We start from the raw sequence: 57671 nt of genomic DNA on the forward strand, positions 1-57671 counted from the left end.
CAATCCTGGGGACGTTTTTCATGTTTAGCCATCGTGGTACTTCCTGGGTGCTGGATTGTTTTAAGCCAGTATCGCATGGTAGACGCAGGTACTCCCATATCTTTGGCGACCTGAGCTTGAGAATTAGAACCTGTAAGTACCATTTTGACTACATTTTCCTTAAAATGCAAAGAGTAAGACATTGAAATAACTCCTGCCCCTTGTGATATTAAAAATAGGATGAAAGAGATATTTGGCTCCAAGAGGAGGCCCCCCGGGGGGCCTCCTCTTGGCCCTCCCTCAAAATTCATCCAAGGCGACATCTATCCTGACACATGGGGGGCGCAAAGCTCTCATCTTTGACGGAACTTTTCAGGCAAATGTGCATCAATCATAAGCAAAAATCGTAAAAATATGAGAATTGTAACCGTCTTATTTTGTTAGCAAAACGATTCCAGTTACTTGTAAGCTTTAACCATTTGGCTGAAAAGATTAATTTAGTGCAATGGGGTTATCTTCTGTTTCCCCTAACACTCAACCAGTTTTGCTGAAACCTCGATCTTATACTTGCTCATTGGTAGATCCATTCACGGGTTTGAAGTTTGTAACTGCCAAAACATGGTATATATCATTGTTAATATTCAGCGATTCTCTCATGTCTTGTTGAATTTGAATAAGGTCTCTAAATAGAACCTCATGGAAGATTCAGGTCCGTCCGCACAAATCGTTAAATTTCAAGGGTTTACGTTAAAAAACGTAGCCCCTTTTTTTATGGTTTTCGAAAACTCGGTCTGTATTGCAAAATTTTGTGCATTTTTTGAAAAGCTGTTCTCAGGAGCAGGACACCCTGCGCCCTGTTCAAAAAATTTGTAACTGACCATCAACTCTACATAGAACAAGGGGTTTATAATGAAAATAAGCAGAGTATTTATTGCCATTGCTGGTGGAATCTGTTTTTTGGCCATGGCCATTCTAATCATCAGCATCAACAGGATAATGGAGAGAGAAATCACCACTCAATATGAAGAAAAAGCAGATATGCTTCTTTTCAGCATGAAAGCAGTTCGCAGTCATGTGGGATCAGTGATCAGGCCGGAGGCAACAAACCTGCTTGATCCTGATGACTTTGTTGTCGAACTCCAGTCAACCTCATATGCTGCCAACCGGGTCTTTGATGCCATGCCACAAGATCGTAAATACGAAATAGTTTTCAGAACACCCTCCACAAAACCTATGAATCCCGATAACAAAGCCACAGCTGTAGAAGCTGATTTGATTCAACTTCTGGACCGAATGCACCTTGCAGGGGACCGCGATCTGGAATGGCGTGGAGTCAGGCAGGTAGATGGGGTTGATCATTATATCATAGCTCAGGGAGCAATAAATGCCCGCAGCTGTCTGCCTTGTCATTCCTATCCTGAAGATGCTCCCCTGTCCATGCAAAAGAGATACTCATTTGACTACCCACCAAGACTTGAAAACAGAGTGGAAACTGCTGAAATAGTATACATTCCCATGTCATCAATCTATGCCACCATCAGAAACGCCAACCAAGTCCTTTTTGTTCTTGGCGCTTTGGGGCTGATATCCATAGTCGCAGCTGTTTATATTCTGTTTTCAAAAATGATCAGCTCACCTCTCAGCAGACTCAGGCAGTACACTCTCGCAGTAGAACAGGGTGATCTGGATACCGACATTAAAGGAACTTTCAGGGGCGAGCTGGCATCTCTTAAGTCAGCTGTTCAGGGTATGGTCCTCAAACTCAAGGAAAAAATCCTTGAAGCTGAAGACAAAACTCAGGAAGCAGAAAAAGAATCTCAAAAAGCTATGAATGCCGTACAGGAGGCAGAAGAAGCCCGGAAAAAAGCAGAGATGGCCAAAGCTGAAGGTATGCAGCATGCAGCCTCTAATGTTGAAATTATTGTGGACCGTGTAACTGGCTCCATTCAGGATCTGTCCACACAGGTCAAGCACGCTTCAGACAGCGCACATTCCCAGAACGAAAGGGTTGCTGAAAGCTCAACTGCCATGGAAGAAATGAATGCAACAGTTCTCGAAGTCTCCAGAAACGCTTCCAGTGTGGCTGAGAGAGCCGATGAATCAAAAGAAAAAGCGCTATTAGGCTCTGAAATAGTACAAAAGGCAGTCGATGCCATTATGAAAGTTCAGAATCAGGCTGATTCTCTAAGGGACAACTTAGGAGGCCTGGGGAAAGAAGCTGAAGGAATCAGTAAGATCATGAATGTTATTGATGATATAGCTGACCAGACTAATCTGCTGGCTTTGAACGCGGCCATTGAGGCAGCAAGGGCAGGAGAAGCCGGCCGGGGTTTTGCTGTAGTTGCAGATGAGGTGCGTAAACTTGCGGAAAAAACAATGAATGCCACCAAGGAAGTCAGTCAGGCAATTTCATCCATTCAGGATGGTACAAAAACCAATATCCAGGCCATGGAAGATGCTGTTCTTGTAGTCCAGGAAGCAACAGAGCTGGCCAGAAAATCAGGAAAGGCCCTTGAGGAGATAGTCAGTCTTGTAAGTGCGGCTGCTGATGATGTCAGGTCCATAGCAACAGCCACTGAAGAGCAGTCAGCATCCAGCGACCAGATCACCATCAGCCTTGAGGAAATAAGCAGGCTGTCATCTGATACAGCCAAAGTCATGGATAATTCTGATCAAGCCCTCAAAGAACTGCTCATGCAGGTTCAAAAGCTTCAAGATCTTGTTAAGGAAATGAAAGAGCAATAGCATGCATAAATCAGCATGTTCTTATGCTGACAACAGGCAGGCTGTGTCTTCTATGCACAGCCTGCCTGTTTCTGGACTTCGGCTTTCAGCAGTTCATTGCCCCCCAGTACTGGAACAACAAGATATCTCAACCGCCTGCCTCAAAACCCAATCAAATCTCACGGGTTCTGTCTAGGGCGCACCCGGCCCCAAACCTGCGAGCAACTATAAAGTGCAGCTACCAAAAGCTGGATCATAATACAGCGACTTTTCTGACAGGCTGTTTTTTTCCCAGGCTCAGGTACCGCAAAAAGTCTGATATGATGCAAACTCCGGCCCCGGAGGCATGCGGTAATGACTGGACTGCGAATTGTCTTCAAAAGGTTTGGCAAGAACACTCATCAGCCTGTGCATAACCGAATAATCCCCTTTTGATTCAGCAGTTTCCAAGGCTTCCTCCACTCGATGATTTCTCGGAATAACTGCCGGATTGTTTTTGTCCATTATTGCGTGTGATTCGTTGATGCTTAGAGACTGGCTTTTCAGCCTGTTCATCCACTCACCGTGCCAGACTGCAAAAGCCTGGTCGTGAAATAAAGGATCATCAGGCAACTTCTTGAGATGAAGATTTCGAAAGGTATTGGTAAAATCAGCCCTGTGCTTTTGCATAAGACTCAGCAGCCCTTCAATCAATTCAGGATCTTCCTTTTCAACACCTGACATCCCCAATTTACGTTTCATCCCGTCCAGCCAGAAACTTTCAAAGATTTCAGGAAATGACTCAAGGACTCTTGTAGCCTTTTTAATAGCCTCGTTCTCGTTTTTGCTTATGAGTGGAAGCAGGGTCTCAGCAAAGCGCGTCAGGTTCCACTGACATATCCGGGGCTGGTTACCGTAAGAATAGCGTCCCTGTTGATCAATGGAGCTGAATACTGTTGCCGGATCATAGCTGTCCATAAACGCACAGGGTCCGTAATCAATGGTTTCTCCGCTGAGGGCCATGTTGTCGGTATTCATTACTCCGTGAATAAAGCCAACACATTGCCATTTTGCCACCAGTGAGGCCTGGCTGCTTACAGCTGCCTGTAAAAGGGCAAGGCAGGGATTAGCCTCTGACTTAAGATCAGGGAAGTGACGATTAATGGTGTATTCAGCAAGAACTTTAACATCTTCAACACCTCCCTGGCACGCTGCTGCTTCAAAAGTGCCAACCCGGATATGACTGGACGCAACTCTGGTCAAAATGGCACCTGGCAGAAGTGTCTGGCGCATAACATTTTCGCCTGTAGTGACAACTGCCAGAGCTCTGGTAGTGGGAATGCGAAGATAATACATTGCTTCACTGATTATATATTCCCGGAGCATGGGAACTAACGCTGCCCTTCCGTCTCCGCCTCGAGAAAAAGGGGTCCGCCCTGACCCCTTGAGCTGGATGTCAAAACGTTCTCCCTGGGGAGTTATCTGTTCGCCCAGAAGAATGGCCCGACCATCTCCCAGCACGGTAAAGTATCCGAACTGATGCCCGGAATAGGCCATAGCCAAGGGCTCGGCATTTTCAGGTAACTGGTTGCCGGAAAAGATAGCCGCGCCCTTGTCTGATTCAAGTTCATCCGGGTTAAGACCAAGAAACCGGGCCAGAGAGGAGTTAAAAACCACTATTTTGGAAGAACTTACCTGAACCGGATCAAGACAGGCAAAAAAAGAAGATGGAAGCTTTACATAACTGTTGTGAAAATTCCATCCCTGGGAATTAGTGCCGAAGTTGTCTGTTTTTTCTTTATGATACATAGGGTTACTTTGCATGCTGTTTCGTGGAAAACGAGGTTTATGTTGATGGGAGCATTACCGGTTTCTGAAAACTGTAAATTTGATTAGTAACTTACCGTTCCAACCCTGTAATAAATAGCAAGAAAATTTTAATCACTGACAAGACCAATAAGGTCCAAAATCCGAATTCTTCAGCCTTCAGCCTTCAGCCTGAACTGCCCTGCTGCTTGACTGTTTATTTCTGCGGATTAGCTTCTAACTTGAGAGTTCAAAGTTCCTGGCTGAAAGAAACAAAATCAATAAATATCGTTAGATACCTGGTCCTGAAGACATATTGAGCTGCTAAAACAGCTAATACAAATAAACAATTATATAAAAACTTTTGACTGTCCAGGGTAAATCCAAGCCTGGCGCTGTCAGTAACCCTGTCAGCAACCCAGAGTTAAATAATGAATGCGCAGCCATAGTTGGGACAGACACTCTCAGAACCACTTGTGCATCAGCCAGTGTTTTCAATGCGTCACTTTTGAGGCAAGCATCTTCCCGGAGAGCAGGCCCCCTTCCGGGCTGTATGCCTGTAAGCAGGAAGCCGTGCCCCATTCAAAGCTCTGCTGCGTTTTTTCAAATTGGCACAAGTATTGTTACAGCCATCATATCTCATGGATTGACTGTGTGGTTCCATGAAGTCTAAGGCGGGCTGTGCCTACAACCTGAATTATACAGGAATTGTTTAGTTGGGGCGATAACCGTACTTTTCAGACTGAAGGCTGAAGGCTGAAGAATAAGATTCCTGGACGTTATTGCTCTTTCAGGGTTAAAAAAACTTTCTTGTTATATGATTCCCCTGCAAAAAGTCAGGAAATGAGGTGACTCGGCAAAAAGCATCTTCATAACTCTTTGTTTTTACTGACTCCCCTCCGGGGCGTAGGCCCCTATGGGCCGGAGGCTGATCCCTGTCTCCTGACTCCTGCGACTGCAAAAAAGGGTTTTTGCAGTCGAATCTTATATTCTACAGGATTGAAAAGGTAAGTTACTAAACAGTTACAAATATAGGACTATGAAATGAAAGTATGGCCGGGACACCCTTATCCATTAGGGTCAACTTATGACGGATCAGGAACAAATTTTTCCATTTTTTCCGGAATAGCCCAAAGAGTTGAGTTGTGCCTGTTTGATTCAGAAGACAGGGAAACCAGAATTGACCTTCCAGAGGTAACAGGTTTCTGCTGGCATGGCTACCTGCCTGAAGTCAAACCTGGTCAGCGTTACGGCTACCGGGTCCACGGACCATGGGAGCCTGAAAATGGACACCGCTGCAATCCGGCCAAACTGCTCATTGATCCCTGCGCCAAAGCTGTTGAAGGACAGGTTGACTGGAATGAAGCTGTGTTTTCCTATAAATTCAATGAAGGTGAAGACAGTATCAACGAAGCTGACAGTGCTCCGTTTGTTCCTCGCTGCGTAGTTCACCAGCCAGTCTTTGACTGGAATGATGAGCGCCAAATTCGCCGACCATGGCATGAAACAGTGATTTATGAAACACATGTCAAAGGCTTTACCGCGAGACATCCGGGAATCCCCCGGGAACTGCGCGGGACATATGCCGGACTGGCCCACCCCACCAGCGTTGAATACTTTAAGAAGCTGGGAATAACTGCTGTGGAACTGATGCCTGTTCACCAGTTCATTCATGACAAGCACCTCATTGACCAAGGTCTTTGCAATTACTGGGGATATAACTCCATTAATTTTTTTGCTCCGCATAACGAATACTCTTCAAACAAAGGTCCCGGAGCAACAACCCAGGAGTTCAAGCATATGGTCAAAACCCTGCACCGGTCTGGAATCGAAGTGATCCTGGACGTTGTCTACAATCATACCGCGGAAGGCAATCATCTGGGTCCCACCCTTTCTTTCAAAGGAATCGACAACAGCTATTACTACCGGACCATGGCCGATGATCCGCGTTACTACATGGACTACACCGGCACAGGTAACAGCCTGAATATGCGCAACCCCTACGTCCTGCAGCTTCTGATGGATTCTCTGCGTTACTGGGTTTTAGATATGCATGTGGACGGGTTTCGCTTTGACCTGGCCTCAGCCCTGGCTCGCGAGCTGCACGATGTAGACAAGCTGTCTTCATTTTTTGATCTTATCCAGCAGGACCCGGTCATCAGCCAGGTGAAGCTCATTGCCGAACCCTGGGATGTGGGTGAAGGAGGATATCAGGTGGGTAACTTTCCGGCAGTATGGTCTGAATGGAACGGCAAATACCGCGATTGCGTCCGTGATTTCTGGGCTGGACGCGACCAGACTCTTGGAGAGTTTGCCTACCGCCTTACAGGCAGTTCTGATCTCTATGCCAATGATACTCGCCAGCCTTTTGCCGGCATCAATTTTATTACAGCCCATGACGGCTTCACTCTTAACGATCTGGTATCCTACAATGAAAAACACAATCAGGCCAATATGGAAGAAAACAAAGACGGCCACGATAACGAAGGTTCATGGAACTGCGGCGCGGAAGGACCCACTGATGATCCTGATATTCAGGACATGCGTCGCAGGCAGCAACGCAACTTTCTGACCACTCTGCTTATTTCTCAGGGAGTCCCCATGCTTCTCGGCGGCGATGAAATCAGCCGAACCCAGCAGGGTAATAACAATGCCTACTGTCAGGATAATGAAATATCCTGGTACGACTGGGAGAATGCTGATGAGCAACTCTTTGAGTTTGTCAGAGGGCTTATTGCCTATTACCATAATCACCCGGTATTCAGAAGAAGGCGCTGGTTTCAGGGCCGAAAGATTCATGGCCAGGACATTTCCGATATAGCATGGTTTACTCATGCCGGGGAACAGATGGCTGAAGAACAATGGGGGCAGGATTACGCCAAATCCATGGCAGTGTACCTTAACGGAGGCGCAATCCCCAATCCCAACCCCAAGGGTGAACCTGTTACAGACAATAGTTTTTACCTTATATTCAACGCCCATCATGAAGAACTGGAATTTATCCTGCCTCCTGAAACATGGGGAACGACCTGGAAAAAGGAACTGGATACCAGCACAGGGTGGGTGGACAATGAAGAAATACTTAAACCCGGGCAAAAGTTGACAGTAATTGCCCGATCTATAGTGGTGCTTCGTCATGCCTCATAAACCAGCTGCAACATACAGGCTGCAGATGCGTCCGGACTTCGGATTCAAGGCGGCAACTGAAATTCTGCCATACCTGGCGGATCTGGGAATAAGCCATGTCTATACATCCCCTTACCTTCAGGCTGCAAAGGGCAGCACCCACGGTTATGACGTTGTAGATCCTACCAGAGTCAACCCGGAACTTGGCGGAAAAAAAGAACATAACGTTTTTTGCAGAACTTTGAAAAAACATAGCCTCGCCCATATTCTGGATCTGGTTCCCAACCATATGGCAATTATGGGCAGCCAGAATCCATGGTGGTGGGATGTTCTGGAAAATGGGCCGTCCAGCCCTTATGCTTTTTTTTTCGACGTGGACTGGGAGTCCTCAGAAGACCGCTGGCCCAACAAAATACTTTTGCCCATACTGGGCGACCATTATGGCCGCATTCTGGAAAGAAATGAGTTGCGGCTCAATCACCAGGGCAGCACGTTCACCCTGCATTATTTTGAGCATATCTTTCCTGTGGATCCTTCCAGTCTTGGAGATTTACTTGCCAGCGCAGCCAGAACATCCGGCTCAGATATGCTGGCCTTTATTGCTGATTGCTGCAGGCGACTTCCAAGACCTACAGTCACCAGCCGTCCTGGAGTCAAACGCCGGCACCGGGACAAGGACATAATCCGGCAACTTCTGTCTGACCTTTGCGGCAAAAGCAGGCTGCTGAACGCCATAGCTGCTGAAGTAGAAAAAATTAATCAGGACGTAGATCTTCTGGACTTACTCATAGAACAGCAGAATTACCGCCTGGCCTTCTGGCGCACTGCCGGACGGGATCTTGGTTACCGCCGTTTTTTTGATATCAACGAACTGGCAGCCCTGCGGGTTGAAAACCAGGAAGTTTTTATGACTACCCATGCCTTGCCACTGAAGTGGGTTCAGGAAGATAAAGTTCAAGGTCTAAGGGTGGATCATCCTGATGGTTTGCGAGATCCTGCCGGATATTTCAAGCGCCTTCGAAAACATTGCCCGGATGCGTGGATTCTGGTTGAAAAAATCCTTGAGTCCCATGAAAGACTGCCCCAGGACTGGCCTGTTCAGGGAACAACAGGATATGATTTTCTAAACCTGGCCGGAGGAATTTTTATTGATCCTAAGGGCATGCAGGGCCTGGCCGCTCTGTACTCTGAAATCACCAGCATAAAAGATGACTTCACGAGTCTGGTTCAAGCCTGCAAGCATCAGGTCATCAGCCACTCCCTGGGCAGCGAGCTAAACAGACTGAGCGCTCTTTTTGTGGCCATATGTGAAAGACATCGCAGGCATAGAGATTATACCCGTGAAGATTTGCATCAGGTTCTTATGCAGGTGGCCGCTGCTTTTCCGGTTTATAGAAGTTATGTCAGATCTGAGCAGGAAAGACAGTCCAAAGAAGACATGGTTCCGGCTGTCTCTGAATACGACAGGTATTATATCAGGCAGGCAGTAATGGATGCACAGGGGCAGGATCCGGGGATTGATCAGGAACTTCTGAATTTTCTGGAAAAAATCCTTGTTTTGGAAATACCGGGAAAACTTGAAGGAGAGCTTGCCATGCGCTTTCAGCAATTCACCAGTCCGGCCATGGCCAAGGGAGTCGAAGACACTGCTTTCTACCGTTACAATCCATTGATATGTCTCAATGAAGTGGGAGGTGATCCTGACAGATATGGGGTATCTGTGGATGAACTTCACAAATACGGTGAATATATTCAGGCCAGATACCCTTTGACCTTGCTTGCCGGAACCACTCACGACACCAAGCGCAGCGAAGATGTCCGGGCCAGGCTGGCACTTCTTTCTGAAATTCCTGGACAGTGGGCCCAGGTGGTAAAAAGCTGGTTCAAAAAAAATGAAAAACTGCGGATTAGCAACTTGCCTGATGCAAATACAGAATACTTTATTTATCAGACTCTAATTGGAGCATGGCCTGTCAGCGCTGACCGGCTGCATACTTATCTGGAAAAAGCCATGCGCGAAGCCAAGCTTTACACATCCTGGACCAGACAGGATCAGGATTATGAACAGGCAGTTCAGGATTTTGCCCAAGCCCTGCTCAAAGACAAGGACTTCCACTCCAGCCTGGAGGACTTTCTGGTACCGCTGATTCCGGCAGGGCGGATAAACAGCCTTGCCCAGACTCTGCTGCGCCTTACTTTTCCGGGAGTACCTGACATCTATCAGGGCAGTGAACTATGGGAAATGAGCCTGGTTGACCCGGACAACAGAAGACCTGTTGACTTTACACAACGTCGCACCCTTCTAAAAGAACTGCCTGAACTGAATATACAAGAGATTATGGAACGAATGGAAGAAGGGCTTCCTAAAATGTGGCTCATGCGCCAGGCTCTTCATTTTCGCCGTAACCATCCTCACCTGTTCGGCTCAGACAGCACTTACATGCCATTGCACGCCAAAGGGGAAATGGCAGGTCATGTAATGTCCTTTTGTCGCGGCAACAAGGCCATAACCATCATCCCCAGACTGGTAATGAAACTTCAAGACAACTGGGGCGACACTACTCTGGAACTGCCCCCTGGAGAGTGGAACAATCTTCTTGCCGGAGAACACTTTTCCGGGGGTACACAGGAGCTGGCCAGGCTGCTGGGAAAATTTCCAGTGGCTCTTCTGGTAAAGGATGAACATTAATATAATATTTGTAACTATTCAGTATCTTGGATGCCTCTGCCCAATTTAAACAAGGATCGTTAAGCTGGGGCGATAACCATAATTTTCAGACTGAAGACTGAAGGCTGAAGGCTGAAGAGTAAGGATCTTGGGTATTATTGCTCTTGTCAGGGTTAAAAGTTTTCTTGTTTTTTTCTACAGGATTGAGGCAGTAAGTTACTAATATTTTGCAGAAGGACACATAAACATGTCTGACTTAACTACACGCAACAAAATAAACCAGCCCCCTGAATTGGGTGTCTGGGCACCTTTTGCTCATAATGTGGAACTGAGCATTGACCGTAAAAGCCTTACCATGTCACCAGACAGCAATGGCTGGTGGAAAACGGAAAACATACCAGCCCATGGACAGGACTATTCTTTCATGCTGGACGGCAAGGGACCGTTTCCTGATCCGCGCTCAGCGTGGCAGCCTCAAGGTGTGAACGGTCCCTCACGCAGGCTTGATCATCAACGCTTTAAATGGAGCGACAAAAGATGGCAGCCAGGTCCCATATCTTCTTCACTTATCTATGAGCTGCACATCGGTACTTTTACACATGAGGGAACCTTCAAGGCTGCTGCCAGCCGCCTGGATCATCTTCTTGAACTTGGAGTGACTCATGTTGAACTTATGCCGGTTGCTGAATTTTCCGGTGAATACGGCTGGGGATATGACGGAGCAAGTCTGTTTGCGCCCCATCACGCATATGGCCATCCTGAAGAACTCAAGGAACTAATCGATACCTGCCACCAACGTGGACTGGCTGTACTTCTGGATGTTGTCTACAACCATCTTGGCCCGGTGGGCAATTATCTGCCTCGTTTCGGACCTTACTTTACCGGACACTACAATACTCCATGGGGTGATGCGGTCAATTTTGACGGCCCTCACAGTCATGAAGTCAGACGTTATTTCATAGACAACGCCCTGATGTGGCTGCGCGACTACCATTTTGACGGTCTGCGCATAGACGCTGTCCACGCAATCTTCGACACATCAGCCATTCATTTCCTGGAACAGCTGTCCACCGAGGTTAAAGAGCTGGAGTCCCAGCTGGGAAGACATCTAATTCTTATCGCGGAAAGCGATCTCAATGACCCACGCATTATCCGTTCTCGGGAAACAGGAGGTTACGGTCTTGACGCTCAGTGGAACGAGGATTTTCATCACGCTCTTCACGCTTTGCTGACCGGTGAAAAGCAGGGATATTATGCTGATTTTGGCAGCATTGATCATTTGTCCAGAGTAGTGAGCCGAAATTTTTCCTGTGATGGCTGTTATTCGGTTTTTCGCAAAAAGATTCATGGCCGGCCGGCTGCTGATCTTTCAGGACACAAGTTTATTGGGTGCCTGCAGAATCATGATCAGGTGGGCAACCGGGCCGCGGGTGAAAGAACCAGCCACCTGCTTACAACTGATCAACTAAAAATCGGAGCAGCCCTTGTGTTTACATCGCCTTTTATTCCCATGCTTTTCCAGGGTGAAGAATGGGGGGCATCAACACCTTTTCTGTATTTCACTTCACACAATGACCCGGAACTGGCTGAAGCGGTCCGGCAGGGAAGGCGCAGGGAGTTTTCCTCGTTTGACTGGCCACAGGAAGACATTCCCGACCCTCAGGATCCGGATACATTCAAAGCTTCCAAACTAAACTGGGATGAAAGAAATCTTGATCCCCACAGGCAAATCCTTGACTGGTATAAAAAAATCATTGGCCTGCGCAGACTGCTTCCTGATCTAAGCAACGGACGCAGTCACGAGGTCAAAGTGGAATTTGATGAAGAGCAAAGCCTGCTTATTGTTATAAGAGGCACAGTTATTATGGCTTATAATCTGGCATCCCGGGAACAGACTCTGCTGCTGCCTGAAATATCCCGGAAAGGAAAAATCCTTCTGGCATCCCATGAAAAACTGTTTCTTGAAGGCCGGAAAATTCAAATGCCCGCTCATTCTGTAGCTTTTTTAATCTGAAGTTCTGAGTTTATGTCGCATTGCGACAGGATTGAACAATAAACATGTCAGCGAGGTAAAATATGTCACCCAATAATTCCACTACTGATCAAACCTTTTCTCTTAAAGACTGCGCACTTATTGCCATAGCTACAGGCCGCAGAGCCTTCACCCTGACTGAACTTCGCAATCATATCCGCGATGTCGGCATTGACTGCATTTATCACCATTTCTGGGGAGGACTGCTGGGGGTCAGCTTTGAGGAATCAGAATTCAACAATGATTTCGCCATCTGGTGCCGCAAGCACCTTCATGAACCTGCCCTGGGTGAGCAGCTATCCGTCATTGATCCTGTTGAGCATAAAAATCTTGAGGATCTGCGCCTTGAAGTCCTGGATGTCATTGATTCCAGGCTGGATGAAAGCGATGCTTCTCTTTTTTTAAGAGCTGCCAGACCTTTTGACTTTCTGCGTTCCCTGCTGGTTATTTTTGATACCGGAAAAAAATTAATTCGGCCGGAAGATCTGCCTTCGGTTCTGCCTGAGCTTACCACAGGCAGTATTTTTTATCATTTTATTGATGCCCGTTGCAGGCTTGATGGCGGATTAGACGATTTCCGGTTCTGGCTGTCAGGATTTGGAGAAGAATATTCTACATTGTGCAAAAAGCTAAGTGGCATTGATCCATTTTTCTCCAGTTTGAGTCAGGTTCAGGAGGAATTAACATATGTGTGCAAGCAACACCTGAACAGGGAGGAAATATAATGAGCCAACTACTTGAAGCATACACCGAAGTAGCCGGAAGAGATGCCATTTCTCAGCTGCGGCAACTGGCGGATCACCTGAAAGATAAAAAGGTTGTACATGTAAATTCCACCCGTGTAGGAGGAGGAGTAGCGGAAATTTTAGAGAAACTGGTTCCCTTAAGCAATGAGCTTGGCCTTGACACCTGCTGGGAAGTAATCAGCGGAACTGAGGAATTCTATCAATGCACCAAGGCCATGCATAATGCTCTGCAGGGGTTTTCCGGGCCCATTGCAAAGCACCTGCTTGATGCTTATGAGCAAACCAACCGTGGTAATGCTGAAAAAATGAGAGATCAGCTGGAACAGGCTGATTTTGTCTTTATCCATGATCCACAGCCTGCTCCCCTTCTCAATTTATGCCCGGGACGCCGGGGAAGCTGGATCTGGCGATGTCATATAGATGCCAGCCGTCCTTACCGTCCGGTATGGAGATACCTGCGCAATCATGTAAATAATTTTGATGCAAGCATATTCTCTCTTCCGGATTTTTCACAGGACCTTCCTCATGCCCAGTATATAATCCCTCCAAGCATTGATCCCCTGAGCGATAAAAATATTGACCTGCCTGAGGAAGAGATATTCTCAGTTCGGGAAAAGTTCGGCATTGATTCTCAAAGGCCCATGATTCTGCAGGTTTCAAGGTTTGACCGGTTTAAGGATCCTGTTGGAGTCATCGAGGCCTACCGTCTGGCCAGGAAATTCAATCCTGACCTTCAGCTGGTGCTGGCCGGGGGGTCAGCTACAGATGATCCCGAGGGTGAGGCAATGCTTCAGGAAGTAAGAGCTGCCGCAGGTGAGGACCCTGATTTAAAGGTTCTGCTTCTTCCTCCTGACGCTCACAGGACTATCAACGCCCTGCAGAGAGCTGCCGACATAATCATTCAAAAATCAACCAAAGAAGGTTTCGGTCTGACCGTTACTGAAGGACTGTGGAAAGGCAAACCAGTCATTGGAGGTGATACAGGCGGAATTCGTCTGCAGGTGGTCAACTACCATACCGGATTTCTGGTCCATACTCCCCAGGGCGCGGCCCTGCGCATCAGGTACCTGCTGCAGCGCACGGACCGAAGAATGGAGATGGGCTACAAATCCCAACAGTTTGTGCGGGAAAAATTCCTTCTCACGCGGCAGTTGCGGGAATATCTTACTTTGATGGTGGGAATGCTGCACAAGGCCGACTATCGCATTGAACTCGCATCGTAAGGAACTTTATGAGTAAAAATTATGTTATAATTTCCAGACCTGATTATGACGCGGTCATTTTTGATTTGGACGGAGTCATCACCAGAACGGCAAACGTTCATTTCAGGGCCTGGAAAAAAATGTTTGATGCATATCTGGAAAACAGCCACAAAAACCAGAAGACATTCAGTGATGAAGACTACCGCAGATATGTGGATGGAAAACCAAGACATGAAGGCATCCTAAGTTTTCTTAAGTCCAGAGGAATCAATCTTCCCATGGGAGATGAGCATGACGACCCGGAAGTGGAAACCGTACATGGGCTGGGAAAACGCAAAAACCGGTATTTCAACCATATTATTAGACACGAAGGAGTTAAAGTATACGAACCAGCTGTTAAGCTAATCAAAAAGTTGCGATCTTCAGGTTTTAAAACTTCAATTGTCACCTCAAGCAAAAACTGCTCTGCTGTTCTTGAGGCTGCTGGAATAGCCGGACTTTTCGACCACAAAACAGACGGAAATGATGCGCAAGAACTGGGGCTCAAAGGCAAACCAGCCCCGGATATATTTCTGGAATCTGCTGAAAAGATCGGGGTATCGCCCCAAAGGGCTGTTGTCCTGGAGGATGCCGTCTCCGGAGTTCAGGCAGGCCGAAATGGCGGATTTGGCCTGGTCATTGGTGTGGACCGCACCGGACACAGTAAAGACCTAAGAGAAAACGGCGCTCATGTGGCTGTTACGGATTTATCCTCCATCAAAGTGCAGAGTTCTTTATCAGGCACAAAAGAAATTCCCTCAGCACTGGAGAGATTCCAGGAGATAGCAGACAGCTTTAAAAATAAGCAGGTTGCGGTCTTTCTGGATTATGACGGCACCCTTACTCCTATTGTTGATGATCCGGATAAAGCCCTTCTGCCGGATGATACCCAAAGCATACTGATTGAACTGGCTGACATTGTGCCTGTAGCGGTAATAAGCGGACGAGACCGCCCTGACGTACGCAGACTGGTGGGTCTAAACAACATATACTACGCCGGCAGCCACGGCTTTGACATTGCCGGTCCGGACCAGAAGGAAACGCACCCCGAAAGAGTAGAGGAATTTCTGCCTGAACTTGATAAGGCTGAAGAAAAAATCAGGAGTAATATTGCAGACATTGACGGAGCCTGGGTGGAAAGGAAAAAATTTTCCATTGCCGTGCATTACCGGAAAGTGAAGGAAACAGATATTAAACAGGTCAAAAAAGCTGTTGAAAATGTGTCCGGGGATCACCACAAATTGTCAATTTCCGGAGGGAAAAAAATATTTGAATTTAAACCTGAAATCAACTGGCATAAAGGCAAAGCACTGCTCTGGCTGCTGGACAAACTGGACCTGGATAAACACCAGGTCATTGCCTTGTACATCGGAGATGACGTAACCGACGAAGACGCCTTTGATGTTCTCAAAGGCAAAGGCATTGGAGTGGTGGTCATGGAAAAGCCGCGGGACACAAAGGCTGATTACAGGCTGCAAAGTCCTGAAGAAGTCGGAATTTTTCTGGAAAAAATCATCCAAACTCAAAAAGGAAGCCAATGATGTCTGTGTGGTCACTTGTTTATACTGAATTCGATCCTGAAGAAGAAAAGCTCAGAGAAGCTCTGTGCACTCTGGGAAACGGCTACTTTGCCACCAGAGGAGCTGCATTTCATGCCCGGGCTAGAGAAACCCACTACCCGGGCACTTACCTCGCTGGAGGCTACAACCGACTGAAGACCAGAATCAAGGACAGGGATATTGAAAATGAAGACCTGGTTAATATGCCCAACTGGCTCTGTTTGAGCTTCAGGTATCCGGGCATGGACTGGTTTGATTTAAAAAATGTTGAAATTCTTGATTACCGTCAGGAATTGAACATGAAGGAAGGACTCTTGCTGCGCAGAATCCGTTTTCAGGACGCCAAAGGCCAGAGAACAGTTGTCAATGAACGGCGCATGGTACACATGTCAGATTCTCACATGGCAGCTCTAAAGGTGACTTTTACTCCGGAAAACTGGTCGGGCGAGATAGAGTTTTGCACTGCCCTGGACGGGACCATTGTTAATGATGGTGTTGAACGTTACCAGGGGCTCAGCAATGTGCATCTGGAACCGCTGGAAACCATGGAAACGGATTCTGAGATCATCTATCTCAAGGTCAGAACCAATCAGTCAAAACTCACTATAGCCCAGGCTGCCAGGACAAGTATCCGATGCAACGGAGATCAGCCTGAGGTAAAAAGAAAAGCCATCCAAAGGCCAGGATATATTGCCCAGCATTTTAAATTAAAAGCAAAAAAAGGCAGTGATATTTGTCTGGAAAAGATTGTGGCTCTTTATACTTCTAAGGATACGGCTTCAGCCGAATGCGGCCTGGAAGCCAGCAACAGGGTCAGGCAGGCAAACGGCTTTGATGAGCTGCTGAATAATCATATTCTGGCATGGAAACATTTATGGCGCCGCTTCAGCGTTGAATATGAAGAAAATGAGCCGCCGAGTGAAGACCGTACAGGCATGATCCTTCATCTGCATACTTTTCATCTTATTCAGACTGCTTCCATAAGCACTCTTGACCTGGACGTGGGAGTTCCAGCCAGGGGGTGGCATGGCGAAGCCTACAGGGGACATATCTTCTGGGACGAACTTTTTATCTTTCCTTCCTTTAATCTCAGAATCCCGGAAATTACCCGCACCCTTCTGATGTACAGGTACCGGCGCCTTAACAAGGCCAGAGATGCTGCAAGAGAAGCAGGCTTCAAGGGGGCCATGTATCCCTGGCAGAGCGGGAGCAACGGGCGCGAGGAAACCCAGAAAATGCATCTCAATCCCGAGTCCGGAAGATGGATTCCTGACAATTCCAGAAATCAGCGCCATGTAAATGCGGCCATTGTATACAATATCTGCAAATACTATCAGGCTACCAGGGATATGGAATTCCTTTCTTTTTACGGCGCAGAGATGGTCCTGGAAATTGCACGCTTCTGGGCCGACATTACCTCTTATAATTCTGAGCTGGACCGCTACGAAATCCATGGGGTCATGGGACCTGATGAATATCATGAAGCCTATCCTGATGCAGGTGAGCCGGGGCTCAGCAACAACGCATATACCAATGTAATGGTGGCCTGGGTATTTATGGAAGCCCTGGAGATACTGGATATTCTGCCTGAAGACCGGAAAAATGAAATTTTCGAAATGCTGTCCCTTAGAGAGGAAGAAATCAAGCATTGGAAAGATATCAGCCGCAAAATGCGTCTTTGCTTTCATGATGACGGAATCATCAGCCAGTTTGAAGGCTATGACCAGCTGGAAGAATTCGACTGGGAAGGATACCGGGAAAAATACGGCGACATTCAGAGGCTGGACAGGATACTGGAAGCTGAGGATGATACACCAGACAGATACAAGGCCTCCAAGCAGGCCGATGTGCTCATGCTCTTTTATCTATTTTCAGCGGATGAACTGAGGAAAATATTCAAACACCTTGGCTACAGCTTTGAATATGAAACCATTCCCAAAAATATCGATTATTATATCAGGCGCACATCCCACGGTTCCACTTTAAGCTGGATTGTTCACTCATGGGTTCTGGCCAGAAGCGACCGTGCGCGTTCCTGGGAACTGTTCGAAAAATCTCTGGAAAGCGATATTTCAGATATTCAGGGAGGGACGACTGCTGAAGGAATCCACCTGGGAGCCATGGCCGGCTGCCTCAACATTCTCCAGATCTGTTATACCGGCCTGGAAACAAGAGGAGACGTTCTCTGGTTCAGCCCCTGCCTTCCAGAAGAACTGGGCAGACTTAATATGCAGGTGCATTACAGAGGACACAATCTGAGCACTGAAATTCTTCAGGACAAATTAAGGATCACTACCTGCAGGGCTGTAGAAAAGCCCATTAAAATCGGTTATAAGGAAGATATCTATGAGCTTGAACAAGGGAAAACCCTGGAGATAAATCTTGTAAAGCAGAAGCATGCCTGTAAAGATTAACTGTTGAGAAGCATCGGTGAAAGACTACTCAGCTCTTCTTCGGCACCCATCTTCCCTGTTCATCCTTCTGATAAGATTTCTTAACAGCAGACCAGGCAACGCGGTGGGCGGTTTCTTCCCGGTCCGCATCACCTCTGCGTTTTGCAGGTGATTCGTATTGATCCCACGCCGCATTGAAGGCTTTGCGGTAAATAGTCTGGGCCTTTTGAGGCAGGTTATTTTTGACTTGATCCGGCAATTTGCTATTTTTGTCGTATGGCATATTAATCATCTCCTGTTAATATTACTTACAAGTAACTGGAATCGTTTTGCTAATAAAATCAGACGTTTATATTTTTCACATTTTCACGATTTTTGCTTATGATTGATGCACATTTGCCAGAAAAGATCCGTCAAAGATGGGAGCTTTGCGCCTGGCACAGCTTCCTGCCCGGAGGCTTACAGCCCGGAGGGGGACTGTCCCTCGCTGTCTAAATTTTTCCATTAAAACAAATCTCTACCAGGAACCAATGCAGTATCAATCTTTTTTATAGTACCTCGCGGGGACTGTCCCAATTTCCAAATATGGGACTGTTCTTCAAGGTGGAGGCGGCTTCCAGCCGCCTGGAATTAAATAGCCTGCAGGATGCAGGCTCCACTTTAAAGACAGTTACTCACACGTTCGGTCCCGGTCCGCCTGGATGAAGAGCTTACAATTACTGAGTAGTGTTGAACTTTAACCTTTAATCATAATTTATAAAAATATGCTGTCACATTGGTTACCTTGGAAATTTCTGGTTAAGCGTGCGGCAAGGGCTTACGGAATTATCGATCCTATTAAGTTCCTTGCCCGTTTCAGGCAGTTTGCCCAGCCCTCTGAAGTGCAGGAACCCATTGAACTTTTACGGGCAGGCATTGTTTTTCATGCCCGTGGACTCATCAATAAGGCCATCCAGCATAACCTGGACTGGGTGTGGCCTTACTGGGTGGAAAAACAGTATGATCCTGCTGATATTTCTTTTGTCCCCAGAGCTTTTTCCATCAGTCATATTAATCTGACTCATCGCAACTGGACAGCAGTGGGCCATCCGGATCTGCCCATCTACCCTATTGTTGACCCCAGAGGACTGGTTACCCCGCTTTATGATGGATGGTCCATTGACCTCTGGCTCATGACCAGGGACAATGCCCTTCTTTACCCATCTAAGCATGAAAACACAGTCCAGAACTGGGTGCTGGACCCGAATCCGGCGGTTCAAACTACCTGTTCCTGGAATGGAATCCTGCTTCAGTCAGTTGTTTCTCTGGAAATTGAAAACAGCTTGCCCTTTGCAGAAATAAAAGTTTCCGCAGCGGGTGCTGAAGGAGGGTGGCTGGTAGTTGGCCTGCGGCCTTACAATCCTGAAGGCATACAGTTTATTGATGATATCAGATATCAGGATAATCCCCCTTCGTGGCTGGTCAACTCAAATAATCAGATAAATTTCAGCAGGCGCCCCGGGAAGATACTGTTTTCCAATTACCAGGAAGGAGATGTCATTCATCAGCTGGGCAGACCAAAAGACAATCACCACAGTACTTGCAGGGCAGGCATGGCAACTTCTGCGGCTTTGTTCCCCCTGGGCTCCAGCAATGAGGAATCTGTTCATATACAGATTCCATTAAATAATGACCTGTCTGGAAAATCAACACTGCCTCTCGAGAAAAAAATTCAACCGGCAGACCTGGCATGGAAAAATGCCTCCTCCCAGACTGCGTCTCTGAAAATTCCTGACAAGAAGATTCAGTTCCTTTACGATGCAGCCATAAAGACACTTATACTTCTCTCAGCCGACAGTGTAGTGCCGGGTCCTTACACATACCGCCGTTTCTGGTTCAGAGACGCATGCCTTATGCTCAACGCTGTCCTGTCAGCGGGCATGGTTGAACGTACATTCAGAATCCTGGACACATTTCCGGGACTTCAGAAAATGACTGGTTACTTTCAGTCCCAGAAGGGTGAATGGGATTCCAATGGCCAGGTGCTGTGGATTATGGACAGATTTCAGCGCATCACCGGCGAACCTCTCAAAAGAGACTGGATGAAGGCTGTACACAAAGGTGCCAGATGGATAACCAGAAAAAGAGTCAGCAAGAAACATGGCAGCCCTCATGCCGGACTCCTTCCGGCTGGCTTCAGCGCTGAACATCTGGGACCAAATGATTTTTACTACTGGGATGATTTCTGGGGTCTGGCCGGACTTCACGCGGCGTCCAGGCTGGCCGGACTTTTCGATTCTCAGAAAAAAATGCAGACTTATAAGGCAGACGCACTGGACTTTGAACAGAGCATATACAAAAGCATTGATTCCATACCCGGACACCGCTCAAAAGGAGGAATTCCAGCCTCGCCTTACAGACGCATGGATGCCGGCGCCATTGGATCCATGGTGGCAGACTATCCCCTGCAGCTGACAGCCCCGGACGATAAACGCATACTGAAAACAACGGAATTTCTGTTGAACAACTGCTTCCAGAAAGGCGCCTTTTTTCAGGACATGATTCATTCAGGCCTTAATGCCTACTTGACCCTTGATATTGCCCAGACACTGCTTAGGATGAATGACTCACGCTGTCGCAGCCTCATAACGACTGTGGCGGATATGGCCAGCCCCACTGGTCAATGGCCTGAAGCTGTTCACCCCCTGACAGGGGGAGGATGCATGGGAGACGGGCACCATGGGTGGGCATCTGCGGAATGGGTCATGATGATTCGCAACCTCTTTGTCAGAGAAGAAGGAAACTCACTAATCCTGGGTTCAGGAATTTTTCCGCAGTGGATCAGCACCGGCTCAGAAATCAGCTTTGGGCCAACCAGAACTCCCTTTGGGCCGGTGAGCGTGCTTTTCCGACAAAAGAACGGCAAGTGGAATCTTAAACTGGAGGCTGACTTTTCTAAAGCGCCCGCATCCCCGGATCGCATTGTCATTGCAGTCCCGGGCTATGAAAAACTGACCATAACAGACCCTTTGCAAAAAAGTTTCACCCTGGAGGAGTCACAGTAATGAACATCTGCATGTTCACCAATGCATATCTGCCTCACGTAGGAGGCGTGGCCAGGTCAGTGGCCTTCTTTGCCCAAGACATCAGAAAACGCGGTCACAAGGTTCTAATAGTATCCCCTACCTTTCCCGGCCATGAAGAATTGACCGAAGAAGACAATGATGTTCTGCGTGTGCCTGCCATCCAGAACTTCAAGGGAAGCGATTTTTCAGTAATCATTCCCCTGCCTTTCATCATCAGCAAAAAAATCAATGAGTTCCAGCCTCAGATAATCCACAGCCACCATCCATACCTCCTGGGAGACGCGGCCCTCAGAGCAGCCTATCGCCGCAAACTCCCCCTGGTCTTCACTCATCATACTCTGTATGAAAAATACACCCATTATACTCCCATGGACTCAGATGTAATGAAAAGACTGGCAATCCTTCTCTCCACCAGGTACGCCAATCTCTGTTCCCAGGTAGTGGCGCCCAGTAAGAGCATTGCCCGGCTCATTAAGCAGAGGGGCGTAGACATTCCTGTAGAAGTAATTCCCACAGGAGTTGATATTGATTTCTTTCAATCAGGCAACGGTGATAAATTCAGAACTCTTCACGATATTCCCTCTCATGCCCCGGTAATTGGACATCTGGGAAGACTGGCCCCGGAAAAGAACCTGGAATATCTGGCCAGGGCAGTTATCCTGGCTTTGAAACAGCTGCCGGCAAAAGCGTTTTTCCTGGTTATTGGCGCCGGCCCGAGTGATGATACTGTCAGGAAGATATTCAGTGCTGAAGGCCTTGAAGACAGGCTGGTCATGGCGGGAAAGCAAAGTGGACCCGGCTTGTCAGGAGCGTATAAGGCCATGGATGTTTTTGTTTTTTCATCAACATCTGAAACTCAGGGAATGGTCCTGGTGGAAGCAATGGCCGCTGGCAAACCCGTGATCGCCCTTGATGCTTCAGGAGTCAGGGAGGTGGTCACTGATCATCATAATGGAAGACTGCTGCCTGAAAATACGTCTTTTCAAGAGTTTTCAAAAGCTGTTATTGAGTTTTTTAACCGGCCGGAGCATGACCGGTCCTGGGAAAAAGCCGCTTTGAACACTGCCCGGGAATTCTCACGGGACAGATGCGCGGACAGACTTATCCGTTTGTACGAGTCACTGCTCAGCAGGCAGCCAGCCAGCAGGTACTCTGAAGAAGAAATGTCCGATACCTGGGACAAGCTTCTGACATCTCTGAAAACAGAATGGACAATGCTGTCGGAAAGAGCCAAAGTGATCAGGCACGCTGTACAGGGAACAGAAAATGGAAAGAAAGGAGATGATCCCACTCAATAGTGGCTGCTTTCCAGAAAGATAATATGAACACCCCACGTCAAAAAATACTGAGCATTGCTTTATTACTTGTCAGCGCAGTCATAATCGCCCTGCTGGCCTACCTGAGTATTGAACATAATTACTTCCAGAAGATCATATCATTTATCGACAAAGACATGCCTCCTGTTCTGTTTGTCGTTTCCATGATAATTCTTCCTGTGACCGGTTTTCCAGTCACCGTATTCCTCATCATGGGGGGCATTAAGTTCGGAATTATCAATGGCCTGCTGCTCTGGTTTCTGACCCTGCCAATTCATGCCCTTATTGGCTTCTATCTGGCCCGCCTTTTACGAAAGCCTCTGCGCATGCTCAGCGAAATGATGGGTTATTCAGTGCCCCAACTGCCTGAAAAAAAAACAGCCTGGTTCAGTTTTCTGTTCCTGGCAATTCCAGGAATACCCTATGCTGGAAAGAATTATCTGCTGGCCCTGGCTGGAGCTCCCTTCAGATACTGCGTTTTTATGAACATAATTGTACAATTCCCTCAGGGAGCTCCCTTTGTCATACTCGGCAGATCAGCCATGGAACTGGATATGAGACTCTTTTATCTGGCCCTGGCCTTTATAATCATCATATATATCATACTCAGGTGGCTTAAGAAAAAATACGAGGACAAAGTAGATGTCTCCTGAACCTTATGGCTTTTCAGACAGAAGTGAGGCTGCTTAATTGCATGTGCTGTGTGCGAGTCCACCCTTAGAACAGAGTGGCCTTTTGTGTGGTGTGGGATGGGAGTTAGCTGTCGGTAATCTTGCGGACCTGGTCAGTGAATTGATCCATGCTTTCAGCTCTCAATGAGAAGTCAAAGAGAGCATCCAGAACCTCTAAAGATTGTATTGTTTTTATGCGGTTGACTATGTCAGGCTGCAGGATTCCAAACTTAGAGTTGACCAGTTTGAAGATTGGATGTCTTCCTCACCCACCAGCCCTGGCGCATGAAGTCTTCAATCCTTCGCCGGGATAACACCTGTGAGCAGTTTCGCCAGTCGTCTTCAGATACGTCCAGGCTGGAATTATAGCGGATGTCAAAACCATTGACCCTTCTGCTGGCTTCAATGAGTTCATCCATCTTTTTTCCCAGGAGTTCTTCATCCCTGATCCAGTCATCAGTGATGGTATCAGGCAGTGATCCCAGGATATCGAATCTTTCCCTCATTCTTTCGGACAGACGCTCATAAATCTTTTCGTCCACTGTATCTTTATAAACCAGGTTGAGCATATCCACTATGGGACGGACCTGACCGAACCTTTTTATTCTCCCGATGCGCTGCTCAAGCCTTGTTGGATTCCATGGCAGGTCAATGTTGATGAGCGTTCCAAGCCTCTGCAGGTTAAGACCTTCACAGGCAGCATCAGTGGCGACCATAATCATAATCTTTTTTTCCTGAACAAGATTTTTCAGGTCTTCACGCAAAGCCTCGTTCATATTGTCCGGCCCCCGGTACAAGGCGCTTTTGCCTGCTCCGGCATAAAGCCCCACAAGCTCACCGGGAAACAGTGCAGCCAGACTCTGAGCTACCCAGGCGGCTGTATCGTAGTACTGGCTGAAAATAATGCATCCATGTCTGAACCAGTCTTCCTCCACAAGATAATGCCTGACAGCACCAAGCTTTGGGTCCTGGCCGCGCATGCTGTTTACAGCCTGGATCAGGGTGCTGAGGTGATTTTTTTCTTCTTCAGAGATATCTTCCATCAACAGGGCTTCTTCGTCTTCCTGATCAACCTCTTTGCCTTGAAGGATTCTCTCTGCTGTTTTCAGGCCTGCAATACAACTGGAACACAGTCTTTGAGTCATGAGGTTTTTCATAAAACCTGAACCGCCAACCCTGCGGCCATAAGCAGTGCCGAATGCCTCTGCTGCTTCATAGGCCAGATCGAACTTTTCATCTGTTTTCAGAGCCTGCTTGTGAAAGAGGGAGGTGAAAAGCTGATGGTGTCTGATCAGTTTGTAATCCGGATGAAGGTTAACCCCGACTTTCTGGAGCAGGCCGGCATCTTCCAGAACTTTTCTCTTACGCAGCACAACATGTCTGACCACAGGATTGTGGCGCTGAAAAAGGCTGGTTCCATCAACTGGAAAATCAAGAAGATCCTCAAATTCTTCCCGTACTTCCCGGGGCAGGGCAACCACAGCTTGAGAGGCATCAAAGTCATTTTCTTTCATGTTCAGTTCAGCCCTGATGTTATGCAGCAGGCGTCTGAAATTGCCTTCACTGGAAGAATCAACAGGAGGCAGGGGGGAGCGCAGAAACTGCCATGCCTGTTCAGGCTCAGACGGATGGTCCTCACCGGTCAAAAGAGGCTTGACCCGTTCTGGTGTTTGCCACGGGCTGAAATCATGGCCAAGAACAAAACGGCCCTGCCCCTTGTGCAAAATTGACAGCTGATCCCAGAGGTCAGCAACTTCAGTCTGCATGGGAGTTGCGGTACCCAGGAGTACATGTCGGCTCCTTCCTGCTGCTTCCTGCATAAACTGAAGCAGAATATTAGGCTCTCCGTCATTTTTTCCCAGGATCTTTCTGGTTCTGGCCTTGTGGGACTCATCCAGTATCAGAACATCAAAGCAGAGTTGACTGAGCAGTTCTTTTTCTGTGGTGGGCTGAATTACAATTCCTGTGGAGATAATGCCCAGGCGCATGGGGCAGCGGATAATCTGCTCTGGTCCGGATGGGGAAATAAATCTCGCTTCAGTGTCTAACCAGACTTTCCTGTTGGAATCCCATCTGGCACAGGGAATTCCCAGCTTATCCATCATTTCAGTCTGCCATTGCTGCGTAAGGGACGCCGGAGCAAAAACAGCTGAAGGCCTGGATCTGTATTTTTCCTCATCAGCCGCGTCCCGGTCAAGCAGGGCCAGAGTCAGGGCGGCTGTCCCCAGAGAAAGGGTTTTGCCCAGTCCTACTTCATCGGCCAGCAAAAGTCTGACAACTCCAAACCAGCGCCTGTGGTTCACGCATTCCGTGACAAAGGCCCTCTGCCACGGCTGCAGGGATAGCCCTTCCCGGTACATGGGAGATTCAATCAGTGCAGAAGGTGCTAATGAATCATCACTTTCATGCTCACCCAGGTTTATTTCAACCCGGTGCGCCCTTCGACTAATTTCCTGCACAACCGCTCTTGGCAGCGGTACGGCCTTTTTCCACAGATACTGGAACTCTTCTTCAATCCAGTCGATACCTTCCGGGCTCTGATCCTCCCAGAGAATTTCATAGTTGTGCTGCCAGCCGGTCCTGGTCTCATTCACAGAGCCCATGAAGCCAATACGAGTACCGTCGTTTTTCCAGATAACCCCTGCCTTGCCATGCACAAATCCGCAAAAATCATCCGGGGCCACCCGGACCGCATCAGGTCTTTGCTCCAAAAATGCCTGCAGCCACTGGTATCTTGGCTTGTTGAGCAGAGAATCAATCTCCGCAGCCTGGCTGTTGAGCCTGCCCAGCAGCTTTGCTTCCTGGATACGGGCAATTTTTATATCTTCAGCTGTGACCTGGGAATTGCAGACAATTTTGACATCTTCAACTTTGTCCAGATATTCTACTGCAATTTCAAAAAGGGATGAAGTAAAGTATCCGGCAATGCGGTGGTAGCGCTTGGCATCTTTTAGATGGCGGGCCAGCATGACCTGGTCGAGCTGGTGAGTTCTGGATGAGTATCTGTTAATGGTCATAGGGGGCTGATTCAATATAGAAATTTCTCAACTGAGACATCAAAAATTTCTGCCAGCTTTTTTGCCACAACTTTACTGACAGGTCGATGGCCGTTTTCAATATTGGAAATATTCTGACGACTGAAATTTCCGAGCTTTTTTCCTAATTCTGCCTGGGTTAGATTGTGGAGCTTTCGATAAACTTTTAAGTTCTCACCTGGAGATATGGTTGCACGGGTATCATGATACCAGTCACTTTTTATGACTTCCACGAGTTCGTTGTCTTCATCCTCGATTACTTCCAGATCATGAAACTCATTGTAAAGAAATTTGACCAGATTATCTGTGATCTCACCTTCAATCTTAATATGGGGCTTTTTCACGACTACCTGCATAATACACCTCAATTTTGAGAGCATTACACGTTTTTCTACTTTCCGACGAAAGAACACTCGCCAATGTTTCTTTTCTTTGAACACAGTCATTTAATCCAGCCTGCAAATGATCGCCATTAACCCACCATATCCAGATATGTGTATCAAGTACTATCATTCAGGCAAATTCCAATCATTCTCAGGCACGCTATGAATAATATTCCCCTTAACTTTGATCTTACCGATAATGTCAGGGTGTGGCTTGCGAACTATTTGTTTAATTTTATCATTTTTATCTTTAAACATCACATACATTTCTACTTGCTTGTTTGGAGGAAAGGGGGGGACTCCCTTGAGCTTGCCAGCCTGATCAGTTTCTAAAGTTAAATGTTGTGCCTTCATGATAACCCTCTCTTTGATTCTAAAACAGTCTCGGTTACGAAATTATTTATAGCTTCCATATAGAGCGTGGGAGCAATAACAGTTCCAGCCAGCCCTGGACCTAATCTTTGCCATGCAGTCCCCAATGAACATCTTCCATTATCTGTTTTTCAATTATTTCAGGTTTATGTGTGTCAACAAACCTCCGTATGGCTTCAGAAATAATCTCATTTTCATCTCGAAACCACCCTTCTTTGGCTATAAGTACGGCCTGCATATATAGCTTTTCAGGCACATCTACTGTGACTGTTTTCATAGGTGATCCTCCTTTCTTGAGAGTTATAAGCGCTTCACCCGGGCAGACCGGGAGCAAACCTGCGAGTAACTTATCCCCCCCGGTCTCAGGCTTCAGGCGCTTGGGGAGCATTACGCGTTTTTGACAACTGGAACCGAATTATAGTCTGCTGTAGCTACAGATGGATCAAACCCAGTAATGACGGATTAGCACGGGGACTGTCCCTGGCTTCGGGACTGTCCCCATCCTGGTTGTCAAAAACGCGTAATGCTCCCGGCGCTTGCACCTGCCTTGATAAGTGGAGCCTGCATCCTGCAGGCTATTAAAACAGGCGGCTGGAAGCCGCCTCCACATTGAAAGACAGTCACTATTGAGTCTTATTTATACCCCTCGTTCCCAGGCTCCAGCCTGGGGGCGTTTTGCTCTTGCGGCTCCAGCCGCTTCTTCAAAATGTGGTTGTTGCCACAAATAAAGATGTACTTATTGACCTTATTGCCTGCAACCAGGAACGAAGAACCAGGAACTTTGAACCCTATCTATATCCCCTCATTGCGGATGCGGTTGGCGATGATTTCAGCCTTTTTTGCTTCTTCCTGGCGGCGACTGATAAGCATGTCATGAATATACTGAGCCATGGCCATAAGGTGCGGTCTGTGCTGGAAATATTTATCATCAAGGCTTGCCCGCATTTGAGCCATGACCGTTTTGGGCTCCTTGTCGTTCATAAGTTCCTGAACAGCCAGCAGAGCTTCCCCCAGCAGGGTATTGCCAATATCTCCGCCTGCAAGCTCCCTGGGGTTAAAGTCCATGGCTCCTTTGAGCTTTGATTTGTTGGGCTTTACCGAAGCCATTAGGGGAGCATAATCCACATGAAAGGCCTTGGCAAAATTCTGGTAATTGTCCAGCTTGAACATGCCGGTCTGCTCAATGGCCAGCATGCGCAGATAAAACCTTTCCAGGCCGGTTATCTTTTCCCATGTTTCCGGATTGATTTCCTTGAGCCGCTCCGGGATCAGCAGATTGTTGGCTATTTCTGATGAAAACTCAACAATATCATCAATAACCGTACGCTTTCCTTTTTGTCTGGGCTGCATGGCCAGCCTGGTCACGTCCCGTCCATCAACTTCACTGTAATTGGTAAGCACCTTGAGAGCGGCAGCATAGCCGGCCATCTGCAGATCAGAATCATTGAATACTGCTTCGCCATGCCCCCTGGCTTCTTCATTGAGCCGCATCATGGAGTCAATCTGGTTTTGGACCTCTTTGCGTATTTTGGGCAGCAGGCGCTGTTTGAAACTGGATTTATCTTCCAGGCGCTTGCGAAGCACCAGGGTCACAGTGCCCTGGACATAAGCCCCGCTTTTCATAGCTGGACTCGTCTCAGTAGCAATATACCAGGCCCCTACCACTTTGAGTCCAACAGCCCAGAAAATGGAGACCATATCCGACCATACCCCTGCATCCTGATGGGTAAACATAACGCATTGCAGGCCATTGTCAGGCATATGTTCGGTCATGGCCTGGTAAGCCTCCACCATGCTCTTGCGAAATTCATCTCCGGTGCCCTTAATGGCCAGGGCCCGCCGCGAGTCCCAGGTCCACTCATCAAAAGGAGGAGGTGGATTCTTGCGCAGCCAGGCAATAAAGAACTCTGTTATTTCGTGGTAGTTAATGGCATCGGCGTAAGGCGGGTCGGTAAGCCATATCTCGGAGTGTAAGGCGCATTGACTCGCTTCTTTTGAAGATATTACTTTGGACAAATGTTCCATTGACTTCGTTCTATTATGGATATCCTTGGCCCCTACAAAGACTGGTGACCAGTAAAGCCAAGCCCGTACTCCATAGTTATATAACGGATTAAGTGTTTGATCAGAAAAGGTTTTGGAAATTTTTGGCAAACGTCCAGGTCCTGGGTATGTGTCTATTACACAAAGGCGGGTTCCATGTTGTAATCCATCTGATATAAAGCATAACACCTCTTTTTCATGGGAAGCGAATTGCTTATTGTGATTGATAAACTTTACTGATGCCAGAATTTGTCTGGCATTAAACAAATGATGCCAATACCGCCAACCACGCTCTCTGATGGGCTGTTCGTTGTTATAGCCTGGCTCAATGGCCATATCCGGAACCAGGCCCTGCTCCTGCCAGGTTGAGAGGTTTTGCTCAACAATCCTTTCCACCTGTCTTTCCCGGTCCAGGTCTTCTTCTGTCACTGACGCAAAATAGGTATCCTTACGATGCTGATCCAGAGTTTCTCTGGTGATCCACTGGATGCAATAAAGCCTTTCCTGGAAAATATCATCCGGCCGGGGCTTGAAATCATGCTTTCCCCATTGTCTAAGCTGATTTTTGTTGTTGCCGTGTTCATCAGTGTAATCCCCACGAATGGTCCGGACAGGAGTGCGGTATGTTTTTCCATCCAGTTCGTATACCAGTTGGCTGTCCCGCACTGTTCCCTGCTCAGCCTTTGCCATTTCTTCATCTGTTGCCCCTGAGACTACTTTAATGTCAAAGCGCTTGTTCTCATAATCAGGTATCAGCTTCGCATATACATTTTTGTTTTTGGAAATCACCCAGCTGGGAGCCATGGGCACCATCCACCCTGTTTCCGGGCGTCTGGTTTCTAAGCAGTACAGATAAGCCTTGGCCCGGTCGCCCCGGCTGTTGTGCTCTATTCCAAGTTCGGTAATTTCTCTGTCCACAGCCTGGGCAACTTCCTGCTGGGCCTTTTCAATTTCTGCCCTTTTTTCCGGCGAGGCCCCGATGATATTCAAAGCTCCCCAGGTGAGCATGCAGGCAACGGGGTTGAGGTCTGAAGCATAAACATCACAGCCCAGTCTGGCTGCCTCAAAAGGTATGCTCCCCCCACCACTAAAGACATCTCCTACTCTGGGTCTGTGTCCAAAACGCAGGATGCCCAGCTGCTCAACCAGTTCTTCATGGGAGAATGCTTCTATTCCCCAGTGGTCAAGATGATTGTTCACATTATCCCAGATGGGGCCATAAAGGATACCTGGATCGCATTCTTCGGGCCTTTTGCACAGCCTTACTTTTTCTTCATAAGGCAGACCTTTCAGAGCCATGGCCAGCAGCACATGCTTGCGCTCAGGGTCAATATTTCTTTTCCAGCGGATGGTCAGACCGGGATGTTCCCCGGAATCAAAAGGGAAAACCATATTATCTACAGTTAGCTGGTACTGCTCATCATTCCGCTTGTTTGCGGGTATGGTATAGTCAAAATATTCCCAGGGTAAATCGGTCTCCACCTTGGAAGCAACCTCAACAGGTTTGATTTTTGGCTCCCTGCGGCCAAAAGAAGCGTCATCCATGGCCATGAGCTGCTCAAATACGGATAGATCAGCCTGCGGATCATCTGTCACAGGAAGCAGGCAGCCCAGGATAATGGCCCTGGCCATAATCAACGGTTTGCGGCCTTTCCAGTAGGAGCCAAGCGCTGTCAAAGTCTGCCCGGCTCCGGCCTTTCTCTCTTTCTGGGCTTCAGCTGAAATCTTCTGGGCTGGAAAGACCTTTTCTATGAGGGTAGGGGCGTCTTGCAGGGCAAAAGGTGAGAGGTTGTTTTTTGTCATGATGATGAAGATACCAGTTAAAAGTTATCAGTTAATTGTTATCAGTTGAAGAGTAAATGCACATGAATTGAGGCTGTCAGTGACTTACCCGTTAATTGCTGCAATAAAAAACAAGAAACCTTGAGACAAATGCGGGGATGGTCGCTTGGCATTGGGACTGTCCCTCGCAGGGAACTGATTCCAGATACATGCTTTGAGCCTGAGTAAGGACCAATTTCGGCACATCGAAATGTGAGTTGCGGGGACTGTCCCAGTTATGGTGCAGCTGTTTTTCTTAACACTTGGGTTGCGGGCAAGGCTCGGGCCAGGCCATAAATACGTCTGGATGTCTAAAGCTTAAAAAGCAAAATAAATTCGAGATGTTGAGTAAAATTGTCTGGCCATCTAAGTAACTGGACAGTCAAAAGTTTTTTGTAACATTTTGTTTTTATTGTTTTTTTTTGGCACATCAAAATATATTTTGGTCCAGACCAGGTATCTATCCAAATTTATTGACTTTATTTCTTACAACCAAGAACGAAGAACCAGGAACTTTGAACTCTCAAGTAAGTATGGGGCAAATATAAACTAATCTGCTACCAGTTTACTTATTCTTGATTAAGTCCAAAAGCGACTGCTGTTTTTCCCTGGATTTAACCTGCGGCTTGTGCTCGCTTTTTACCTGCCTGGGCTTGCGGATAATCTTATCCGGGCTGTATCCCAAAGCATGAACAAGGGCGGCTCTCCAGCCTTTGCCTTTATTCTCGGGTGCGCCGACAGATTCAGCTGTCATGCCAAAAAGCCACCAGCGCTCTTCTGGTCTGAGTTCCAGCCAGTTTCTCAGGGCAATACCCACCTTCTCAATGGAAAGGTCTTCAATAGCCCAGGCCAGTACGCAGAGTTCTTTGCCCAAAAGCCTGTCCACAGGGTTGTTTCCAACTTTCCAGTTGCTGATTGCCAGGTTGTTGGCTTTCAGACGCTGGTTGAACACTCTTTTGACCGGGTTGGCAATTTCTGTCCATAGCTGGCGGTTCATAATAACTCTGTCCAGCACCTGACTGTCTTCACCCAGGGCATGCATGCCCAGGTCCTCAGTGATGTTCACTGCCTGGCGGCTGCCCCTGGGTATGGTGACAATGAAATGATGCGGCGAGGTGGTCACGGGAACGCCGAATCCAGTTGTCTTGTGTGCATACTTATCCGGCCTGCTGCGGTTTCCGGAATTGCCAGTCTTGCTGCTGTCAAGAGACTGCGCCGTGGACATTTATTGTTCAACCTTGTCTGGGGTAAGGTTTATGCCTGCAAGTTCGGCAAATTCCTTCAGGTCAAAACCGGTCCCAAAGCTTGCTCCATCCCGGATATTCATTTGCACAAGAGCGTCGGATTCACCCAGGCTGTCCCGCAGGCTGCTGATCACTTTGCCCAGCATCTGAGGGTTGACTGTGCGGTCATTAAAGCGGACCTGCACTGCTGATTCTCCTTCACCCACATAGAGAATAACGCCCTGAAAAGAAATATCCTGCCTGTCCCTGAAGCGGGTTATCAGATCAAAAACCTTGTCAGTGCTATCCAGACGTACTTTCTGACTGACAAGTCTGGCAGGCTTTTCATCTTTGATTTCAGGCCTTTCCTGCCCTCTGGAAGCTATGGTAAAAGTATGCTGAGCAGAGGCTTCTCCAGCAGTTGCCCGGACCTGTAGCAGTACTTTGTCATCAGGAATGGCGAACATGTCTTGATATACTATGCCTTCTCTGGGATTGGTGCCGTCTAAGGTGTAGCGGATTTCATCAGCCAGGGGGATTGTTTTAAGTTCCACCTGCCTGTGATCAGGGGTCTCCCGGACCTGGTGCTTAATCTTTATTTCCGCCACCCAGCGCACAGGCTCCCCGCTTTCATGTTCTCCTGTTGTGTCCACAACCTTGAAATACACGGTAGGATAATCTGTGCGAAAGGTTTCCAGGTCTTCCACAACATGATCTGATTCAGACACCTGCGGTTTTGTGGAATAGTAGACCCTGGGAGAAGGGCCTGCGTCTTTGGGGTTCAGGGTAAGCTGAGCTTCACCAGTCTTTTCATCAATGCTTTGCCTGACGATGTTCAAGCTGGTTTTGCTTTTGGGGAACGGCCCTTTTTCAATATATCCATCTGTACCCTCTCTCCATCTTCCCTGGGCAACTGCCTGGTCCTTGAGTTTTTCCAGCCCCTTCATGCCGGGCAGCCAGGGCCAGGCAGGGTTGCTTTTGGCCCGCATCAGGATATCCCGCCAGGGAGTTCTTCTGTCGCTGGTGGGCCACAAATCATTTTCAGCCATGGAAAAATAAGGAATGGGGTCTTCTAAGGCGTCCAGAGCCAGCTTGTTGTCGCAGCGCATGCTGGCCAGCATTTTTTCAATCTGCTTTTCAACATTATTTTCCACATCAGGCCGGAAGTTCAGACCGTTTTCAATGGTTGCCGCCTGCAGTCCGTCTTCTCCTGGATAGTAAAGTCTGTTGAATGCACCCTGCAGGGCCTGGATAAAAGACTCCTCGTTTTGTTCTTTCATTTCCCGGGCTTGCTCAAACAGGGGATCTCCAGGTCTGATGGATTTCAGAATACGCTCCACTGCGTAAAGTTCCCTGAGGGTTTCTTCAACACGACCTGCCATGTGAGTGTCATTGCCTGAAAGAACCAGAAGATGATTTTTTTCTGCAAGTGAGCGGTAAAAGCGTTCAATATCTTCCGGCGGGATACGGTTGTCCGGGGGAACAACCACCAGGACCCGGCAGGAACTCAAGCTTATATCACCAATCTCCGGCATCACCAAAACCTGCTGGTAAGCCAGACGTGAATCAGCATCAAGTTCAGCCTCAAGCCGGTTTTTCAGGGCTTTTTCCACTTTGCCCCTGGCCAGTGAGGCTGCTTCCTTCTGGACCCGTTTGATGAGGTTTTCAGTGTCTTTAAAGAAAAAGAGATCGCCTTCTGAATGCAGGTACCAGGCACTTTTGCGCACAAAATCAAAGGCTCTGGCAAATTCTTCCGGCTTTCTGTTGGGCGCAGCCAGGTACTCAATGACTTCTTCCCGGCGCAGACCCATGTGCCCTCTAACCGCCAGAGAAAGGGAAGCTGACAGAATCATTGCCGCCACCTGGCTGCCAGCGTCACTGTTCAGCTCAGCGTCAACAAGTTCGGCATGGGCATTGCCGTTGTCTGCAATATCTTTTGCAACAGCTGATGTAAGGGCTCGATTGATATTGGAAATTTCATTGGCCACCAGCTTGTCATTGAGGTTCAGGTGCTGTGTGCCAATGAGATAGACATCATTGCCGGGACGCAGCCATACAGATCTAATGGCCCGGGCTGCAAACTGAAGCAGGCCGCGGGTTTCTCGAAAATCCGGGTTGTCCCTGAAAAGGGCTACAAGATGTTTGAAAGAAGGGTGGAAAGGATAAGTACTTCGAACTTCCTCAGCCACCTGCTCTAAGCTCCTGGCGGTCAGGTAACCGCTGTCTTCAGCAGCCTTGATCTGGTCGGCATAAGCTTCAGCTACCTCATCAATATCCTGTATAGACGGCAGATCTGCAAAAAGACGTTTCTTGAGGATTTCGTAAATTTCGTTGCCTTCCATGGAAACCGGAGTAATGATGCGGGCCTGACGGCGTACTTCACGGTGCACATCAGCCACAAGCCTGCGGATTTCCTTGACCTGGTCCCGGTATGTGTCAGTCAGATTGGCCAGGACAATGCAGCAGCGTGGAAGTTCCATGGCAGCCATAAACAGATTTGAAAGAGCTCTGGTCAGAACATCGGCCAGTGTGCCCCTGCCCACTGAAACTGTCCGGGCCTCAAGAAAATAGGGAGGTAGTTCATCAAATAGAAGAAGTGCAGGCTGATCTCCAATGATACTTTTCCAATCCTCTTTGCCTGGGGCTTTGGGGCCGTGCTCCCAGAAGGGACGCATAGCATCCTCCTTGCCAAGCTGTTCAGCAAGTTCCCCCCAGAGATAATGGTCAGGACTGTTGCGTCCGTCAAAAACAGCTACCCTGGCAGGCTGACCATCCAATCTTTCCAAGACATCCAGAGGCACAACTGATGAGCGCAGGTCAGGATATTTGGCCGTAAGCCCAAGTGCAGCCATAAGATGAGATTTACCACCTCCCATGGCCTGGGCAAGTTCATAAACAGCCTGACCTGACTGTCCCGCAAGCCTGAGCAGTCCCTGAGCCAGAAGATCTTCCATGCCGGCAGTCATATAGCTTCTGGCAAAAAAATCCCGACCTTTATCAGAAGAATGAATGATCTGGAGCAGGTTTTCAACTCCACCGGAAACCTGGTATTCAAGGGTTGACTCGTGAAGGGTACAGGCGTCTTTGACGGTTTTGAGCATTATGTCACCTCGAAGAAAGTAAAAAAAGGTAGAATATGGCAGTAGCCGGTTTTATGCCATCAAAAGTACATGCTTGCAACAGCAATGATTCAGAGCGGATATGATTTCACCTGTTATGCAGGGCTACATAATCTTTCCGAGCAGATAATAAGTTAAGACGCCCGCTCCCAGCGAGCCGTATATGAACAGTCAGGGCAGGCAGTTTGTTCCCTTCTTCCAGAGCAGAAGGCCAAAGACCGAAGCACCGGCCAGGATGGAAAGAATCAATTGTAGTCCAAAGGTCATGTTCAGCTCTCAGCAAATATAATTTATTTAGAAAGGCAGGTATAAGATTGTTGAGAATTTTGCATACATCAGGAATGATTTTCAGACAAGAAGAAATTGTAGAGGACTATTGTGGGGCTTAGGGGATTGGGGCATGGATGAGGGAAAGATATGCCAAAACCGACCTGATCAGGACCAGCGACGAAGTTAAACCATTTTTAAGAGCAATGTAGAGCTGAAAAAGCGCTTGGAATAATATGCTTGTTGTTTGCCATGCTTTTCCCGTGCCCGGTTTATCAGGCATTTTACGATGTACGGAGGCCACCCTTTTTGAAGGGGTGGCCTTTTGTGTGGTATGGGAAGAGAATTAGTTGTCGGTAATCTTTCGGACTTGATCAGTGAATTGTTCCATGGTTTCTGCTCTCAATGAGTAGTCAAAGAGGGCGTCCAGAATCTCTAATGATTGTATTGTTTTTATGCGATTAACTATTTCAGGCTGCAGGATTCCAAACTTGGAGTTGACCAGTTTGAAGATTGAGTCTCTTGCTTTTTTGGTTTCACCTCTCTGTTCTCCAACCCCCTCCCAGTAAGGTCTCCTTGATTGCTCAACCCTTTTTTCAATTTCTTGCATTGCTACTCCTACCATATCCTTACCTCCTGGAAATCGTCTGGTATGCTCAGTTACCTGCTCCTCACTCAAGGAGCCGGACGCCAGTACGTATTTCAAAATATTAAACAGATATTCTTTTCTTTTATCCTCATCAGGCAACTGTTCAAGTAAGTCAAATATTTCCTGCAGCTTTATGTCCAGTTCAGGGAAGTGAATGTACTTAAAGAGCAGGTGAAATATTTCCATAAGGATAGAGGTTTTGAAAGCCTCGTCTCCCATATGGGTTATGTCATGCAGTAAATGCCTGAACTTAGGAATAAAAACCCTGAATGACTCATGGGGGATATCAAAATAATCTTCAAAGTTGTGGCTGAAGTTCCACTTACTTATACCATGATAGATAATCACGGGAATGACTATAGGCAAGTAACCTGCCAGCTTGTTACGTCTGTACAGGTTCATCCATTTCTGGACCGAATAGTGAAGAGCTTGAAGCAGTGCGTATCTATCCAAGTAGCTTTTATGTTCAAACAGAAAATAGAGCTCTACCATCTCGTCGCTGTTTTTTAGCCGAACCCTGACAACCACGTCAGTAAGAAATTCTTTGAACTCTTCAGCTACAAACCCGCTGATATCAATTTCTATTACTGACAGATCTAAGTAGGCCTTGATTTCATCCGGTATGTAATATTTGATGAAATCTCGGACCAGCTCTTCATCCTGGAAAAAGGTCTTGAAGCCTACATCGTGTGGGGATGGAATTTCAAATGACATAGTGGTCTTAAAACATTGTAAGAGGATTATATACGTGCATAGGTACAAATGTAGTATGGTTTTAAGGAGCAGGCAAGAGAAAAATGAAAGGCCCAGACTACGAACGAGCAAGTCTCTTCATGGAATTGAGAGGAATTTAGGGGAGCATTACGCGTTTCTGAAAACTTTAATTTTGAGTTGAATGTCATAGCTATTTTTAATGTTAAAACCCGATTGTGTCGGCTTAGCACGGGGACTGTCCCTCATTGACTTTTCAGAAACGCGTAATGCTCCTGAACCATCAGCCCCTGGAGGGCCCCGCAACCCAACCTTAAGAATAGCTTAGCAGGTCAGGCAATGCCGGCAGGGCCAGGGCAGTTGCCCTGCCCACATGCTCAGGAGATTCCACACTCCCGGTAAGAGTTACCCTGCCTTCTGAAGTTGAAGCGGAAATATCAAACACTGACAACTCAGAATCGGAAGCCAGCCTGGCTTCAACAGTTGCAGTTATGCGCACATCGTCTGCGGTATCAAGGGCTTCATCACTTACCTCTCGGGCTTTGCGTCTCACTACTTCGCCCTGTTCAGCCAGTTCCTGCTGGATATCTTCAGCCCGCAGTTCCAGGGCTTCCATTTTTGCTTCCAGACCATCATCCTCAGGCTGCTCTGTGATCAGGAACAGAATCGCTCCAGCCCCGATAATAACGCCAATAAGCAAAAAAATAATACTTTTCATCATATTCCTCCATTATTTACAGATTATTGAACTCAAAAAAACTTCACTGCAATCCAGACCAGGACCCCTGCAAAAAACGCATAGCCGGCTCCAATGAGCGCGTTATTTCTGATGACAAGGCCTTCCTTACCCAGAAGACCGACTGTAGTAAGCACAGCCACCACATTATGCACGCAGATCATGTTGCCGGCAGCGCCTCCAACAGCCTGCAGGGCCAGAACAGGCTGTACCAGAAGTCCGCTTTGCACTGCTGTATTGTGCTGCAGAACACCGAACATTATATTTGAGACTGTATTACTGCCTGAAATGAATGTCCCCAGAGCGCCCACCAGAGGAGCCAGAAAATACCAGTTTGCCCCTGCTATGTCCGAAGCTGCCCGGGCGACAACAAGAAGCATGCCTTCTCTGCCGTCAGTGCCCCCTGAATTCATCATAATATAGACCATAAGCAGGGCTGAAACCAGGGCAACTGTTGCTGAACCTACCATTGATCCTGTCTTTTTGACTGCGCCAAAAGCCTCCTGCCATTTCATTTTCTGCATCAGGGGAATACAAAGGGCCAAAAGCGCAAAAGGTATGATACCCGGATTATATAATGGTGAGATATCAACGCTTATTCCTGTTCCCAGAATGTTGTCCCAGCCTGGATTCCACTGCTGCAGCCAGCTTGAAAGATTAATCTGCTCCAGCCTGGTTATGAGAAGCAGAAGGCCCACTAATATATAAGGCAGCCAGGCCATCCACCCGCTCATGTCCCTACGGTCATCAGGAGCTCCTGTACCGGCCTTGATTTTTCCTTCCCAGTAAGAAGGCCATGAGCTCTTTTCCGGAAAATTCCAGTCTTTTCGCGGCAGCAAAAAACCTTTAGAAAGCGCAAACAAAAATATGGGCAGACCTATGAGAGCCCCCAGAAGCGCGGGCAGCTCCGGCCCTGTTAAAACAGCGATTAAAAGTTGAGGGATCGTAAACACGGCGCCGGCAAACAATGCCAGAGGCCATATTTCACGTCCTTTTTTTATTGATCCTTCAGCAATTGCGGTCATGAGGCAGACAACTATCAGGGGCATAAAAATGCCCAGCACAAGATGAAGCATGGCCACCTGGACGGAGATATCATGCAGAAATGCGCTGAAGCTTACTGACTCAGGAAGCGAAACCACATCCCTCAATGCTTCAAATCCCCCATGAATGGGCACCCCCACTGCTCCGAAAGATACTGCCACGCTGTTTGCAACAAGAGTAACAACAGCAGCTATAAACGGCGGGAAACCCATACCCACCAGTAGTGGAGCGGCTACAGCGGCCGGCGTTCCAAAACCTGCGGCTCCTTCCAGGAAAGAGCCGAAAAGCCAGGCAATAATCAGTACCTGAACTCTGCGGTCTCTGGATACTGAAGCCATGGAAGAAGAAATCCCGCCCATTCCTCCGCTTTTTTTCATGAGCTGGAGAATTAGAATGGCACCAAATACGATGAGCAGAATATCCACTGCATTCACCAGCCCGGCCAGGCTTGCGGCAATAAGCTGAGCCAGGGGCACCTGCCACACGGCAACAGCTATAACCGCCGCCACAAGCAGGCCCACAGGCATGGCCCTGCTTGAAGGCCACATGAATCCCACCATCAAAATACCTACAACCACTATGGGCGCTATGGCCAGCAGCGGCATGATTATATCCATGAACCTTTCCTTTCACAGCTGTTCATTAGTGGCTTACTCCTGAAACCCTGCCTGTCCCGTTAAACAACGCCCCGCGTTCCTGCTTTGCTGGGTTTAACTGGGGTCACAAAAAACAAGAAAGTTATGAACCACAAAGGCACGAATGACACAAAGTCTCTAAAAGCAAGGAGTCCTGTCTTGCTTGGCGATCTTTGCGCCTTTGCGTGAGAATGATCTCTTGGGTTGCAGGCAAAGCCAGATTAGTTGTAACAGTTTAGTTGTGCCATTTGCATGTTGCACAAGGACTGTCCCCTGCTTCGGAACTGTCCCCGATTATTTCTAAAAAAATGCCCTATGCTCCCCTTAATACTTACTTCATCTGGAAAAATGTATTGATACTGCCCGGAAAACCCTGGCATGCTGATATTATCCAAAAATCCGGAGCCGCAGTTTAAAGTATGGTGTTCCCAAAAATCATGGCAATAAGTATAATCCTGTATTTAAAGATTTCCCTGCAAAAAGTCAGGAAATGAGCGACTCGGCAAAAAGTATCTTCATAACTCTTTGTTTTTACTGTCTCCTGTCTCCTGTCTCCTGACTCCTGCGACTGCAAAAAAGGATTTTTGCAGTCGAATCTTTAAAATAGTTTCCAGCCGGAAATTCCGGATGCTTTTCTCCTTTGGTGCGGGGTGGCCTTTTGTGTGGTATGGGAAGGGAGTTAAGAGATTCTATTCTGTCCTGCTCTGGCTTAGCAGGTCGGGCAATGCCGGCAGGGCCTGGTCAAGAGGGATAATTTCAATGCCCGGCAGGTGGCGGCGATGAGGTCCGCCATAGAACATATAGGCTCTGGCCATGGGATAGTCCCGAGCAAAAGCCCGCAGGCCTTTGATGTCATGGTTTCTGATGGCCCCTGCCCGTTTGACTTCAATGCCGATGAGGCCTTTTTCTCCGTAGAGTATCAAATCCACTTCCTGATTTTCAGGTGTTCTCCAGTAATACAGGTCATATCCCAGCCCCAGATTGTCGTTGACCGCTCTGATCTCCTGGAAGACCAGGGTTTCCAGGGCAGCGCCGTCAATCTCCTCGGGCCGGTCAAGAGGCCCCTTGGGGCGCAGTGTCCGGAATACCCCGGCGTCAAAGAAGAAGAATTTGGGATGTGCGGACATACGCCGCCTGCTCTTCCGGGTGAACACCGGCAAACGCCAGGCCAGCAGAAGGTCTTCCAGGATATGGAAATAGCCTTCCACTACCTTGCGGTTGACCTCGCACTCCCTGGCCACCTGGGAAATATTCAGTACCGAGGCCTGGGAAAGGCTGGCCGCTTCCAGGAACCGGGCAAAGGCCTGCAGGTTGCGGACCAGACCCTCCTGCTGGACTTCTTCGCGAATGTAGGTGTGTACGTAGGCGGACAGATAGTCGGCTGGATTCTGTTCGGTGCAGGCGGCCGGCAAATGACCGCGGGTAAGGGCCTGATCCAGGGAAAAATCCGGACCAAGCTCAACAGCCGTAAGAGGATGCATGGACCTGGTCACAGCCCGGCCGGCCAGGAGGTTGACCCCCCTGGAGCGCAGTTTCCTGGCGCTGGAACCGGTGAGGATGAACTTAAGTCCCTGGTTTTCGATTAATTGGTGCACAGTGTTCAACAGTTCCGGTACGCGCTGCACCTCATCAATGACCACCCAGCCATCATAACCGGGGGGAATGAATTCAATCAGGCGATAGGGGCCTGCCAGCAGGGAGGTATAGTGTCTGGAATCCAGCAAATCGACATATACTGAGTCTGGATACTCGGCCCTGACCCAGGTGGATTTGCCAGTACCCCGGGGTCCGAACAGGAAAAAGCTTTTCTTGGCAGGTTGATTCAGTATTCTGGAGTACATGATTCCATTTTTCAGCAAAAATTGGAGTTGTCAAGTTAATTTTTACAGCTCCAGCTGAGAATTTATGTCTGTTGAACCCGCTGCAATCCGTTTAAACGCTTCGGACAGGTCCGTATGATCAATCAGTTTCACTCGGGCCGCCAATGGTCATGGGAGCATTACGAGTTTTTTGAAAATGGATGGGGACAGTCCCGAAGCCAGGGACAGTCCCCCTCCGGACTGTAAGCCTCCGGGCAGGAAGCCGTGCCATGCCGTAGTTTATAGCTTTTCACACAAAAAGATAGCCTTAACACACCCTATTCATATTTTGTTTTCAAAAAACTCGTAATGCTCCCAATGGTCATTCATGGCAAAAATGAACTCACAAGTTTAATCAGTCGGCTGCTAAATCTATTCAGTCAAATGAAAACTTACGGGATTAAAAGATATCACCTTGATGCAGGGCGGTTATAAACTGCTCCACCGGCAAGACATGCAGACCGTCAAACCTGTAAACCCTCTGTCCTGTATATACGGCAATCATTTTTTCCACATCAATTTTATTCTGGCTCTTCAGAGAACGCATAGGAGCTTCCCATTCTCTGCGCCATGCATCAGAAAGCTTGACTTCCAGGGCCACAACCCGGCCAGGAGATCCTGACCTTTTTCTGGCGGTCTCCACAATAAAATCCACTTCAACTCCGGATGGTGTTCTGTAAAAATAAATGGGCCGGTGTTTTCGGCTCACCTGGTTAAAAACTCTGAGTTCATGAAAGATAATAGTTTCCAGAGCCGTGCCCTGCCAGGCTCTGTCTACAGGATCGCGCAACCACCCGGCTGCGGCTCTGGCAACACCTGGATCAAACCAGAAAAATTTCGGCCTGGCCGTTTCTCTGACTTTAAAGCCCGGGCGCCAGGCCTGGAGAAAATTTCCAAGCAATGTGTCCACAAGGATGGAAAAGTATCCATCAACCGTGCTTCTGGGTACCCCTGAGTCTCTGGCCAGCCCCTGAGTATTGATCATCTGGGCATTCATCTGACCGGCTATGCTCATAAAGCGCAAAAAAGGCGGTTCATGGCGAATCAGACCTTCAGCTCTTATTTCTTCCTGCAAGTAAGTATCAACATAGGCTGCAAGGATATCCGGGGCCAGTTGGGGATTGTTGAGAACCATGGGCAGCATTCCCCAGTTCAGAGCCATATTCAGGTTAAATCCGCTGCCAAGTTCGTGAGCTGAAAACCCTTCCATATTCAGAGTCAGTGCCCGTCCGGCCAGAAGGTTGGCTCCTCCTCTCTTCAGCTTGCGTGCTGACGATCCGCAAAGCGCGAATTTCAACCCCCTGGATTCCATAATCCTGTGAACTTCGTCCAGGAGTACAGGATTTTTTTGAATTTCATCCAGAACCACCCATTCATCGCTTTTCAGGTGGGCGATCATGGCTTCAAGACGATGCGGCTCCTTCATAAGTTCCAAGTGGAGAGATGAGTCCAGCAGATCAAGTCTCAATGAATTTCCAAGGACATCATTGAGCCATGTTGTTTTTCCAGTTCCTCGTGGACCAAAAAGAAAAAAAGAATAATCCGGGCACGTCAGGAGTCTTGGAATAATATGCTTGCTGTTTGCCATGCGTTTCTCCAGTGGTTTCGTAGAAATCCAATGCAAAATTACATCTTTTCCGTAAATTTGCAAGTTCCTGCTGTTTAGGTTCTATACAGCCGATACGGACTTGACGTGGAGCATTACGCGTTTCTGAAAGCTGCAAACATGAAATCGCATTGAGCGCGAAGCGTCCGGAAAAAAACTTTCCACTCCGCTCATAACTCGGTTTGTTATTTGATCTCCAGGCTGAGTCATTATGAATCATTTCCTCTTGATCAGCCTTTTATTATCGGGCTTTTATACGGACTTGCCAGGATCATTCACTTGCTGAATATCTGAAGCCTCAGGGACTTTCAGCAGCACGGCAAAACCAGCAGCAAAAAAAAAAAGCGCCACGCTCATCCCGGCCCGTTGACTATCCGCCAGGTAGGTGACAGCTCCTACAAACAGTGGGCAGAAAAACGCTACCTTGCCTGACAGAGCATATAAGCCGAACATCTGGTTTCGCAGAGCTTCAGGGGCCACCCGGCCCATGTAAGTGCGGCTGGCAGCCTGGACCGGTCCGACAAAGATCCCCAGCACCAGGGCAGAGACCCAGAACAGGATTACAGACTCAGTCAGAACAATCACAGAACCAGTGATGATTAATCCGGACAGGGATAAGAGAATAGTTTTTTTACTGCCGAACCAGTCATCAATCCAGGCAAAGCAAGCAGCCCCAAATCCCGCTGTTATGTTGACCACAATGCCGAAAACAAGAACTTCCCGCGGGCTCATACCGAATGTTCCGGCGGCATAAACCCCTCCGAAAATAAATACAGTTGCCAGACCATCAATATACAGGAGACGGGCGATGAGAAAGCGCACAATGTACGAGTATTCCCGAGCTTGTCTTATTGACTGTCCCAGTTGCCTTATTCCATCTCTGACCGCCCGGCCCACAGCTTTTCCCGTGCCCGGCTGATCAGGCGTAAACAGAAACATGGGAAGCGAAAACAAGGCGAACCAGGCCGCAGCCAGGAAAAAAGTAGCCCTTACAGGCTCGGCCGTCTGCTCATCGAGTCCAAACCACTGCTCCCCGTGGGTTATTACTGTCAACGCGGCCACCAGAGCCATAAGTCCACCCAGATAGCCCATGCTCCATCCCCACCCCGACCAGCGGCCCATCCTCTCGGAGTTCGCCAGTCTGGGCAGCATGGCATTGTAGAAAACTCCGGCGTATTCCATCCCTATTTCACCGATGGAAACAAGCAGCAAAGCGAGGATAACATACTCCACAGAAGGCTTTACCAGCCACAAAGATGCGGTTGCCAGGATACATACCAGGCTGAATCCGGCAATCCAGGGTTTGCGTCGTCCGGTCTGATCAACAATGGCGCCCAGCAGAGGCCCTCCGATACCCACCAGTATTCCGGTTATACCAAGGGTCGTCGCCCACAATGCAGCGCCAGTCACCTCATCGCCTGCAACCATCTGTGAAAAGTAGGTTGCGAATACAAAGGTGAGCACTATGGTTGCGTAAGAATTGCTGCCCCAGTCAAAGAACGCCCATGACCACATTCCAGGAGATGTTGATTCTCCTGCCCGGTGTAAACTTCCTTTTTCAATCGTTGAGCAATCGGTTCCCCGAACGGCCTGTTTCATGCAGTACCTGGTTTATCCTTATTCTCTGAAATTATTTCATCTTTTTTGGCAATGTTTTTTGATCTGCCTCAGTTAAACTCCCCAAAGGCTTGCCGGGTCAACCTTACTTTTCATTGGGAAATCCCGGTTTATCAGGGTAGGCCCCAGTTAAACCCTGCTCCGCAGAAACGCTTTCATCTTTCTTAAAGGGTCAGACAGGGTTAAGAGATGGATTAAGAAAAAAGTTTTTTTATACCCCCTCCCAGCGTAATGCCCTTCAGGCCTGCTCTTTTAGCAACTATACGGGACAGGCTTAGGTCAGGCTAAAAGGTCTTCAATCCTGTTAATCCTGTCTAAATTTCTTTTTTTTGACAGCATTTCACGAGTAAGTCACTGAAAGTCAGTTCCATGTTCTCAATTTCAAAATCCAGACTGGGTTAATAGGAATTTTCATTCTCATCTTACAGACAGGTAGTTGATATAAACATAAGGACCAAAATCATTCATCTGCAATAAGGGTTTTACAGTATTTTATATTCTCTTCATCCAGTTCAAATTAATATCACATCGACACTTTGTGTAAATTGCTGCTTCGGCCATCGGGGACAGGTATTCCAGCACATATTTTTCATTAAATTTTTTTTTATCAGCAGATAAAAATTAGTACTGGGAGAGCCTGTCTCCTTCCATCTCAAATTAAATGTCTCTTTAGTGTTAATCGTCATCAATAAATTCATACAGCCTTTCTGAAAGCTATTTACTGTTTCTCCCCTATTCACAGCAGCTTGATTCTGCATACCTTTTAAAAAGAGTCACATGAATGCTTGTTTTGGAAGAACTTTCAAGTCGAAGTGCTGGTGTCACTATATCACGTCAGTGGTAACAGTTTAGTTTACAGCAGTATGTGGTTAGTTCTGTCCTTAAATTCAATGAACTAAAATATTATCACCAGTGATGGCCTTAAGACGGTTATTGTATTAAGTGTAACTGAATATTCCAGAAATCAGATTTTATTAATAAGCATATAGATATTAGTTTCCTTGTAATAGTTTAGCTCCTTTCTAAGGAAAGCAAAGGACTGGCTCTCCCAGCCTTTGTATTTTGCTGATGTAAAACACAGACGTAATTTAGCAAGGACTTGAAGAGCCTGTACCCGTGCCACATGCAAAAAGCTAAACTGTTACGTTGTCTTATATTCATTTAACCATTTAACAGGAGGTTTTTTTACCATGGCCCTAATGGATGAAGAGATTAAAAACAGTATTGTCGATGCAATATATAGAGATCCTCGCATCAACGCATCAGATGTAAGTGTAGAAGTAGACAATGGTAAGGTCACCCTTTCAGGTCAAGTGCCTACATATTTTTCTTTTACAGCCACACACAGCAATGCTTTGCAGATACCAGGCGTAGTCAGTGTGGATAACAGGCTTATAGTCAGTTATCCTCCGGGAGTAACTATACCCGCTGCTTCTGAATTATTATCCTTTGTGGAAGACAAGCTTGACCGAAACCCTGATATTGACATTCAGGATAAAGAAATCAAGGTCACAGGAGGAAATGTTACCTTACGCGGAACCGTGGATGCTTACTGGAAAAAGGATTACGCGGAAACCCTGGTTGCATCTGAACCAGGAGTACTCACCATAACCAATAATCTGGCAATAGTCCCTGATAAGGACTATCTTGACCAGGATGTTGCCAATGGGGTGTCATTATCACTGGAATCCAATCCATTGGTATCATCTGAAGACATAGACGTTAGAGTTCAAAACGGAAAAGTCACCTTGACTGGAACGGTACCAAGCTGGCCTGTCTGGGAAGCTGCACACAATTCAGCTGTACTTACTCCCGGAGTAAGAGGAGTTGAAAACTTGATTGTTGTTTCCTGGCCTCAGTTGTAAAATAAAATTGCTCCGTAAGACCAGCACAATAACAATCTTAATTTATCATGCAAAAGTGGCTATGTAATAAAATGGTCCCTGGATCAGATGCGGGATGATTGTTAAAGTTGCTCGCATTCTTTACCGACATTCATGCAAAAAGCTATCCTTGATCAAGGCTGCATATGCTACTCGAAGATAAGAATGTCTCCGGCAATAACTAAACAAGTATCATCTCGGCATAAGTATTTTTGGCATAAAATGACTGCCGGATCCAGCGCTCCATAGCGAGACGATTTTTAAACATCTGCAAAATTATTTTTCAGGTGAAACATAAACTTTAAAGGAGTAAAATATGTTGCGTTTATTATCTTTTATGATTTGTTTCTCAATGCTGACTGCATTTTCATTTGCCTGGGCTGCAGTAATCCCTGACGAAGAAATCAAAAAAAATGTAATTGAAGAATTGTATGGAGACGACCGGGTGGATGCATCCGATATCCGGGTAGAGGTAAATTACGGTGAAGTAATTCTTTCCGGTGAAGTGCCGACTTATCTGTCTTTTACCAGTGCACACAGCAATGCCCTTCAAGTACAAGGAGTTACCATGGTGGATAACCGCCTTACAGTAACTTATCCAGCTGATGTACATACCCCCGCTGATAAAGCAATTGAAAACAGAATAGAGAACGTACTCGCCCTGAACCCTGATATTAATATTCAGGATATGGAAGTCCAGGTTAGAGGCGGGATTGTAGATTTGCGGGGAACTGTAGATGCTTTCTGGAAAAAAAATTATGCTCAAGAGCTGGTAGCTCCAGAACCAGGGGTGATCGCAATCAATAACCATCTGGCAATCGTTCCCACAAGAGATATTATAGACCAGGACATTGCCAAAGACATCGTAAGATCTCTTGAAGTCAGGGCTGCTGTATTAGCTGAAGACGTAACTGTAACAGTAGAAAACGGAGAGGTGGAACTAACAGGAACAGTTCCCAGCTGGATTGCCAAAGAATCGGCCTACCATGCTGCTGAATTCACCGCCGGTGTCATTGACGTGAAGAACTATCTAAACATAGCAAATATCGGCAGTTAGACAAATCTGGATTACCAGGCGAATCCTTACATGAAAAAGCCCTGATCAGTTAAATGATCAGGGCTTTTCTGTGTCATCCTGACACCTCATTGCCAGTAGAACAATGGTCAGATATTTAGAAAAATAATGTTATTATCGCCCTGCTGCTTTAAAAAGGGGCTGGGCTATAACCAGCCCATGGCAGTGACTATGCATAGAAGCATCAACAGCGTCCCAGCAAAAAAGCCGCAAAGCCGCAAGACTTGATGAAGTTTTGATTCATAACTTTTTCAGGCCTCCAGCATTTCTGTTACTTCCTGTTCATCCAGGTCATGCCAGTGGCTGTATGCTTCAGCTACAGCAAAGAACGGCGCTGTACGGATATTGATGCAGTATATTTTGTCCACCTCCGTGGATATACGGTCAACTGTTTTCAGCGGGGCAGTGGGAACAGCTACAGTTATCTGACTAACCCCAGCCTTTTTGACCATGTCAATCGCAGCCTGCATGGTGAGTCCGGAAGCCAGACCGTCATCAACCAAAATAACTATTTTATCTGCAACGACTGGAAAAGGACGATCATGACGAAAAAAAGCGTTTCTTTTTTTTAACTCCCCGGCGACCCTTTTTTTCTCTTCCTCAATCTGGGCTTCGCTTAAATGCAGTCCGGCAAGAAGACGATCATTTAAAAATGTGGTACCGTCCTGGGCCATGGCCCCGAACCCGGCTTCAGGATTGTCAGGTATCTTTAGTTTTCTGGCGATCACCAGATCAAACGGCAAATTCAAGCTCCTGCTGACCATCAATCCCACCGGGACCCCTCCAGAGGGAATGGCCAGAACCATTAGTCCGTTGGGTAAAGGGTATTCCGGCTGAAGCATCATGGCCAGCATTTTGCCTGCATCCGCGCGGTCCCTGAAAACGTGACGATCATCGCGAAAATTCTTCATTTCATGTATTTCTGCCATTATTACTCCCTGTTTTTCATATATTTATCCACCAAGGTCACGCACGTCCCAGACTTTGCCATGAAGTCTCTTCAGGTCCGCTGACATAAGATCCACCAGAGCGGATGCTGATTCTTCAGCAGAGATAAGCATTCCCTTTTCTTTCCACGACTTGAACACTTCTTGAACTTTTTCGGCCGCACCCCCGCTGGATTCCCTGGCCTGCTTTTGCATTCTGGTTTCTACAATTCCCGGCCTGTACACAAAGGTGATTATTTTACTGGCTTCAGCTGCGAGTTGACGGGCCAGATGCTCTTCAGCTGCTTTGGCAGCGCAATATGCGGCAATGCCGGGCTGGATTTTTTCCGCTGCCCCGGATCCAAAAAATACTGCAAGACCCTGTTCCTTTTTAAGAAATTTGGGAACGCACTGCTGAATCAAAAGAAATGCAGCATGCACGCTGGCTTGAAAAACAGTCAAAAAGTCATGTTCCTCTATTTCCCATATGTAAGGCCCTGGATTAAGCACTCCGGCAGCGTGAATAAAACCAGAAAAATTACCCATGGACTCGGCTTTTTCAGCCATAGCCTGGACTGTTCTGGTTTTGGAGGCATCTCCAACTGTGTACTCCACTGATATACCAAGTTCTAAACATTCATCCCGGGTTTCTATAAGCCGACCTTCACTGCGGGCGTTGATTACAAGATTAACCTTGTGCCCGGCAAGTTTAAGGGCCAGGGCTTTACCTATACCCATGGAAGCTCCTGTCAAAATCAGCGTTTTTCCTTCTAATTGGTGCATGTAATTTCTCCTGGTTAAAGTGCGATAATTTTTATTCCATCTTTTCTATTTTTAGAGGCAGCATTTCCAGAATAGAATGGTATTTTTCCAGCATGTCCCGCTCATCCCTTCCTCCAGCAAAAATGTTGGCCAATTCATAACTGTAGCTGTTCTGCACAGCTGCAAGCTCAGACAGCCTGTCGCCCTCTTTGAACAGAATTTTAATTTCAGTCTCAGGAAACTTGTCATGAACTGTTTTAATATCTTCCTGGCTGGGAACACTGGTCACAACTCCGTCTTCAAAGTGCCGGACCATAAAATGCGCGGCCACGTTATAAGAGCCTTTTTTCTCCATGATGGGAGGTTTGCGGCCCAGACACAGGTCCACCATGATGGAAAAATGGGAATGACCGTGTACCTTGGAAAAAATTTCGGTATGGGCCTGAGAAACCCTGGGGTTGATCTCCAGCAGATATATATGGTCAGCTGACTGATCATAGAAAAACTCAATATTAAACGGAGAATTGTCCAATCCTATGCCGGTTATGACTTTTCTGGCTATGTCCACCATCTTCTGCTGAATTTCCAGAGGCAGATTTGTTGGGTACTGGTACCTGCCGAATGACGTGCCGTCTTTCTCCCGGATGGAATCCACTATTCCATATGCCACAGCCTCGCCTTCAAAACAGTGACCTTCCAGAGTAACCTGAAATCCTCCCATGGGAGATTCAGCCAGGCACAGCTTTTTCAAGTCCGAAACCTCAGGCGGCAGATGAGCATACTTTTCAATAAAATACACAAAAGGTTCACAGATAAAGCCCACTCTTTCTCTGATTTCGGATATGGCTCTGCTGAAATCCTGCTCATTTTCTATTTTAAAACACATGAATGACTTAAAAGACTTGATGGGCTTAATCCAGTAAGGAAACTTGACTTCAATTTTTTCCAATAAATGGTCTTCACAGGGATCAAAGACCTGAAAATCAGTTATATGTTCAGGAACAATTCTTTTCTGTTCCAGCCTGCTCCAGTATTTGTGCTCGCACTTGAGTACGCTTTCCAGACTTGGACCGGGAAGATTAAACCGCTTTGCCAGCACCGGGACCAGATCAGTACCCGGAAAATCATAGTATGAAGCTACTCCGTCAATGGAGCCTTCAAAGGATTCCATCCTCTTTATGGCCTTGTTTATCAGCTCTTTCATGTTGAAACATTCCACATCCCTGATCTCTGAATAATCCAGTGCTGAATAAAAATCGCACTCCTCTGCTTCGGGCAGTGCTTCTAGAAACCTTTTATTAAAGTCATCAAGCCCCACAATGAATATATTCTTTTTTGACATGCAATAAACTCCTTTTGTAACACTGCAGCGACACTTTCAAAGGTCTAAACTATTACCTCCTTTTTTATGCCGGAGGGCTAAATCATGTCCCTGGGAATGGACTCATCCCAGCTTTTGCTGAAGATCCTTACCTCTCCATCATAGGCGTCAAGAGTTGCCAGAATTTTAAAATGTGAAGCCGTAGAGGTCATTATGGTTCTGGTTGTGGCGGACAGCTTTCGCTTATTCCTTTCAAAACTCCTTGTGGAGATAACCTCTCCACGGACTGAGTCATAGTTGTTTGAATAGTGAGAATAGATCTCCTGAACATCTCTTTGCATAGCTGTATCGTTATATTCAAGATATATTATGGGTTCATTGTTGATCACATTCACCTTGATCAGATTATTGTGCAGATTATGCAGCACAGTCCATTCCTTTCTCTTTTCCCTGAGTTCCCGTGTTTCAATTCCTTCAAGAGGTGGAGGACAGTCAAATGGAAGTATGTCATGTTCAGCCTGGCTTGAATCACGCACAGGCAGAATCAGCTTTGAATTTTCCGGATGTACGGTCAATCGCGCTGCTTCCGGGGATGGCCAGGCCAGAGGCCAGTAGGATGTTGAAACGGACAGTCTGATTCTATGCCCGGCCGGAAAGCTCTGAGCCAGATAGTTCATTGGTACTTTTACTATGTATTTCTTATCAGGCTCGAGTTCTTCGGGAAATTCATGGCTGTCTCTGTGCGTCAGATTAAGCAGGCCAAAGGTTACCCTGGTGCCTCTTCCATCTTCAGCTATATCGGAAAGCCTCACCGCCACCATGGCCTGGGGCTTGCTGGAAGAAACTTCCAGTACAACTTCCGGCTTGCCCAGCACGTCTGTACGTCTTTCAAGAGGAGTTGTCTCAAAAGTCAATGCGCCTCCATCTTCCTGACGCTGATCCCAGGGAAGATCCATGGAATGATTGTAGGAACACCATTTTCCTCCAAAAAGCCCCACGCTCAGAGGGCTCTGGATTTTCATGGGTTTTTTTGCTGCTTCATCTACTTTGGTTTCCCTGTGCAGACCATATAAATCAAAATTATATTCTACATGTTCAATCCTGGGCGACGGCCAGGTATCTTCCTGTATCCAGCGGCCAGGACTTTCTCGCAAAAGAGGAGACACTGAATCCTGCATCCAGGCCTGCAAGCGCGGTTCATCCATAATTCCGGTTTCCTTGCCTTTGAGCCATTTATCCCACCATCTGAGACATTCCCCCAGAAAGTCCATACCATGTCCCAGTTCTCCCATGTGCGGATACTTATGCTCCCATGGGCCCACAAGACCTTTGACCGGTGACTCAAGGTTGTAGAGCAGCTTGAAAATGGTATTGGAGTATCCGTCAGCCCAGCCTCCCACGGCGTATACAGGTATCTGAACGGCGCTGTAGTCTTCACAGACAGAAGCGTGTTTCCAGTAATGATTCCGTCTCTGGTGCTTGAGCCATTTTTTGATCCACAATCCGCTGCCTTCAAGTCTGTCCAGCCACATATCCTTCCATTTGTCTTTTACAACATCGGGATCAGGAGGAGAGGAGTTATAGGAAAACATGGTTGAGGCCCAGGAAAGCTTGTCTGTAAGCAGACATCCACCCATATAGTGGACATCATCGGCAAATCTGTCATCTGAAGAGCACACCGTGATAATGGCTTTAAGTTCCGGAGGCTGCAGAGCGGCTATCTGCAAGGCATTGAATCCCCCCCATGAGATGCCCATCATTCCCACCTTACCATTAGACCATTTCTGGGCCGCAATCCATCTCAGTATCTCCAGCCCGTCGTCCAACTCATCCTGTAGGTATTCATCTCTTAGAATTCCTTCAGAATCTCCGCTTCCGCGCAGGTCAGCCCGGATACACGCATAACCGTTTCGGGCGAAAAAGCCGTGTATCTGAGAGTCTCGCTGGGCTGTGGAATCACTTTTTCTATAGGGAATATACTCCAGAATTGCAGGCACCGGCTTGTGGCCGGCAGATTCAGGCAGCCAGATCCTGGCAGCCAGTTTGCAGCCGTCTCGCATGGTTATCCATTGGTTCTCAATTACCTGAACATGTTCCGTCTTTTGCATTAATCTCTCCTGATCTTTTTTAAAGCAACTAAAGTCCGTCACCAGGTTTCTTTATCTGTATCTGTTCACCACATTTCTCTACTTCCAGATAAAGCCTGCATCCTGATTTGTTTTCGCCATTGCTGCTTGTTTGACCAGCTTTGAGCCCGTTAGTCAAAATCATGGACAGGGACAGGCCTCTGGGCTGCTTGAATAAACAAATGGTTTTGACTTACGGGCTCGTGCTGGGAGTTTGCAGCAACAGAAAACAAATCAGGATGCAGGCTGTACTCCCAGCATGGTGAATAGTTACCTTTATCTTTACAATTAACTTTTAACTCCCGGATAATATACATATATCGGCTTAATTGGATGATATCAGTCTGTTCATGTATGCCGATTCCTCTTTGCTGTCCGGGACTGCGACTCCGGGTATGAGATATGGATTGCCTGCCCCGTTCACCAGGCCGTGTTCCATGGCAAAGGTGGTCAATGCCGCCACATTGCGAAGTCCCAGTTTGTTCATGATGTTGGACCGATGCTTTTCCACGGTCTTGGCGCTGATATAAAGCATCTCCCCGATTTCTCTATTTTTGTAGCCTTCTGCAAGAAGCTTGAGCACTTCACGTTCTCGCTGGGTAATTATCTCCCAGTCAGCATCTTCCTTGTTTTTTTTTCGTCCTTCCAGGTATCCTTCCACCACCTCTTCGGCAATGTCGGTACAAACAAACTTCTGGCCTGCCACAATACTGCTCACGGCCATCATCATCTCATCCCTGCTGGTGTCTTTTATGCAATAACCGTTTGCCCCGGATTCAAAGGCATCCACAACGTGCTGATCAGACTTGTAGTCTGTAAGCACCATCACCTTCATATCCGGATATTCATTTTTCACCGAATTAAGCACGCTCACTCCACTGAGCCTGGGCAGAAAAAGATCCAGCAGCAGAAGGTCCGGTTCATGTTTTTTAATAGCTTCAACCGCTTCAATGCCGTCAAAAACTTCATCCACAACCTCAAGGTTATTTTCCTCCTCAAGCAAGGACCTTAAAAACTCTCTAAACATTTGAGGTCCTACCACAATCAGGACTTTTTTCTTTGATATCATAACCACCTCCGTCTGCTTTGATTTATTATTGAAATACAGCAACACAGCCTGAACCAGGGACACAGAATACTCAGCAGGCAAGCTGTTTCCTGCCGGATAACCTTATTTTTGGGTGACAACATTATCAGTATCCCACAGAATCAAGGCCTTCTCTGAGAACTTTAGCTGAATCCTGCAAAGCCCTTTCTTCATCCTCTGCCAGGGGATTTGAAAACACATAGCTGACTCCCTTGGATCCCAGAACGCAGGGCAGGGACAGGCAGACATCTTCAATGCCGTACTCCCCTTTCATCAAGGTGCCCACTGTAAGCACGCTCTGCTGGTTCATGAATACAGCTTCAGTAATGCGGTTCATGGCCAGGGCTATGGCATAATACGTGGCACCCTTTTTTTCGATGATATGATAAGCTGCATTGCGCACGTCTTCCTCGATCTCGGGCATTTTGGAATGAATGGATCTTGAACAGGCCTGGCACCAGTCCATAAGGGAAATGCCTGCAATATTGACCCGACTCCAGACCAGGACCTCGCTGTCGCCGTGCTCGCCTATCACATAGCCGTGAACATTACGTGAATCTATGTTGTAAAATTCGGAAAGCAGGTACCTGAAGCGCATGGTGTCAAGCACAGTGCCTGAACTTATCACCCGCTCCGGCGGCAAACCCGAAACCTTGAGAGCCACATAGGTAAGAATGTCCACTGGATTGCTGACCATAACCAGGATTGGGTCAGGATTGTGCTCCATAATCCTGGGCACAACATCTTCAACAATTTTGACATTACGCCTGGCCAGGTCCATTCTGGTCTCACCTTCTTTCTGATTGGCTCCGGCAGCAATGACCACCATCTGGGCGTCTTTGCACAGTTCATATCCGCCTGAGCGTATATCAACCGGCTTTGTAAACGGCAGTCCATGACTCAGGTCCATTGCCTCGCCTTCAGCCTTTTCAGGTGTGCGGTTAATGAGGCTGATCTCTCTTACAAGTCCTTTGATGGTCATGGCGTAGGCATACGACATGCCCACAAGGCCGGTGCCCACTATGGCCACCTTGCTGTGTCGTTTTGTTTTGTCATGCATAATTTACTCCTTATTGTCAGTGGTGTGCTGTTTATTGCTTCTTTTTTCTGCGGCTTTTTTTCTACTCCAGCGGATGAACATCTTGTCTATCTCGGAGACCACAATAATTGTGGCACTTACCGCAACAATTACCGCCCATATTTCAAGGGATAAAGGTTCGGTGCTGAAAACCGCCTGCAGCCAGGACACATGAAGAATTCCCAGATGTGCCAGCAGAGCCAGCCCCACGCTGCCCAGCAAATACGGATTGCCCAGGGGATTCATCTGAAAAAGCGACCTGTGCATGGAACGGCAGTTAAAGACATGGAAAAACTGGAACATAACCATCTGGGTCATGGCAACGCTTCGAGACATTTCCAGAGAAACATCCTGCTGCACAACCCACCAGAACACAGCCAGTGTTCCAATGGCCATGTAGATGCCGAAACCGATCATACGCATAAGCACAGGCTTATTGATTACACCCTCTTTTGGAGAACGGGGCGGCTCCCGAAGCAGACCGGGCTCACCTGGTTCAAATGCCAGGGATACGTCCTGCAGCCCCTTGGTCACAAGATTGATCCACAATACCTGGGCTGCCACATAAGGCAGATGCCATGGGCCGAAAAGAGCGGAGAGTATGGTGATTACAAGCCCCACACCAGTTGAAAGCAGAAAGTAGGTGACCTTTCTTATGTTTGCGAAAACAACCCGGCCTTCGCGCACGGCATTGGTTATGCTGGAAAAATTATCATCCGCCAGCACCATGTCCGAAGCCTCGCGGGCAACATCAGTTCCAGCCTTGCCCATGGCCACTCCCAGATGAGCTGCCTGAAGTGCAGGCGCGTCATTGACTCCGTCTCCTGTGACCGCCACTATATGACCATGCCCCTTGAGGGTTTCCACAAGCTTTAGTTTGTGCTCCGGTGAAACGCGTGCGTAGATATTGACTTCTTTTACAAGGTCATCAATATCATCATCAGACATGTCTTCGAGATTGCGGCCCTCTTCAGCACGACCGTCCTCGTCATCAAGGCCAAGCTGATGCCCGATGGCCCTGGCGGTTCTCGCGTGATCGCCTGTAAGCATAAGTACCCGGATGCCGGATTCATGGGCAGCTTTGACCGCATCCACAGCCTCTGGACGGACCGGATCTTCCAGACCCTGAAATCCGGCAAAAATAAGCCCATCTCCCGGATCATTGCCGTCAAAATTCTTCTGGTCCGTGGAGCCCAGAGCCAGACCAATAACCCTGTAGCCTTCATCAGCCAGCTCTTTAGCCGTTTCCCTGGCCTTATCCTTATCCAGATCTTCCTCCCCCCCGTCTGAGGTCAACTGTCTGCTGCACCGCTCCAGCACAGCTTCAGGTGCCCCTTTAAGGAAAACCCCAGTACCGTCCGGGGTTTCATTGAGAGTAGCCATAAACTTCTGTTCAGATTCAAAAGGAATAATATCCAGCTGGGAATACTCATTCCTGGTCTCTTTCAGGTCATATCCACCCTTTAAGGCACTGGCCAGAAGAGCCATTTCTGTTGGATCGCCACCTCCGCCTTCCTCCTTGTCCGGCAGACTGTCGGTTTCTGAGGCCAGAAGCCCGGCCAGCAGAATCTTTTTGACTGCCTCATCACCTTCTTCTTTATCTTCCTGGTCTGACTTTATTTCTCCGTCCGCGTTATATCCTGTTCCGGTTACCTGGTAACGGTTGCCCCCGGTCCAGATTGCCTTGACGGTCATCTGGTTTGCTGTGAGGGTCCCTGTTTTGTCAGAGCCGATCACAGTGGTTGAACCCAGGGTTTCCACAGCGGGCAGCTGCCGGATTATGGCGTTTCTTTTCGCCATGCGCTGGACGCCCACAGCCAGGGTCACAGTGAGTACTATGGGCAGGGCCTCTGGAACCGTACCCACAGCCAGGGCTACCGCGGTTCGAATAATCTCCCGCGGTTCCCAGCCCATGAGCAGACCCATGCCAATAACCACAAGGGATAATACAAACACGGCCACGCCAATGGCTTTACCCAGCCAGGCCATCTTTTCCTGGATGGGTGTTTCCACATCCCCCATTTCCTTTGTCTTCTCAGCAATGCGGCCCAGTTCGCTTACTTCTCCGGTGCGCACCGCAATACCCTTGCCCCGGCCTGAGGTGATATGGGTTCCGGCAAAAACCATGCTGTACTGATCTCCGGGAACGGCCTTATCATCATCCACAGCTTCGGTCTGCTTTCTTACAGGCTCAGATTCTCCGGTCAGAGCGGATTCATCAGCTGCCAGATCTCTGGCTTCCAGCAGGCGGCAATCAGCCGGAACACTTCCCCCTGAGGCCATGACAACAATATCGCCGGGTACAACATCCTCACTGTTGATCTCCTCCTTTTGTCCGTCCCGAATGACTTTGGCCTTGGGAGCACTCATCTCGGCAAGAGATTGAATGGCCTTGCGGGCACGGGTTTCCTGAATAAAGCCGATGGCGCCGTTAAGTATGACCACTGCCATGATGACAGAGGCATCGATGATTTCCTGTATGAATAGAGATACAACAGCAGCTATGAGCAGAATATAGATGAGGGGATCTGTAAACTGGTGCAGCAGGATGACGTACCAGGATTTTTTTTCCCCTGTGCGAATTTTGTTGGGACCGTATTTATCCCTGCGTTTTTTAGACTCATCTCCGGACAGACCTTGCTGTTTATCGGTCTCAAATTCAGACAACAAGTCGCTGCTGTCCTTAGTATGCCATGCTGTTTCCTGTAGTTCCTGTTTATTTTTCATCTTTAACTCTCAAGTTATTCACTTCTCTCCAGCTCGGCCACCCGCTCAATAACCCTGATCACGCTGTCCGGCTGGAGAGAAATGGAATCAATTCCCTCTTCAACCAGAAAGGCGGCAAATTCACTGTCATTACTGGGGGCTTCGCCGCAGATGCCCACTTTGCTCCCATGCTTGTGTGCGGTTTCAATGAGCATGCTGATCATACGTTTGACGGATTCTTCGCTTTCATCAAAGAGGTGAGCCAGTTTTTCTGAATCGCGG

At 47.6% G+C, this 57671-nt stretch carries 37 protein-coding genes (1 of these 37 running past the window's edge); 13 read left to right on the forward strand and 24 right to left on the reverse strand.

Annotated elements, in window-relative coordinates; genetic code table 11:
* The coding region (locus LZ23_RS24830) for a transposase (RefSeq protein ID WP_045217086.1) at nt 1-182 on the reverse strand (182 nt) is incomplete at its 3' end.
* Between the two features lie 706 nt (nt 183-888).
* On the opposite strand from LZ23_RS24830, the gene LZ23_RS19995 reads away from it, so the two are divergent.
* Nucleotides 889-2724, forward strand: a complete 1836-nt coding sequence (locus LZ23_RS19995) for a methyl-accepting chemotaxis protein (protein WP_045217090.1) — start codon at nt 889-891, stop codon at nt 2722-2724.
* Nucleotides 2725-3000: 276 nt separating this feature from the next.
* On the opposite strand, the gene LZ23_RS20000 is transcribed toward LZ23_RS19995, so the two are convergent.
* Nucleotides 3001-4506, reverse strand: coding sequence for a protein adenylyltransferase SelO (locus LZ23_RS20000; protein WP_232300554.1), 1506 nt, complete (start codon nt 4504-4506; stop codon nt 3001-3003).
* Nucleotides 4507-5532: 1026 nt separating this feature from the next.
* On the opposite strand from LZ23_RS20000, the gene glgX reads away from it, so the two are divergent.
* The 7 genes from glgX to LZ23_RS24330 all read left to right on the forward strand — a co-directional run bounded on the left by glgX (nt 5533) and on the right by LZ23_RS24330 (nt 18274).
* On the forward strand, nt 5533-7635 hold the full coding sequence (gene glgX, locus LZ23_RS20010) for a glycogen debranching protein GlgX (RefSeq protein WP_045217094.1): 2103 nt from the start codon (nt 5533-5535) through the stop codon (nt 7633-7635).
* Nucleotides 7625-10303 (forward strand): malto-oligosyltrehalose synthase, encoded by a 2679-nt coding sequence (gene treY, locus LZ23_RS20015; RefSeq protein ID WP_045217096.1) that lies wholly within the window; start codon nt 7625-7627, stop codon nt 10301-10303. The genes glgX and treY overlap by 11 nt, the downstream gene beginning before the upstream one ends.
* Nucleotides 10304-10529: 226 nt before the next feature.
* On the forward strand, nt 10530-12296 hold the full coding sequence (gene treZ, locus LZ23_RS20020; protein ID WP_045217098.1) for a malto-oligosyltrehalose trehalohydrolase: 1767 nt from the start codon (nt 10530-10532) through the stop codon (nt 12294-12296).
* 62 nt (nt 12297-12358) lie between these two features.
* Complete coding sequence (locus LZ23_RS20025; RefSeq protein WP_045217099.1) at nt 12359-13039, forward strand: DUF5752 family protein; 681 nt, start codon at nt 12359-12361, stop codon at nt 13037-13039.
* Nucleotides 13039-14283, forward strand: coding sequence for a glycosyltransferase (locus LZ23_RS20030; protein ID WP_045217101.1), 1245 nt, complete (start codon nt 13039-13041; stop codon nt 14281-14283). The genes LZ23_RS20025 and LZ23_RS20030 overlap by 1 nt, the downstream gene beginning before the upstream one ends.
* A gap of 8 nt (nt 14284-14291) precedes the next feature.
* Nucleotides 14292-15842 carry a trehalose-phosphatase gene (gene otsB, locus LZ23_RS25180; RefSeq protein ID WP_045217102.1) on the forward strand — a complete coding sequence of 517 codons (1551 nt, stop codon included), beginning with the start codon at nt 14292-14294 and terminating at the stop codon, nt 15840-15842.
* Entirely contained in the window at nt 15839-18274 is a 2436-nt protein-coding gene (locus LZ23_RS24330) for a glycoside hydrolase family 65 protein (RefSeq protein ID WP_157493357.1), read from the forward strand. The genes otsB and LZ23_RS24330 overlap by 4 nt, the downstream gene beginning before the upstream one ends.
* 28 nt (nt 18275-18302) lie before the next feature.
* Here the strand turns inward: LZ23_RS24330 and LZ23_RS20045 are convergent, their stop codons facing one another.
* The gene (locus tag LZ23_RS20045) at nt 18303-18536 is read right to left on the reverse strand and encodes a ChaB family protein (protein ID WP_045217105.1); all 234 of its coding nucleotides are present in this window, start codon (nt 18534-18536) and stop codon (nt 18303-18305) included.
* 481 nt (nt 18537-19017) lie between these two features.
* On the opposite strand from LZ23_RS20045, the gene LZ23_RS20050 reads away from it, so the two are divergent.
* From LZ23_RS20050 to LZ23_RS20060, 3 genes are read left to right on the forward strand one after another with little or no spacing between them, the layout of a single operon-like run.
* Nucleotides 19018-21297: a hypothetical protein gene (locus LZ23_RS20050; protein ID WP_045217107.1), complete on the forward strand. Its 2280-nt coding sequence runs from the start codon at nt 19018-19020 to the stop codon at nt 21295-21297.
* Nucleotides 21297-22616 carry a glycosyltransferase gene (locus LZ23_RS20055; RefSeq protein WP_045217108.1) on the forward strand — a complete coding sequence of 440 codons (1320 nt, stop codon included), beginning with the start codon at nt 21297-21299 and terminating at the stop codon, nt 22614-22616. Before LZ23_RS20050 ends, LZ23_RS20055 begins: the two co-directional genes overlap by 1 nt.
* A 23-nt stretch (nt 22617-22639) precedes the next feature.
* On the forward strand, nt 22640-23287 hold the full coding sequence (locus LZ23_RS20060) for a TVP38/TMEM64 family protein (RefSeq protein ID WP_157493359.1): 648 nt from the start codon (nt 22640-22642) through the stop codon (nt 23285-23287).
* A gap of 248 nt (nt 23288-23535) precedes the next feature.
* On the opposite strand, the gene LZ23_RS20065 is transcribed toward LZ23_RS20060, so the two are convergent.
* The 13 genes from LZ23_RS20065 to LZ23_RS20125 all read right to left on the reverse strand — a co-directional run bounded on the left by LZ23_RS20065 (nt 23536) and on the right by LZ23_RS20125 (nt 44407).
* On the reverse strand, nt 23536-26322 hold the full coding sequence (locus LZ23_RS20065; RefSeq protein WP_045217111.1) for a phospholipase D-like domain-containing anti-phage protein: 2787 nt from the start codon (nt 26320-26322) through the stop codon (nt 23536-23538).
* Between the two features lie 11 nt (nt 26323-26333).
* Complete coding sequence (locus tag LZ23_RS20070) at nt 26334-26696, reverse strand: helix-turn-helix transcriptional regulator (RefSeq protein ID WP_045217113.1); 363 nt, start codon at nt 26694-26696, stop codon at nt 26334-26336.
* A gap of 153 nt (nt 26697-26849) precedes the next feature.
* The gene (locus tag LZ23_RS20075; protein WP_045217114.1) at nt 26850-27077 is read right to left on the reverse strand and encodes a hypothetical protein; all 228 of its coding nucleotides are present in this window, start codon (nt 27075-27077) and stop codon (nt 26850-26852) included.
* A gap of 100 nt (nt 27078-27177) precedes the next feature.
* A complete protein-coding gene (locus LZ23_RS20080) occupies nt 27178-27372 on the reverse strand; it encodes a ribbon-helix-helix domain-containing protein (protein WP_045217116.1) in 195 nt (64 codons plus the stop codon).
* A gap of 515 nt (nt 27373-27887) precedes the next feature.
* The gene (locus tag LZ23_RS20085; protein WP_045217117.1) at nt 27888-30941 is read right to left on the reverse strand and encodes an anti-phage-associated DUF1156 domain-containing protein; all 3054 of its coding nucleotides are present in this window, start codon (nt 30939-30941) and stop codon (nt 27888-27890) included.
* Between the two features lie 583 nt (nt 30942-31524).
* On the reverse strand, nt 31525-32184 hold the full coding sequence (locus LZ23_RS20090) for an anti-phage-associated DUF3780 domain-containing protein (RefSeq protein ID WP_045217119.1): 660 nt from the start codon (nt 32182-32184) through the stop codon (nt 31525-31527).
* Nucleotides 32185-35283 carry an anti-phage-associated DUF499 domain-containing protein gene (locus LZ23_RS20095; protein ID WP_045217121.1) on the reverse strand — a complete coding sequence of 1033 codons (3099 nt, stop codon included), beginning with the start codon at nt 35281-35283 and terminating at the stop codon, nt 32185-32187.
* 631 nt (nt 35284-35914) lie between these two features.
* Nucleotides 35915-36931, reverse strand: coding sequence for an Rpn family recombination-promoting nuclease/putative transposase (locus LZ23_RS20100; protein ID WP_045217122.1), 1017 nt, complete (start codon nt 36929-36931; stop codon nt 35915-35917).
* A gap of 310 nt (nt 36932-37241) precedes the next feature.
* Nucleotides 37242-37649, reverse strand: coding sequence for a BON domain-containing protein (locus LZ23_RS20105; protein ID WP_084591159.1), 408 nt, complete (start codon nt 37647-37649; stop codon nt 37242-37244).
* Between the two features lie 29 nt (nt 37650-37678).
* Nucleotides 37679-39325 (reverse strand): L-lactate permease, encoded by a 1647-nt coding sequence (locus LZ23_RS20110; RefSeq protein ID WP_045217126.1) that lies wholly within the window; start codon nt 39323-39325, stop codon nt 37679-37681.
* A gap of 707 nt (nt 39326-40032) precedes the next feature.
* Nucleotides 40033-41184, reverse strand: a complete 1152-nt coding sequence (locus tag LZ23_RS20115) for an ATP-binding protein (protein ID WP_045217158.1) — start codon at nt 41182-41184, stop codon at nt 40033-40035.
* Nucleotides 41185-41602: 418 nt separating this feature from the next.
* Entirely contained in the window at nt 41603-42790 is a 1188-nt protein-coding gene (locus LZ23_RS20120; RefSeq protein WP_045217127.1) for an ATP-binding protein, read from the reverse strand.
* Nucleotides 42791-43060: 270 nt separating this feature from the next.
* Nucleotides 43061-44407 (reverse strand): MFS transporter, encoded by a 1347-nt coding sequence (locus LZ23_RS20125; protein ID WP_045217129.1) that lies wholly within the window; start codon nt 44405-44407, stop codon nt 43061-43063.
* A gap of 1208 nt (nt 44408-45615) precedes the next feature.
* Between LZ23_RS20125 and LZ23_RS20135 the strand changes: the two genes are divergently transcribed.
* Both LZ23_RS20135 and LZ23_RS20140 read left to right on the forward strand, forming a co-directional pair.
* Nucleotides 45616-46290 (forward strand): BON domain-containing protein, encoded by a 675-nt coding sequence (locus LZ23_RS20135; protein WP_045217132.1) that lies wholly within the window; start codon nt 45616-45618, stop codon nt 46288-46290.
* Nucleotides 46291-46624: 334 nt separating this feature from the next.
* A complete protein-coding gene (locus LZ23_RS20140) occupies nt 46625-47365 on the forward strand; it encodes a BON domain-containing protein (protein ID WP_052507556.1) in 741 nt (246 codons plus the stop codon).
* 269 nt (nt 47366-47634) lie between these two features.
* On the opposite strand, the gene LZ23_RS20145 is transcribed toward LZ23_RS20140, so the two are convergent.
* From LZ23_RS20145 to ppsA, 8 genes are all read right to left on the reverse strand, one after another.
* Nucleotides 47635-48312: a phosphoribosyltransferase gene (locus tag LZ23_RS20145; protein WP_045217133.1), complete on the reverse strand. Its 678-nt coding sequence runs from the start codon at nt 48310-48312 to the stop codon at nt 47635-47637.
* 24 nt (nt 48313-48336) lie between these two features.
* Nucleotides 48337-49092 carry an SDR family NAD(P)-dependent oxidoreductase gene (locus LZ23_RS20150; protein WP_045217135.1) on the reverse strand — a complete coding sequence of 252 codons (756 nt, stop codon included), beginning with the start codon at nt 49090-49092 and terminating at the stop codon, nt 48337-48339.
* Between the two features lie 31 nt (nt 49093-49123).
* The gene (locus LZ23_RS20155) at nt 49124-50413 is read right to left on the reverse strand and encodes an ATP-grasp domain-containing protein (RefSeq protein WP_045217137.1); all 1290 of its coding nucleotides are present in this window, start codon (nt 50411-50413) and stop codon (nt 49124-49126) included.
* A gap of 77 nt (nt 50414-50490) precedes the next feature.
* The gene (locus tag LZ23_RS20160; RefSeq protein ID WP_045217138.1) at nt 50491-52500 is read right to left on the reverse strand and encodes a CocE/NonD family hydrolase; all 2010 of its coding nucleotides are present in this window, start codon (nt 52498-52500) and stop codon (nt 50491-50493) included.
* 343 nt (nt 52501-52843) lie between these two features.
* Nucleotides 52844-53587, reverse strand: a complete 744-nt coding sequence (locus LZ23_RS20165; RefSeq protein ID WP_084591160.1) for a response regulator — start codon at nt 53585-53587, stop codon at nt 52844-52846.
* A 124-nt stretch (nt 53588-53711) separates the two neighbouring features.
* Entirely contained in the window at nt 53712-54665 is a 954-nt protein-coding gene (locus LZ23_RS20170; RefSeq protein WP_045217140.1) for an L-lactate dehydrogenase, read from the reverse strand.
* A 3-nt stretch (nt 54666-54668) separates the two neighbouring features.
* On the reverse strand, nt 54669-57410 hold the full coding sequence (locus LZ23_RS20175) for a cation-translocating P-type ATPase (RefSeq protein ID WP_052507557.1): 2742 nt from the start codon (nt 57408-57410) through the stop codon (nt 54669-54671).
* A gap of 14 nt (nt 57411-57424) precedes the next feature.
* On the reverse strand, nt 57425-57671 hold the 3' end of the coding sequence (gene ppsA / locus LZ23_RS20180) for a phosphoenolpyruvate synthase (RefSeq protein ID WP_045217141.1). It continues 2147 nt past the right edge of the window; the window shows 247 of its 2394 coding nt (coding positions 2148-2394); its start codon lies beyond the right edge, outside the window; the stop codon is at nt 57425-57427.

Origin of the sequence: Desulfonatronovibrio magnus (assembly GCF_000934755.1) — a bacterium.
GTDB lineage: Bacteria > Desulfobacterota > Desulfovibrionia > Desulfovibrionales > Desulfonatronovibrionaceae > Desulfonatronovibrio > Desulfonatronovibrio magnus.

Bases quoted from the DNA above. Each gene is read 5' to 3' on its own strand.
- LZ23_RS20065 (WP_045217111.1), bottom strand. From the start codon at position 26,322: ATGACCATTAACAGATACTCATCCAGAACTCACCAGCTCGACCAGGTC.
- LZ23_RS20145 (WP_045217133.1), bottom strand. From the start codon at position 48,312: ATGGCAGAAATACATGAAATGAAGAATTTTCGCGATGATCGTCACGTT.
- LZ23_RS20125 (WP_045217129.1), bottom strand. From the start codon at position 44,407: ATGAAACAGGCCGTTCGGGGAACCGATTGCTCAACGATTGAAAAAGGA.
- LZ23_RS20165 (WP_084591160.1), bottom strand. From the start codon at position 53,587: ATGATATCAAAGAAAAAAGTCCTGATTGTGGTAGGACCTCAAATGTTT.
- LZ23_RS20045 (WP_045217105.1), bottom strand. From the start codon at position 18,536: ATGCCATACGACAAAAATAGCAAATTGCCGGATCAAGTCAAAAATAAC.
- LZ23_RS20095 (WP_045217121.1), bottom strand. From the start codon at position 35,283: ATGCTCAAAACCGTCAAAGACGCCTGTACCCTTCACGAGTCAACCCTT.
- otsB (WP_045217102.1), top strand. From the start codon at position 14,292: ATGAGTAAAAATTATGTTATAATTTCCAGACCTGATTATGACGCGGTC.
- LZ23_RS20000 (WP_232300554.1), bottom strand. From the start codon at position 4,506: ATGCAAAGTAACCCTATGTATCATAAAGAAAAAACAGACAACTTCGGC.
- LZ23_RS20120 (WP_045217127.1), bottom strand. From the start codon at position 42,790: ATGGCAAACAGCAAGCATATTATTCCAAGACTCCTGACGTGCCCGGAT.
- treY (WP_045217096.1), top strand. From the start codon at position 7,625: ATGCCTCATAAACCAGCTGCAACATACAGGCTGCAGATGCGTCCGGAC.
- LZ23_RS20100 (WP_045217122.1), bottom strand. From the start codon at position 36,931: ATGTCATTTGAAATTCCATCCCCACACGATGTAGGCTTCAAGACCTTT.
- LZ23_RS20160 (WP_045217138.1), bottom strand. From the start codon at position 52,500: ATGCAAAAGACGGAACATGTTCAGGTAATTGAGAACCAATGGATAACC.
- LZ23_RS20025 (WP_045217099.1), top strand. From the start codon at position 12,359: ATGTCACCCAATAATTCCACTACTGATCAAACCTTTTCTCTTAAAGAC.
- LZ23_RS20105 (WP_084591159.1), bottom strand. From the start codon at position 37,649: ATGATGAAAAGTATTATTTTTTTGCTTATTGGCGTTATTATCGGGGCT.
- LZ23_RS20060 (WP_157493359.1), top strand. From the start codon at position 22,640: ATGAACACCCCACGTCAAAAAATACTGAGCATTGCTTTATTACTTGTC.
- LZ23_RS20075 (WP_045217114.1), bottom strand. From the start codon at position 27,077: ATGAAGGCACAACATTTAACTTTAGAAACTGATCAGGCTGGCAAGCTC.
- LZ23_RS20055 (WP_045217108.1), top strand. From the start codon at position 21,297: ATGAACATCTGCATGTTCACCAATGCATATCTGCCTCACGTAGGAGGC.
- LZ23_RS20080 (WP_045217116.1), bottom strand. From the start codon at position 27,372: ATGAAAACAGTCACAGTAGATGTGCCTGAAAAGCTATATATGCAGGCC.
- LZ23_RS20115 (WP_045217158.1), bottom strand. From the start codon at position 41,184: ATGTACTCCAGAATACTGAATCAACCTGCCAAGAAAAGCTTTTTCCTG.
- LZ23_RS20175 (WP_052507557.1), bottom strand. From the start codon at position 57,410: ATGAAAAATAAACAGGAACTACAGGAAACAGCATGGCATACTAAGGAC.
- LZ23_RS20155 (WP_045217137.1), bottom strand. From the start codon at position 50,413: ATGTCAAAAAAGAATATATTCATTGTGGGGCTTGATGACTTTAATAAA.
- LZ23_RS20110 (WP_045217126.1), bottom strand. From the start codon at position 39,325: ATGGATATAATCATGCCGCTGCTGGCCATAGCGCCCATAGTGGTTGTA.
- LZ23_RS20070 (WP_045217113.1), bottom strand. From the start codon at position 26,696: ATGCAGGTAGTCGTGAAAAAGCCCCATATTAAGATTGAAGGTGAGATC.
- LZ23_RS20135 (WP_045217132.1), top strand. From the start codon at position 45,616: ATGGCCCTAATGGATGAAGAGATTAAAAACAGTATTGTCGATGCAATA.
- LZ23_RS20170 (WP_045217140.1), bottom strand. From the start codon at position 54,665: ATGCATGACAAAACAAAACGACACAGCAAGGTGGCCATAGTGGGCACC.
- LZ23_RS20085 (WP_045217117.1), bottom strand. From the start codon at position 30,941: ATGACAAAAAACAACCTCTCACCTTTTGCCCTGCAAGACGCCCCTACC.
- LZ23_RS24330 (WP_157493357.1), top strand. From the start codon at position 15,839: ATGATGTCTGTGTGGTCACTTGTTTATACTGAATTCGATCCTGAAGAA.
- LZ23_RS20050 (WP_045217107.1), top strand. From the start codon at position 19,018: ATGCTGTCACATTGGTTACCTTGGAAATTTCTGGTTAAGCGTGCGGCA.
- LZ23_RS20090 (WP_045217119.1), bottom strand. From the start codon at position 32,184: ATGTCCACGGCGCAGTCTCTTGACAGCAGCAAGACTGGCAATTCCGGA.
- LZ23_RS20140 (WP_052507556.1), top strand. From the start codon at position 46,625: ATGTTGCGTTTATTATCTTTTATGATTTGTTTCTCAATGCTGACTGCA.
- glgX (WP_045217094.1), top strand. From the start codon at position 5,533: ATGAAAGTATGGCCGGGACACCCTTATCCATTAGGGTCAACTTATGAC.
- LZ23_RS19995 (WP_045217090.1), top strand. From the start codon at position 889: ATGAAAATAAGCAGAGTATTTATTGCCATTGCTGGTGGAATCTGTTTT.
- treZ (WP_045217098.1), top strand. From the start codon at position 10,530: ATGTCTGACTTAACTACACGCAACAAAATAAACCAGCCCCCTGAATTG.
- LZ23_RS20030 (WP_045217101.1), top strand. From the start codon at position 13,039: ATGAGCCAACTACTTGAAGCATACACCGAAGTAGCCGGAAGAGATGCC.
- LZ23_RS20150 (WP_045217135.1), bottom strand. From the start codon at position 49,092: ATGCACCAATTAGAAGGAAAAACGCTGATTTTGACAGGAGCTTCCATG.